This is a genomic window from Nodosilinea sp. LEGE 06152 (genome assembly GCF_015207525.1).
GTDB lineage: Bacteria > Cyanobacteriota > Cyanobacteriia > Phormidesmidales > Phormidesmidaceae > Nodosilinea.
On the sequence record NZ_JADEWR010000010.1, the window covers coordinates 113,791 to 159,254 of the forward strand.

General features: G+C 60.1%; 41 protein-coding genes, 1 pseudogene and 1 riboswitch (1 of these 43 running past the window's edge). Of the genes and pseudogenes, 25 read left to right on the plus strand and 17 right to left on the minus strand.

Going from position 1 to position 45,464, the window contains the following annotated elements:
* On the minus strand, positions 1-346 hold the 5' portion of the coding sequence (locus IQ265_RS15015) for a Mo-dependent nitrogenase C-terminal domain-containing protein (RefSeq protein ID WP_194054982.1). It extends 338 nt beyond the left edge of the window; the window shows 346 of its 684 coding nt (coding positions 1-346); the start codon lies at positions 344-346; the stop codon falls past the left edge of the window.
* An 862-nt stretch (positions 347-1,208) separates the two neighbouring features.
* On the opposite strand from IQ265_RS15015, the gene IQ265_RS15020 reads away from it, so the two are divergent.
* The 3 genes from IQ265_RS15020 to IQ265_RS15030 all read left to right on the plus strand — a co-directional run bounded on the left by IQ265_RS15020 (position 1,209) and on the right by IQ265_RS15030 (position 2,863).
* On the plus strand, positions 1,209-2,066 hold the full coding sequence (locus IQ265_RS15020) for a DUF6671 family protein (protein ID WP_194054984.1): 858 nt from the start codon (positions 1,209-1,211) through the stop codon (positions 2,064-2,066).
* 114 nt (positions 2,067-2,180) lie between these two features.
* Positions 2,181-2,516 (plus strand): DUF433 domain-containing protein, encoded by a 336-nt coding sequence (locus tag IQ265_RS15025; protein WP_194054986.1) that lies wholly within the window; start codon positions 2,181-2,183, stop codon positions 2,514-2,516.
* On the plus strand, positions 2,513-2,863 hold the full coding sequence (locus IQ265_RS15030; protein ID WP_194054987.1) for a DUF5615 family PIN-like protein: 351 nt from the start codon (positions 2,513-2,515) through the stop codon (positions 2,861-2,863). The genes IQ265_RS15025 and IQ265_RS15030 overlap by 4 nt, the downstream gene beginning before the upstream one ends.
* A gap of 17 nt (positions 2,864-2,880) precedes the next feature.
* Here IQ265_RS15030 and IQ265_RS15035 read toward each other — a convergent pair whose 3' ends face one another.
* Positions 2,881-3,516 (minus strand): HAD hydrolase-like protein, encoded by a 636-nt coding sequence (locus IQ265_RS15035; RefSeq protein WP_194054988.1) that lies wholly within the window; start codon positions 3,514-3,516, stop codon positions 2,881-2,883.
* A gap of 148 nt (positions 3,517-3,664) precedes the next feature.
* Here IQ265_RS15035 and IQ265_RS15040 point away from each other — a divergent pair, with 148 nt between their 5' ends.
* The 5 genes from IQ265_RS15040 to IQ265_RS15060 all read left to right on the plus strand — a co-directional run bounded on the left by IQ265_RS15040 (position 3,665) and on the right by IQ265_RS15060 (position 9,206).
* Positions 3,665-4,846 (plus strand): polysaccharide biosynthesis/export family protein, encoded by a 1,182-nt coding sequence (locus tag IQ265_RS15040; RefSeq protein WP_347404969.1) that lies wholly within the window; start codon positions 3,665-3,667, stop codon positions 4,844-4,846.
* A gap of 11 nt (positions 4,847-4,857) precedes the next feature.
* Positions 4,858-7,038: a tyrosine-protein kinase domain-containing protein gene (locus IQ265_RS15045; protein WP_194054989.1), complete on the plus strand. Its 2,181-nt coding sequence runs from the start codon at positions 4,858-4,860 to the stop codon at positions 7,036-7,038.
* A 73-nt stretch (positions 7,039-7,111) separates the two neighbouring features.
* Entirely contained in the window at positions 7,112-7,822 is a 711-nt protein-coding gene (locus tag IQ265_RS15050; RefSeq protein WP_194054990.1) for a pyridoxine 5'-phosphate synthase, read from the plus strand.
* 113 nt (positions 7,823-7,935) lie between these two features.
* Positions 7,936-8,268, plus strand: a complete 333-nt coding sequence (locus tag IQ265_RS15055) for an MgPME-cyclase complex family protein (RefSeq protein WP_194054999.1) — start codon at positions 7,936-7,938, stop codon at positions 8,266-8,268.
* Positions 8,269-8,474: 206 nt separating this feature from the next.
* On the plus strand, positions 8,475-9,206 hold the full coding sequence (locus IQ265_RS15060) for a hypothetical protein (protein ID WP_194055001.1): 732 nt from the start codon (positions 8,475-8,477) through the stop codon (positions 9,204-9,206).
* Positions 9,207-9,381: 175 nt separating this feature from the next.
* On the opposite strand, the gene IQ265_RS15065 is transcribed toward IQ265_RS15060, so the two are convergent.
* From IQ265_RS15065 to folD, 3 genes are all read right to left on the minus strand, one after another.
* Positions 9,382-9,837, minus strand: coding sequence for a divergent PAP2 family protein (locus IQ265_RS15065; protein WP_194055003.1), 456 nt, complete (start codon positions 9,835-9,837; stop codon positions 9,382-9,384).
* A gap of 32 nt (positions 9,838-9,869) precedes the next feature.
* Positions 9,870-10,799: a geranylgeranyl diphosphate synthase CrtE gene (crtE, locus tag IQ265_RS15070; RefSeq protein WP_194055005.1), complete on the minus strand. Its 930-nt coding sequence runs from the start codon at positions 10,797-10,799 to the stop codon at positions 9,870-9,872.
* 125 nt (positions 10,800-10,924) lie between these two features.
* Positions 10,925-11,785: a bifunctional methylenetetrahydrofolate dehydrogenase/methenyltetrahydrofolate cyclohydrolase FolD gene (gene folD / locus IQ265_RS15075; RefSeq protein ID WP_194055007.1), complete on the minus strand. Its 861-nt coding sequence runs from the start codon at positions 11,783-11,785 to the stop codon at positions 10,925-10,927.
* Positions 11,786-11,982: 197 nt separating this feature from the next.
* Between folD and IQ265_RS15080 the strand changes: the two genes are divergently transcribed.
* From IQ265_RS15080 to nadB, 3 genes are all read left to right on the plus strand, one after another.
* Positions 11,983-12,429, plus strand: coding sequence for a hypothetical protein (locus IQ265_RS15080; RefSeq protein WP_194055009.1), 447 nt, complete (start codon positions 11,983-11,985; stop codon positions 12,427-12,429).
* Between the two features lie 142 nt (positions 12,430-12,571).
* The gene (gene psbU / locus IQ265_RS15085) at positions 12,572-13,003 is read left to right on the plus strand and encodes a photosystem II complex extrinsic protein PsbU (RefSeq protein ID WP_194055011.1); all 432 of its coding nucleotides are present in this window, start codon (positions 12,572-12,574) and stop codon (positions 13,001-13,003) included.
* 159 nt (positions 13,004-13,162) lie between these two features.
* Positions 13,163-14,836, plus strand: coding sequence for an L-aspartate oxidase (nadB, locus tag IQ265_RS15090; protein WP_194055012.1), 1,674 nt, complete (start codon positions 13,163-13,165; stop codon positions 14,834-14,836).
* A 167-nt stretch (positions 14,837-15,003) separates the two neighbouring features.
* Here nadB and IQ265_RS15095 read toward each other — a convergent pair whose 3' ends face one another.
* Positions 15,004-15,570, minus strand: coding sequence for a metal-binding protein (locus tag IQ265_RS15095; protein WP_194055013.1), 567 nt, complete (start codon positions 15,568-15,570; stop codon positions 15,004-15,006).
* A 208-nt stretch (positions 15,571-15,778) separates the two neighbouring features.
* Here IQ265_RS15095 and IQ265_RS15100 point away from each other — a divergent pair, with 208 nt between their 5' ends.
* Positions 15,779-17,011: a cysteine desulfurase-like protein gene (locus tag IQ265_RS15100; RefSeq protein ID WP_194055014.1), complete on the plus strand. Its 1,233-nt coding sequence runs from the start codon at positions 15,779-15,781 to the stop codon at positions 17,009-17,011.
* Between the two features lie 150 nt (positions 17,012-17,161).
* Here IQ265_RS15100 and IQ265_RS15105 read toward each other — a convergent pair whose 3' ends face one another.
* Together IQ265_RS15105 and IQ265_RS15110 are read right to left on the minus strand one after the other, a co-directional pair.
* Positions 17,162-17,428, minus strand: a complete 267-nt coding sequence (locus IQ265_RS15105; protein WP_228037930.1) for a hypothetical protein — start codon at positions 17,426-17,428, stop codon at positions 17,162-17,164.
* Positions 17,429-17,601: 173 nt separating this feature from the next.
* Positions 17,602-17,883, minus strand: a complete 282-nt coding sequence (locus tag IQ265_RS15110; protein ID WP_194055015.1) for a chlororespiratory reduction protein 7 — start codon at positions 17,881-17,883, stop codon at positions 17,602-17,604.
* Between the two features lie 327 nt (positions 17,884-18,210).
* Here IQ265_RS15110 and sir point away from each other — a divergent pair, with 327 nt between their 5' ends.
* Entirely contained in the window at positions 18,211-20,151 is a 1,941-nt protein-coding gene (gene sir / locus IQ265_RS15115) for a sulfite reductase, ferredoxin dependent (RefSeq protein WP_194055016.1), read from the plus strand.
* A gap of 305 nt (positions 20,152-20,456) precedes the next feature.
* Positions 20,457-20,540: riboswitch (Glutamine riboswitch) on the minus strand.
* Between the two features lie 343 nt (positions 20,541-20,883).
* Positions 20,884-21,063, plus strand: a complete 180-nt coding sequence (locus tag IQ265_RS15120) for a hypothetical protein (protein WP_194055017.1) — start codon at positions 20,884-20,886, stop codon at positions 21,061-21,063.
* A 241-nt stretch (positions 21,064-21,304) separates the two neighbouring features.
* Here IQ265_RS15120 and IQ265_RS15125 read toward each other — a convergent pair whose 3' ends face one another.
* Positions 21,305-22,270, minus strand: a complete 966-nt coding sequence (locus tag IQ265_RS15125; protein ID WP_194055018.1) for a LysR family transcriptional regulator — start codon at positions 22,268-22,270, stop codon at positions 21,305-21,307.
* Between the two features lie 306 nt (positions 22,271-22,576).
* Between IQ265_RS15125 and IQ265_RS15130 the strand changes: the two genes are divergently transcribed.
* Both IQ265_RS15130 and IQ265_RS15135 read left to right on the plus strand, forming a co-directional pair.
* Complete coding sequence (locus tag IQ265_RS15130) at positions 22,577-23,035, plus strand: DM13 domain-containing protein (RefSeq protein WP_194055020.1); 459 nt, start codon at positions 22,577-22,579, stop codon at positions 23,033-23,035.
* 122 nt (positions 23,036-23,157) lie between these two features.
* Complete coding sequence (locus tag IQ265_RS15135) at positions 23,158-23,679, plus strand: orange carotenoid protein N-terminal domain-containing protein (protein WP_194055022.1); 522 nt, start codon at positions 23,158-23,160, stop codon at positions 23,677-23,679.
* 313 nt (positions 23,680-23,992) lie between these two features.
* Here the strand turns inward: IQ265_RS15135 and IQ265_RS15140 are convergent, their stop codons facing one another.
* The 8 genes from IQ265_RS15140 to IQ265_RS15175 form a co-directional block, all read right to left on the minus strand.
* Positions 23,993-24,715: a lipase family protein gene (locus tag IQ265_RS15140; protein ID WP_194055024.1), complete on the minus strand. Its 723-nt coding sequence runs from the start codon at positions 24,713-24,715 to the stop codon at positions 23,993-23,995.
* Between the two features lie 26 nt (positions 24,716-24,741).
* Positions 24,742-26,421 carry a S8 family serine peptidase gene (locus IQ265_RS15145; protein WP_194055026.1) on the minus strand — a complete coding sequence of 560 codons (1,680 nt, stop codon included), beginning with the start codon at positions 26,419-26,421 and terminating at the stop codon, positions 24,742-24,744.
* Between the two features lie 100 nt (positions 26,422-26,521).
* Positions 26,522-28,645: an NAD-binding protein gene (locus IQ265_RS15150; protein WP_194055028.1), complete on the minus strand. Its 2,124-nt coding sequence runs from the start codon at positions 28,643-28,645 to the stop codon at positions 26,522-26,524.
* Positions 28,646-28,738: 93 nt separating this feature from the next.
* Positions 28,739-30,793: an ABC transporter ATP-binding protein gene (locus IQ265_RS15155; protein ID WP_194055030.1), complete on the minus strand. Its 2,055-nt coding sequence runs from the start codon at positions 30,791-30,793 to the stop codon at positions 28,739-28,741.
* A gap of 186 nt (positions 30,794-30,979) precedes the next feature.
* Positions 30,980-31,357, minus strand: coding sequence for a hypothetical protein (locus IQ265_RS15160; RefSeq protein WP_194055032.1), 378 nt, complete (start codon positions 31,355-31,357; stop codon positions 30,980-30,982).
* Between the two features lie 102 nt (positions 31,358-31,459).
* Complete coding sequence (locus IQ265_RS15165) at positions 31,460-33,217, minus strand: VWA domain-containing protein (RefSeq protein WP_194055034.1); 1,758 nt, start codon at positions 33,215-33,217, stop codon at positions 31,460-31,462.
* A 72-nt stretch (positions 33,218-33,289) separates the two neighbouring features.
* Positions 33,290-33,937 (minus strand): hypothetical protein, encoded by a 648-nt coding sequence (locus tag IQ265_RS15170; protein WP_194055036.1) that lies wholly within the window; start codon positions 33,935-33,937, stop codon positions 33,290-33,292.
* 74 nt (positions 33,938-34,011) lie between these two features.
* On the minus strand, positions 34,012-34,602 hold the full coding sequence (locus IQ265_RS15175; protein ID WP_194055038.1) for a hypothetical protein: 591 nt from the start codon (positions 34,600-34,602) through the stop codon (positions 34,012-34,014).
* A 515-nt stretch (positions 34,603-35,117) separates the two neighbouring features.
* Here IQ265_RS15175 and IQ265_RS15180 point away from each other — a divergent pair.
* The 9 genes and pseudogenes from IQ265_RS15180 (at position 35,118) to IQ265_RS15220 (ending at position 45,163) form a co-directional block, all read left to right on the plus strand.
* On the plus strand, positions 35,118-36,455 hold the full coding sequence (locus IQ265_RS15180) for a phage tail sheath C-terminal domain-containing protein (protein ID WP_194055040.1): 1,338 nt from the start codon (positions 35,118-35,120) through the stop codon (positions 36,453-36,455).
* Positions 36,456-36,468: 13 nt separating this feature from the next.
* Positions 36,469-36,978, plus strand: coding sequence for a hypothetical protein (locus IQ265_RS15185; RefSeq protein ID WP_194055042.1), 510 nt, complete (start codon positions 36,469-36,471; stop codon positions 36,976-36,978).
* Positions 36,979-36,999: 21 nt separating this feature from the next.
* Positions 37,000-37,341 (plus strand): hypothetical protein, encoded by a 342-nt coding sequence (locus IQ265_RS15190; protein ID WP_194055044.1) that lies wholly within the window; start codon positions 37,000-37,002, stop codon positions 37,339-37,341.
* Positions 37,338-37,484, plus strand: a complete 147-nt coding sequence (locus tag IQ265_RS15195) for a hypothetical protein (protein WP_194055046.1) — start codon at positions 37,338-37,340, stop codon at positions 37,482-37,484. The genes IQ265_RS15190 and IQ265_RS15195 overlap by 4 nt, the downstream gene beginning before the upstream one ends.
* On the plus strand, positions 37,477-38,883 hold the full coding sequence (locus tag IQ265_RS15200) for a hypothetical protein (protein ID WP_194055048.1): 1,407 nt from the start codon (positions 37,477-37,479) through the stop codon (positions 38,881-38,883). Before IQ265_RS15195 ends, IQ265_RS15200 begins: the two co-directional genes overlap by 8 nt.
* A gap of 94 nt (positions 38,884-38,977) precedes the next feature.
* The gene (locus IQ265_RS15205) at positions 38,978-39,553 is read left to right on the plus strand and encodes a DNA circularization N-terminal domain-containing protein (RefSeq protein WP_194055050.1); all 576 of its coding nucleotides are present in this window, start codon (positions 38,978-38,980) and stop codon (positions 39,551-39,553) included.
* Between the two features lie 74 nt (positions 39,554-39,627).
* On the plus strand, positions 39,628-43,251 hold the full coding sequence (locus IQ265_RS15210) for a hypothetical protein (RefSeq protein WP_194055052.1): 3,624 nt from the start codon (positions 39,628-39,630) through the stop codon (positions 43,249-43,251).
* Between the two features lie 41 nt (positions 43,252-43,292).
* Positions 43,293-44,261 (plus strand): hypothetical protein, encoded by a 969-nt coding sequence (locus IQ265_RS15215; RefSeq protein WP_194055054.1) that lies wholly within the window; start codon positions 43,293-43,295, stop codon positions 44,259-44,261.
* A pseudogene (locus tag IQ265_RS15220) lies at positions 44,261-45,163 on the plus strand (phage baseplate assembly protein V). The gene IQ265_RS15215 and the pseudogene IQ265_RS15220 overlap by 1 nt, the downstream one beginning before the upstream one ends.
* Positions 45,164-45,464 lie beyond the last annotated feature (301 nt).

Sequence of the window (45,464 nt, forward strand, 5' to 3'; positions counted from 1 at the left end):
AAGCGAGGCAGGTGTCCTGCAGGTTTAGAGCCTCGCATAGCGCCTGGAGCTGGGCGTCTTCTTCCACTGAGTAGACGCCGTCGGCTAGGGCGACCATTACGGCCATGCGCAGAAAGTTTTCGGCTATGTGGGGGTCGTCGCCCAGGGCCTGGGCCACTTCGTCGGGGGTAACAGGTTCAAAGTGCTCAAAATCTAGTTCTGGAGCTAGCTCTTCTTCAGTAATGGCGGCAATCAGCGCCTTCTCATCGTTATCGAAATTGCCGTCTGCCCAGGCCAGGGTGAGCAACCCCCGAAGCCAGACCTTAATCTGCTCCTGGGTGTAGGGAGATTCGGTGACTACGGGCATAGATCCTCCTCAACGGGTATCACGATACAGGCATCACAGGTGGAAATAGTCGATCAAGCAATGCCCGAAACAATAGGCTACAACCCTTTGATTTTAACCTGTTGACCCAAGACTGCCTTGGCCAGAGAAAATTTTTCGGCCTCCTCTCGACGGGGCGACAGCGCTATCTGGTTCTAATCGGCTAGTTCGTTATTAATCAAATCCATAGATAAAAAGATAAATAATAAGCCGAGCTTATTTCAAAAATTAAAAATCGCAGTTTAATTTAGCCCCGCAACGCTGCGCAGTTTCTTCAAAAATGCCATAGACTTATTTTCATGGCGAAGAGGGCATCAATTGATATTGATCAATGTATCCACTGTTTTCACCGATACGTCGCGCGGCATCGAGACCTCCTTTGACAGCACCAAGTTTGACCCAGCAATTCCAAGGCCTGCCTCAGCGGCCTTCAAATTGATCGGGTCTAGGAGGATGGGCAATTGTAGAGATAGAATTTTAGACTTTGGCGGTCAGATGACCAGTTCCAAAATCCAAAATTGCTAATCTAAAATTGCCTTCCACTCCTCCCTCAGCACTGGTTCAGAGAGAGATGACCAGAGGCGAGAGTATGGGGCCTCCATCGCCAACAGCAGCCCCATTCCCCCTCGCCTCGGTGTCTGAACCAGCCTACCTCGGTCGGTCTCCCCAAAGAAAGGCCGGGGTGGGTTTTCTCCTCAAACCGTCCGTGATCTAGCCGCTCCACAACGGGTACAGCCGCAGGAGGATCGTGACCAGATGATGGAAGACCCCCAGTTCTACCAGTTGCGTAACCGCGCCCTCGGCGTTCTCTATAATCGCTTTGCCTACGACAATGGAGTCTAAAATGGCTGACCCCCGCGACTGGTTTGCTGGCCGGGTGGCGGTGCTGGCCACCATGCACCGCAAAGAGCAGGCGATCGCCCCCCTGTTAGACACTCACCTGGGGGTCAGCGTGGCGGTGCCCACTGGCTTTGATACCGATGCCTTTGGCACCTTTACTGGCGACGTTAAACGTCCGTCTGACCAACTCACCACGGCTCGGCTCAAGGCGGCGGCGGTGCTGCGGCAAACGGGAGAAAGTCTGGCTGTCGCCAGCGAGGGTAGCTTTGGGCCGCATCCGCAGATTCCCTTCGTGGCCTGCGATCGCGAACTAGTGCTGCTGATCGACCGCACCCATCAGCTCGAAATTGTCGGTGAATGTCTCTCTACCGACACCAACTACCGCAGTCAGGTCATTCGCAGTTCAGAGGAAGCCCTGGCCTTTGCGGAGTCGGTGGGCTTTCCCCAGCACGGGCTGGTGGTCAAAGACGGCGAGTCCGATCAGGTTTTAAAAAAAGGCATTACCGATGGCGACGAGCTTTTAGCCCTGGTGGAGGCGGCCCTGAGCCAGTCGCCCCACCGCGCCGCCCGCCTCGAAACCGACATGCGAGCGCTCTACAACCCTACCCGTATGGCCGTCATTGCCCAGGCCACCGAAGATTTAATTAAGGCGATCGCGCGCGCTTGTCCGGGCTGCGGATGTCCCGGCTTTAGCGCGGTCAAGCAGTTTCCAGGGCTACCCTGTAGCCTCTGTGGCACCCCCACCCTGCTAACGCTGGCGCAGCTTTACCGCTGTCAGCACTGCCAGTTTGAGCAGCGTCTCCCCGGCGACCACGGCTTTGCGACTGCCGACCCCAGCTACTGCCCCTACTGCAATCCTTAGGCCAACTGGCTTTGCAAAACTAAAGCCTGAAGATAGTCTGCGATCTTTAACTCGGGAAATTAGGGATGGTTATACTGAATTTTTCCACCCAACCACACCTATTAGATTCTGAATATGGCTCTTGCAATCTTGGCAGAACCGGCTCCCTTAACGGTCAATCTTGATGGTGTAGTTCAGGTTGGTGGAACACGAGTGACATTAGATACAGTCGTTACTGTGTTTAAGCAGGGAGCAACCGCAGAAGAAATCGTTTATCGTTATCCATCCCTAAGGCTGGGCGATGTTTATGCCTCAATTGCCTTTTATCTAAACCATCAAGAGGATGTAGAGGCATATCTCAAGCAACGGCAGCAACAAGCGCAAAAAAATCGCCAAATGAATGAGGCGCGTTTTGACCCACAGGGTTTGCGCGATCGCTTACTTGCCCGGAGAGTTGAACGACAGGCATGATCAAGCTGCTAGCCGACGAGAATTTGGACAACACAATCATTAGGGGATTGCTACGCCGAAATCCAGATATCGATATTATCCGAGTTCAAGATGTTGAATTATCAGGAGAGGACGATCCTGTTGTGCTTAATTGGGCTGCTGCTGAGGAACGTATTTTGCTTACTCATGATGTCACTACGATTACTCGTTATGCCTATGAGAGGTTAGCCAAACGCCTCTCCATGCCAGGAGTGATTGAAATTCGCACAGATGCACCGATCGGAAGGGTAATAGAGGACCTTTTTCTGATTTTGGAGTGTGGCAAAGCGGAGGATTTTGATGGTCAAATTTATTACCTTCCCCTGTGAGTCGGTAGTGCCAATCATCAGCCCGAGAGCGACCGAGCGATCGCAGGCAGCGTCTCGGGGTCATCCACCAGCCAGTCGGGTTGGGCTGCCGCCAGCGCCTCCCGGCTGTTAAAGCCCCAGGTGACCGAAATTGACTGAATACCCGCAAACCGTGCCGCTTGAATATCCCGCACCTCATCGCCCACGTACACCGTTTCGGCCGGAACGAGCCGGTGGCGCTCCAGGCACTTAACAATCAGCCTGCCTTTGCCAAACAGGGTGCCACCACCATCCACGCTAAAAAAGCAGTGCTCCAGGCTGTGGGCAGCCAAAAAAGCGTAAACCACCTCAGGGGTATTGGAGGTGATCACCGCCAGCGCGTGGTTTTGGGCGTGCAACTGCCGAATCACGGCTGGCATTCCGGCACAGGGGGCGATCGTAGGATCGTAGGATTTCAGCTCGACCCGCAGGCGACGGAGCAGGGCAGGAATTTTGAGCAGGGAAATGCCAGAGTACCGGATCAGCTGGCGAGTGCTGTACCCCTTGAGCGCATCCAGCTCCTCCAGCGGGGTGGGGCGATAGCCAAACTCTGGGGCCAGCCGATTGGTAATCTCCACAATGGTCAACAAACTATCCGCCAAGGTGCCGTCGAAATCAAACAAAAACGTGATCAAAGCAAACTACCCAAAACGCCACGCTCAGCCTTCTCCATTAAAGGGCAAGAATCAAAAGCCAGCCCCCAACCGGCAAAGGATGTAGGGTTTCTAACCCAGATCTAATGTCTCAATGCCAAAAATATGGGGCAATATGGGTGGGTTACCCGTGGCAGGGGGTTCTCCTGCCGTTGAGGCTATGGTTTTGATGGGTTTAACCGATCGCGCGATCGCTAGGTTTGTGGCTCGCCAGCTGAGCTTTTGGGGAGGGTTGGCCCTCTGTGGCGGGGGGCTGCTGGCCCTACCCGCCGCCGCCCAGGCTCCAGTGCCCTTAACCTCGCCCGTTAGCCCCCCAAACCTGCCCCTAGAGCCGTTTTTTTCTCCTCCCGCTGCCGACTTTGACACCTACCGCCTGGGGCCGGGCGACAGCATTTTTGTTGGGGTGCAGCGGTTTCCAGACCTGAGCTTTCCGGCCACCCTAGACATTCAGGGCAATGTAGTGGTGCCCCTGGCGGGCACCGTCAACCTGGCGGGGCTGACCCTAGACCAGGCCCGCGACGAACTTTTTAGCCGCTACGACCAGTACGTGGTCAACCCCGATGTCTCGCTGATTTTGACCGCCCAGCGGCCGGTGGAGGTGACGGTTGTGGGCGAGGTGCCGCGTCCGGGGCTGTACCCGCTACAGGCTCCACAGCTGGCGGTGGCGCTGCTGACGGCGGGGGGTTCAACCACCCTAGCCGACCTGCGCACCGTTCAGATTGAGCGCACCCTGCGCGATGGTGCGCTGCTGACGCGCACCGTAGACCTGTTTACCCCACTGGTGCAGGGCGAACCCATTCCTCAGGTGCAGCTCCAGGACGGCGATGTGATTACCATCCCCCGCCTGGCTCCCGAGGACGTGGAGAGCTACGATCGCGACCTGGTCGCCACCTCAACCCTGGCCAGGCCCGAGATCACGGTGCGGTTGCTCAATCGGGCCTCTGGGGCTAGGGGGCTAGAAGCCCGCTTTGGGGCGATTAACCTGCGCAACGGCAGCCGCTTTTTAGACGCCCTGGCGGTGGCGGGGGTGAACCCCGATGTAGCGGCCTACAACCGCATTGCGGTGCTGCGCTTCAACCCCGAGACCGGCAGCGCCGATACGATTATGGTGAATGCAGCGGCGGCGGTAAATGGCGATTTGAGCCAGAATATTCCGCTCCAGGAAAACGACATTTTGGTAGTTGATCGCAACCTGCTGACGCGGGTGAGCTACGCCCTGAACACGTTTACTCAGCCCTTTCGCGACGTGCTAGGCTTCTTGCTCTTTTTTGACTCGCTGACCGACTCGGCAGATTCGTTATTTAGGCCCTAGGGAAAACGGCGATGTCTCCTTTTGTTAAGCGCTATCTGCTGGCCCTCGATCGCTACAAGTGGCCCAGCCTGGCCACCCTGCTGGGGGTTTTGGGCATTTCGGCGGTGGTAGCGATGCAGCCACCGCCACCGCCCCAGTACCGAGCCGAGGGGGTGCTGGTGCAAAATGCCCCGGTGGTGGCCCTGACGGCGACTGGCACTGAGGTACAGCTGCGGGGCCAGGGGATTATTTCGGAGCAGTTTTTGCTGGCCGACGTGCTGCTGGAGCAGGTGTCCCAGGAGCTGGAGCGGCGGGGGATGCCGATGGAGCCAGATACCATTCGCGATCGCACCACAATCACGCTGGAGAGCGTTGAGGGCGAAGACGCGCAGGTGCAGCGGGTGACGGTGGTATTTCGCGGTCCTAGCGAGGAGCAAACCCAGCTCACCCTCAGCCTGATGTTTGAGGCGATGGTCGAGCTCAGTCGGGTGACCAACCGGGCGCGGTTGGGGGCCATTGTCACCGCCCTCGACGAACGCCTGCCCGCGGTCGAGAGCGACCTGCGCGCCGCTGAGCAAGCCCTGGAGGCCTACGATCGCACCGAAGGCCCAGCAATACAGGCGGCCCTCGACGGCAGCCTGCTGGGGGCGATTTCTGGCGGGCAGCAGCAGCAGCGCCAAAACCAGATTGCCCTGGCCGGGCTAGACGCTCAGATTCAGAGCCTGCAGCAGCGGCTGGGGCTGTCGCCGGGGCAGGCGTTTACGGCCTCGGCCCTGAGCGCCGACCCGATTATTGCCCAGCTGCGATCGCAGATCCTCGAAACCGAAACCCAGCTGGAGCTGCTGTCGCCCACCCTGCGCGAGTCGCACCCCACCATGCAGGAGCTGCGCCAGAACCTAGCCGCCTACAACGCCCTGCTCACCGAGCGGGCCCAGGAAGTGGTGGGTGGCCAAGACCTGGCGGCCCTGCCCAGCGTCAGTGACGTGCGCCAGAACAGCACCCTTGACCCGGCCCGTGCCGCTCTGGCCAACCAGCTAGTGACCCTCAGCGCTGAGCGAGCCGCCCTGGCCAGCCAGCAGCAGGTGCTCACTCAGGCCGATGGGCAGCTGCGGCAGCAGTACTCCAGCCTGCCCAACAAGCAGCTAGAGCGCGATCGCCTGGCCCAGCAGGTTGCTCTCAACCAGGCCCTCTACGACCAAATTCAGGCCAAGCGCATCGATGCCCAGGCGGCTGAGGCCGAAACCGTCAGCAGCCTGACCGTGGCGGAGCCGCCCACCGTGGTCGCCCAGGTTGAGCCCCCGCCCAACCCGATTGTGGTTTTGGCGGTGGGCGGGCTGCTGGGGGTAGTTGCCGCTGGGGCCGTTGCCTTTTTGCTCGATCTGCTCGACAGCACCGCCCGCACCGCCGAAGACATCCAGGGCATTTTGACCGATCAGGATGTGCCGGTGCTGGGGCTGGTGCCCGGCTTAGAGGCCACCTCAGCCCAGGGCTGGCCCATTCTCTACCCACCGCACAGCCCCGACCTCGAAATCTATGAACGCTTGCGCAGCAGCCTGCGGCGGGCGGGCAGTCTGGCTGAGGCGGGCGCGGCCCCGCGGGTGGTGCTGGTGGTGAGCAGCCGAGCGAGCGAGGGCAAAACGACCAGTGCTTTTAACCTCGGCATTGCCGCCGCCCGCGCCGGTCGTCGCACCCTGGTGATTGAAGCCGACCTGCGCCAGCCCTCCTGCGGGCACCGACTGGGGGTAACCCTGGGGCCGGAGGCGATCGCCGAACCGCTGCACTACTACGCTGGCCGTCAGCAGTCGCCGATTCAGCTGGCTCCCTGGGTCGAAAACCTCTACTTGGCCCCCAGCCCCGGCCCCCAACCCCACCCAGCGGCGATTTTAGAATCGAGCGAGATGGCTCAGTTTTTGGCCGACGCCCGCGCCCGCTTTGACCTAGTGCTGATCGACGCGCCGCCCCTGGGCCGCAGCAACGATGCCCTGCTGCTGGGGGCGGCCAGCGACGGCCTGCTGCTGGTTACCCGCCCCGGCGTCACCGACAAAGCCGTGCTGGAGGCTCTGCTGGAGCAGCTCTTAGAAAATGAGGATCTGCCGGTGCTAGGGGCCGTTGTCAACGCTACCGATCGCGCTACTGTCCCTACCCTACCCCCGGCCCCCGGCCCCGCTGCTCCGACCGCAGCCCCGCCGCTGATTCGCTCCGTCGACTTCTAGCCGGGCTAGCCTAGGGTAAGCGCTTAGGATAGGATCGTATGCTGTAGATTCTGTCGTTGCTGGGAGCGATCGCTTGCCTACCCTGGGAGTCAACATCGACCACATTGCCACCGTTCGTCAGGCCCGCCGCACGGTAGAGCCCGACCCGGTGGCCGCTGCGGTGCTGGCCGAGCTGGCGGGTGCCGACGGCATTACCGTACACCTGCGCGAAGACCGCCGCCACATGCAAGACCGCGACGTGCGCCTGCTGCGGCAGACCGTGCGCACCCACCTCAACCTGGAGATGGCTGCCACCGACGAAATGGTGGCGATCGCCCTCGATATCAAGCCCGACTACGTCACCCTGGTGCCCGAGCGGCGCGAAGAGGTGACGACCGAAGGCGGGCTAGATGTGGCAGGCCAAGGCGATCGCCTGAAAGCCGTAGTCAGCACCCTTCAGGGGGCCGACATCCCGGTCAGTCTGTTTATTGATGCGGCGGCAGACCAAATCGAAGCCTCGGCCCAGGTCGGGGCTCAGTTCATTGAGCTGCACACCGGCCCCTACGCCGAGGCCGAAACAGAGCGCGATCGCGACCAAGAACTCAGCATTCTCGCCCAGGGTACGGCCCAGGCGATCGCCCTGGGCCTGCGGGTCAACGCCGGTCACGGCCTCACCTACTGGAACACCGCCCCCGTCGCCCGCATTCCCGGCATGGAAGAACTCAACATCGGCCACAGCATTATCAGCCGCGCCGTTTTGGTCGGACTGGAACGCGCCGTCCGCGAGATGAAAGCCCTGATTTGAGGAAATGCAAAATTCAAAATTGAGAATTCAAAATTTTGAACTTTGAATTTTGAACTTTGCACTCCCTGCCCCCCTCACCTCCCTCATCTTTTTACAACAAAGGAGACTCCCCAGTGACCACCTACTACTACGCCGTTGCCAGCCAAAAATTTCTGCTCGAAGAAGAGCCCCTTGAAGAATGCCTCAAGGAGCGCCGCCGCTACTACCAGGAGCAGGAGCAGGAGGTAAATTTTTGGCTGGTCAAATCTCCCGCCTTTTTAGAAGCTCCAGAACTGGCTAGCGTCAAAGCTCGTTGCCCGCAGCCCTCGGTGGCGCTGGTATCGACTAGCAAGCAGTTTATTACCTGGGTGAAGCTGCGGTTTGAATACGTGGGCACCGGGGAGTTTGAAGCGCCCTCCGCCACAATTCCCGACCCGCTGGCCTCCCTAGATGCCGTTGCGTCTTAGCTCTAGACGGGTGACGCAGCGGGCGCAATTGCGATTAAAACCTAGAATCTCTGCCCAGCGATCGGTGGTTTAGGCTAGAATCGCTGGCAGACTTTGGCAGTGCGGTAAAGAAACCAATGGTAAAGGGTTTGAGACGGAGCAATAGAACGCGAGTACAGCTTTGGCAGCGGCAGGGTTTGAGGTCGGGGCCCGTTGTTCTGGGGTTGATGCTGGTACCTGTGCTGGGTTTCTGGAACCCGGCAAAAGCCCAGTTCCCGCCCTGTCCACCGCCCTCTGCCAATGAGTACCTGCTGCTGGTGCGCAGCAATACCGAGGCCGAGCGCGATCGCGTGCAAGATCTGCTGCCCTCCAACAGCACCGTCCTGGTCTGCGACTACCTCAACGATACGGTCGTGCGAGCTGGCGGCTTTACCAACCTAGAAAATGCTAACGCCTGGGCCCAGTACATGACCGAGGTAGAGGGGTTTCAGGCCTTTGTCGCCCGACCGGCTACCACCGCAGCTCAGCCCACGCCGCCAGCCAGCGGCACTCCGGCCAACGGCACTCCGGCCAATGAAACTCCAGCGAATGAGACTCCGGCCAATGGCGCTACCCCTCCTGCTGCGGGCACCCCCGGCAGTGGCAGCCCCGCCAACGGCACTCCGGTAGCTTCAGCGCCAACTGCCTATGCGCCCCAGCCCCTGGGCACGGGCTTTGCGGTGCTGGTCGACTATCAGTATCAGCCCGAATCGGCGATCGCAATTCAGCGCCAGGTGGGTCAGGCCGTGGGGCTAGCGGTGCACCGTCAGCGCTCGTACCTGCTGATTGCCCACAGCCCCGATGTCGATGGCGCGGCCTCAACCCTGTCGGTACTTACCAGCCTGAACATTCCTGCCTTCATCGTCGATAGCCAGGATGTGGTGATGCTGACCCCGGCGGTGGCGCTCACGGCTCAGTGAGGGCTAACACCCAATCCGATTTGCTAAACCCCCGACTCATAATCAGGAAACCCGTCGGGGCGTAGCATGCTACGCCCCTACAAATTTGGGGTACTCATTGGGAATTCCGTATAAAACCTTTGGCTTGAGCAGATATCCCAAGGGCAAACAGCCGTTTGCCCCTACGGGTGAGGCTTCAATAAGCCGGGGCCGCCAGGTAGGAGATCATCACACCTAAAATCGATCCGGCAATCACCTGAAACGGGGTGTGGCCCAGCAGTTCTTTGAGGCGGTCTTCGCGCAGCTCGGGCTTTTCCTGAAACAGTTCGTCAATAATTTGATTGAGTACCTTAGCCTGCATGCCCGCCGCCTGGCGCACCCCCGCCGCGTCGTACATAACAATGATTGAAAATACCGAGGTGGCGGCAAACAGAGGGCTTGACCAGCCCAGGGTTTGACCAACGCCGCAGGCCAGCGCCGTCACCAGGGCCGAGTGGGCGCTGGGCATGCCCCCTGTGCCCACCATGACTCGCAGGTTGAGCTTGCGGTGGCGCACCAGCTCGATAAAGGCCTTGAGCACCTGGGCCGTAAGGCAGGCAATCAGAGCCACAATCAGCACGTGGTTGTTGAGAATCTCGCTAATACTATCCATCGGCTCAGGCAACCCTAGGGCGTGTCATCAATTTAGTAGGTGCGCGCAACAATGTAATCTGCGATCGCTAGCAGGGGCAGGCGCAGGTCGCCAAATCCGGCCAGACTTTCTTTTGCGGCCTCAATTAGCTGATTGGCCTGGCGGCGCGATTCGTCTAGCCCCCACAGGCTAGGGTAGGTGACCTTCTGAGCGGTAATGTCTTTGCCCACTGACTTGCCCAAGGTTTCAGGGGTAGAGGTGATGTCGAGAATGTCATCGACAATTTGAAAGGCCAAACCTATGCGCTGGGCGTACTGGCGCAGATGCTCGACATCGGCATCGCTAGCTCCGGCCAGCATAGCCCCAGAGGTGACCGAAATTTCGAGCAGCGCCGCTGTCTTGTGGTTGTGGATGTAGGTCAGGGTGTCCAGCGTTACGTCTGGGTTACCCTCGCTGGCCAAATCGACAATTTGGCCCCCTACTAAGCCTTCGCCACCCACCGCTTTGCCCAGTCCGGCAATTACGCGCAGCATCTGTTCTGGGGCTGCTCCTCGGGTTTGGGTGGCCACGTGTTCAAAGGCGTAGGCCAGTAGGCCATCCCCGGCTAAAATCGCCACATCTTCGCCGTAGACCTTGTGGTTGGTGAGGCGGCCCCGCCGATAGTCGTCGTTATCCATGGCGGGCAAATCGTCATGGATGAGCGACATGGTGTGGATCATCTCCAGGGCGCAGGCGGTCGGCATAGCCATCTCTACGCTGCCGCCGGCCAGTTCGCAGCTGGCCAGGCAGAGAATCGGCCGCAGTCGCTTGCCCCCCGCCAGCAGCGAGTAGCGCATGGCTTCGTAGAGCGTTTCGGGGTAGCGCAGGGCCAGGGCCTGGTCAAGGGCGACCTCTACCCGCTGACGCTGCTCCGCCAGGTAGGCCTCCAGATCAAACTGGCCAGCAGATGAGGGTCTGGAATCGAGGGAGTTGGTTGGCACCATAGCAGCAACAGGCAGGTTGAGAATAGATGAACAACAGAGTTGAACGGAGACCGGGTTGAACGAACCAGTTTGAGCAGAATTGTCCGCTTGACAGGCCGCTTACTTTAGCCGCTTAAATTTAGGGCCTAGAGGCGGCTGCGGTAGCTAGTAACGGTGTTTTCGAGCAGCATGGCCACCGTCATGGGGCCAACGCCACCGGGCACCGGAGTAATGGCACCCGCCACTGGCTGCACCGAGGCAAAGTCGATATCGCCCACCAGTTGAGCTGACCCATCGGGTTGCTCGACCCGATTGATGCCCACATCAATCACCACGCTGTCGGGTTTGATATCGACAGCCGTAATCATACCGGGGCGACCCACTGCCGCCACTAGAATATCAGCTTGCCGCATCAGCGCGGGCAAATCGATGGTGCGAGAATGGGCCAGGGTAACGGTGGCGTTGGCCTCAGTTAGCATCAGGGCCATGGGCTTGCCCACTAGAATGCTGCGGCCAACCACCAGGACGTTGGCCCCCACCAGGTTGATGTTGGCGGCTTCTAGGAGGCGCATGACGCCATAGGGAGTGCAGCTGCGCAGGCCCGGTTCGCCGCGCACCAGTCGCCCCAAATTAACGGGGTGCAGCCCGTCGACGTCTTTATCGGGGTCGATGGTGTTGAGCAGGGCGACGGCATCGAGATGCTCAGGCAGGGGCAGCTGCACTAAAATGCCGTCGACATTGGGGTCGGCATTGAGCTGCTGAAGCAGGGCGGCAACCTCGGCCTGGGTGACGGTGGCGGGCAGGTGTTTGCCGTAGGAGGCAATGCCGACCCGGCTGCAGGCCCGCTCTTTGTTACGCACGTAGGCGGCACTGGCAGGGTTGTCGCCCACCATTACCACTGCCAGCCCCGGGGGACGATAGCCCTGGTCGGCAAGGGACTTAATCTCCTGCGCTAGCTGAGATTGAATTTGATTGGCAAGAGCTTTGCCGTCGAGCAGTAGGGTCATGGCCGGGTGCGCTAACCTGGATCTCGGATATCTCAAACAAGAGGGTATCGGTGTCCCGCAGCCAGGTTTGGCCGAAGCCGAGGATTCCGACGCTTTCCAGTGTCTCAGATTTTGCTCCTCTGTTGCGCCCCTCTGTTGGCTTCTTAGAAGCCTTTCTACGGGGCCAACGCGCAGGTAAGGGTTGTAATCTCACTCCTATGAAAGGTTCGATGATCGACTTAAACCGCTGGTTTACCCGCTACGGCATGGCTGGGGGTGGGGTTGGCCTGGCTCTGGTGGCGATGACCAGCTGCGGGGCCAGTCTTGATGCGACGGTAGACTACGGGCTGCGCGATCGCCTTAGCACCTGGCCTGGCCTAGCCTGGCTCGACCCCATTACCCCTATCGCTGAGGTCAGCCAAAATCAGCCGTCTACGGTGTATTTGGCGGGCACCGTAGAGCGGCAGCTGCCCCTGGTAAGCCAGGGACTTTACGAGCTGGTGGATGAGTCGGGAGCCATTTGGGTGATCAGCAGCGAGGCACCGCCCGCTGTCGGCACCGCGATCGCCATTCGGGCCACCATTCAGTACAAGCAGATTTTGCTGCAGGGCCAGGACATTGGCCAGCACTATGCCGAAGAACTAGAGCGCCTGCCTCAGGAATAGCCCCTAAACAGCCCGCTAAAACTGGGGAAATTTCCAGAATCGCCCAATGGCGTTCTTTCTCCGTTGCAGGGGCATGGAAAATGGTAGTCTCTTAGAAATGCTGTGTATAGACATTCACACTGGTAGGAGAGGATTAGGGTAAATGAAACAACTGGTTGGCCTACTCGTTGCGCTGGCAGTGCTGTTGGGTTGGGTGAGTAGCCCGGCTGTGGCGCAGCCTATCTCTGGGGCAGACCTCTTTAGCGCCCCCTTTGAGGCCATGGCCTGGCTGGCAGAAGCCCCGCCGCAGAATGCGGTCGATGCCAAACTGAAGACAGAGTACGGCGCTAAGCTCGACCTGAACAACGCCAACGTGCAGGGCTTTAGAAAGTTTCCGGGCCTGTACCCAACCCTGGCGCGTAAAATTCTGCTCAATGCGCCCTACGAGAGCGTAGACGACGTTCTGGATCTGCCTGGCCTGAGCGAGCAGCAGCTCGACATTCTAAAGGCAAACCTCGATAACTTCACCGTTACTGTGCCCGATTCCGCTTTTGTAGAAGGCGGCGATCGCTTTAACAACGGCGTTTACAAGTAGGCAACGGGTCATCGGTCTGCCCATGTCCCCTGGCCCTGGCCGGTCAAGTTGACCCTATTGGTCAACAACGACTGGCCGGGGCTTTTGAGTATTCAAGACTGTTCAACGGTTGTATTCAACGCTCTACACCACCCTTTGTACCCTAGTTGGGAGTCGCCCTTGACCAAACCTGATCTAGCCTCAGCCCAGAGCAACCGCTTTGACGTGTTGGTGATTGGGGGAGGGGCCGCCGGACTGTACGCTGCGCTGTCGATTCCTCCCCGGTGGCGGATTGGGCTGGTAACCAAAGATACCCTGTCAATTTCGGCCAGCGATTGGGCCCAGGGCGGCATTGCCGCCGCGATCGGAGCTGACGATGCGGTGTCGCTGCACGTGGCCGATACCCTGGTGGCCGGGGCCGGGCTGTGCGATCCCAAAGCGGTGGAGCACCTGGCTAGCCACGCCTCTGAATGTATTAAGCGGCTAGTCGATTTGGGGGTGGCCTTCGATCGCAGCGAAGGGCAGCTGGCCATGACCTTAGAAGCGGCCCACTCGCGGCGGCGCGTGCTCCACGCCGCCGATACCACTGGCCGAGCGATCGTGTCGATACTGGCGGAGGCGGTGCTGCAGCAGCCCAATATCACCGTTTTTGAGCAGGCCTTTGCCCTCGACCTGTGGCTAGAGGCAGGGCGGTGCCGGGGCGCTCTGGTGGTGCACAATGGGCGGCTGTGCTGGCTGTCGGCCCAGGCCACGGTGCTGGCCACGGGCGGCGGCGGCCAGGTCTACGCCCAAACCACCAACCCGGCTGCCAGCACGGGTGACGGGGTGGCGATGGCCTGGCGGGCCGGGGCACAGCTGCGCGATTTGGAGTTTGTACAGTTTCACCCCACCTCCCTAGCTCAGCCGGGGGCACCGCCCTTTTTAATCAGCGAGGCGGTGCGCGGCGAGGGTGCCCATCTGGTGGATGGCCGGGGCGATCGCTTTGCCTTTGAGTACCACCCCGACGGCGAGCTGGCCCCGCGCGATGTGGTCAGTCGGGCGATTTTTCATCACCTGCAAAAGACGGGCGATCGCCAGGTATGGCTCGATTTGCGCTCTATCCCGCGCGATCGCGTGCAGTATCGCTTTCCCAATATTTTGCAGGTGTGCCGCCACTGGGGCTGCGACCCACTGAGCGAGCCTGTGCCCGTGGCCCCCGCTGCCCACTACTGGATGGGGGGCATCACCACCGATATCCACAGCCAGACCTCAGTTCCAGGTCTCTACGCGGTGGGCGAAAACGCCAGCACAGGAGTACACGGAGCCAACCGACTGGCCAGCAATTCACTGCTGGAGTGCCTAGTCTACGGCGCTGAGCTGGCCCATCTGCCCCTAGAGCCCGCCGTTCTAGACTCGCCAGAGCCCCCGGCAACGTTAGAAGCGACAGCCCTGAACTGGTCAGAATCCGCCGAGGGGGCTTGGGCCGCCGTGCAGGGGCAGCGGCAGCAGCTGACCCAGCTGATGTGGGATGCCGCCGCCATCAGCCGCCACCAGGCCGGGCTTGAGGAGGCGATCGCTACCCTCAGCCAGTGGCGCACCGAGTGGCAACAGCACTCCCTTCGGGCGCTGCACAGTTTGCCGACGGGCACCGTTCACGCTCTCCCTGAAACGCTAGACTGGCCGCTGGTGCGGGCTTGGGGCGAGCTGCACAATCTGCACGATATTGCCTGGCTAATTCTCAACAGCGCCGCCTTTCGCACCGAGAGCCGAGGCGGCCACTTTCGCCAAGACTATCCCCACACCAGCGCCGATTGGCAGGTGCATACGGTAGTTGAGGGCGATCGCTGGGCAAAATCTCCGACCATTCAGGCCTAGCCCTACGGCAATTTTGGATTTTGGGTTATGGAAGGGTGAAATCCTTAGACAGTGGATTGCGGCCAGGCCCAGGTTAACGGTTCTTCCCAAGGGATTTTGCGGCCTAATGCACCCTACAAAACTGATTTTGAACTTTGAATTTTGAACTTTTCCCCTCACCCTCCCATCTACCTCCGCCGAGCCGATCGCCGCTTCAGCCTGGGCTTACGCTGCGTTTTGCCCCGCTTTCCCCGAGTCGCTTTTCGCTTGATTGCTGACGAGAGCCAGTCGGTGACGTAGTGGCTGAGGGCACCCAGCTCTAACCCAACTACCAGGGCCAGCCACCAGGGCCAGTAGGTTAGCAATACCCAGCTCAGGCCCTCGGCCAGATCGCCCCAGCTCAGGGCCGTACGCTGAGACCCGTTGAGCACATCGACGAGGATCAGGCCGCCCAAACTGAGCCAGAGCGACAGGTACAGCACCCGCCCCACGGTACCGATAATTGGCCCGTGCGACCAGTGCGATCGATGGCGGATTTTGCCCCGGTAGGGTAGCCAGATCCACCGCAGCCAGCCCCAGCGCTTGTACTGCACCGAGTGAATATCGAGGTCGGGGCCGAGCATCCAGCCGCCCAGCATAAACCCCAGGCAAACCACCGCCGTCAGCCAGCCGTCAAGAGTGACGCGCAGGGCGACTAAGACCACCAGCGGTAAGGCCCAGAGGGTAATGCGATCGTGGGTGCGGCCTGAGGACATGGCACAGGTGTACCAGGGTTTGGGCCTGCTGGCAAGGGGTTTTGACCCAGGCTAACGCCTCCCACAGCGCGATTTGAAGCAGCAAAGCAGGCTGATGACGGCTGACATTCACTACAATCAGCTCTAAGCAGGCGGTTTTGACCAAGCTCCTGATCAAATAATGAATTTCTGTCACGGTTAGTCTGTCCTTTCAGCTCACAACTCCCCTATGCTGATCCAGTCGCCCACTTTGCAGCTTGATTTTGTCCGCCAATACTTCCCTTCGCTGGCGGGCGACTGGGTCTTTTTTGACAATGCGGGCGGCTCGCAAATTCTTCGGCCCGTCGTCGATCGCATTACTGAATTTCTCTACGAGTCGAATGTGCAGCTAGGGGCCTCCTACGCGGTGTCTCAGCGGGCAACGGAACGGGTGGCGGCGGGCAGCAAGGCGATGGCCCAGTTCATCAACGCGGCTGACCCAGCGGAGGTGATTTTGGGTTCCAGCACCTCGGCCTTACTGCGAATACTGGCCCAGTGCTTTCGGCCCACGCTAGAGCCGGGCGATGAGATTGTCGTTACCAATGCCGACCACGAGGCCAACATTAGCCCCTGGACGGAGTTGGAGCGCGACGGCGTTGTGATCAAAACCTGGCGGGTGAACCCCACCACCTTTGATCTAGAGCTGGCCGATCTGGAGGCGCTGCTGACGCCGCGCACGCGGTTGGTGGCGGTAACCCACGCGTCGAATGTGCTGGGCAGCATTAATCCGGTGCGGGCGATCGCCGATCTGGTCCACGCCCACGAAGCGCTGCTGTGCGTCGATGGCGTCGCCTTTGCCCCCCACCGCCGCGTGGATGTGCAGGCGCTGGATGTCGATTTCTACACGTTTAGTCTGTACAAGGTGTACGGCCCTCACCAGGCGCTGCTCTACGGCAAAAAAGAGCTGCTGCTGGCGCTGCCGGGCTACAACCATTACTTTATTGACGATGCGGCAATTCCCTACAAGTTTCAGCCGGGGGGCAGCAGCTACGAGCTGAGCTACAGCCTCACCGCCATCCCTGAGTATTTTGAGGCGCTAGCCCAGCACCACGGCCCTGCCGGCGGCGATTCGATCGAGCGCGCCTTTGACCTGATTCAAACGCACGAAGGGGTACTGAACCAACGGCTGCTGTCGTTTTTGCGCGATCGGCCCAAGGTGAGAATTATTGGCCGAGATACGGCTGACCCGACTCAGCGAGTTTCCACCATTTCGTTTGTGGTGGAGGATATGAGCAGCGATCAAGTACCGCCCTATCTAGACGCTCACAATATTGGCATTCGCTACGGACATTTCTACGCGCTGCGGCTGATCGAAGATTTAGGACTGCTGCCCAACCAGGGCGTGGTGCGAGTCAGCATGGTGCACTACAACACGGTTGAAGAGTGCGATCGCCTGATTGAGAAGCTAGCGGAGATTTTGTAGAGTCTCCAACTCCAAGCTGAATTTTATCCCTGAGTAGGTGGGTGCCAGCCAAACCCAATCCAGATTGAGCGGGCTGTAACAATGTTGTCGTGCTGGAATGGGCAGCTCTGCAAAGGCAGGAATTTTTTCACCCCGCCAGCGAAGGAGTGACTAGGCATAGGCTTTACGCAGCATCAAATGATCGGCGAGTTGCCTGAGAGTAAACAGTTCTTCTCGTTCTGCTTGGGTAAGTTGACCGGCTTCGTTTTTTTGCAGCAGTTCAATGCGGCGATCGCGCTGTGCTGGTTCGGTCAGGGCTTGGGCGATCGCATGTAGCTCCTCCACACTCAGCCCCTGCATACCCAGCAGCTCGGTCTGCAATTCTGGCGGTGCATTATCGACAGAGGGCGGTAGGTTGCTCAGCACGCTCTGTGCCACAAGAGCCTCGATCGGCTGGTGAGTAGCCGCCGCAATTCACATTAGTTGACGCATCACCGGCTCTGGTAGCTCAATGGTAATTTGCTGGGTGCTCATGGCAACAGGTGAAGCGCAACTATGGTCGTATTTTAAGCTGGACCTCAGAATCATTTATGATCCTGAGCCGTAAACATTTACTTCTCCAGGCGCACCACGTACCACTGCATGGTTTCGCCGGGGGATAGCTCTAGTTCGCAGGCGGTGTCGCGCAGGTGCTGGGCCTGTTCAGCGACGGTGCTGAAGCGCTGGAGGTCGCGGGGCAGGTCGAGCTGGCGATTTTCTACTGGAGAGGCTGCGCCAACGCGCAGTATCTCGGTCAGCCGCTCTAGCAGCTCCTCGGGGGTGAGACATTCCTCTGCTGCGCCGGGCATCAGCACAACGAACATCTCTTCCTGATACATCATGGCGTCGGGCATGGGCAAAACCTTAAAGAAACCTAGTTTGATCGTAAACGCCCTGGTCCCCTTCGCGGTCTTTAGGGTACGTTTAGTGAATGCTCTGGCATCCGCCTAAAGAGCACGGGTGCAACCACTCTTAATATTGAGAATTTAATACTGTGAATTTCCGTGGGAAGCTGGCCGATCTTTTGGATCCGATGGTAGGATAAGTTGGTATTCACCTAAATCCCGACCGAGTTACCGGGGAATTTGTGGATTAACCCTGCCCGTGCCTTAGGGGAACAGGCCGCTCTGGCGGTACCGTTGCCTGGGGCTTTTTGTTTAGTCGGTTATTTGCCTGCCGCTATGGTTCAGACTCCTATTAAATCTACGCCTGCTTCCTCTGCCCCTGGGCCGACTCCCTCCAAGGTAGAAGTCCTCAAAGAAAACAGTCACTTTTTGCGCGAGCCCGTGGCCAGCGAGCTACTGCAAGACACCAATCACTTTTCTGAATCGGCAATTCAAATTCTTAAGTTTCACGGCTCTTACCAGCAAGATAACCGCGACAATCGCGCCAAGGGCCAAGAAAAGGACTATCAAATGATGCTGCGGACCCGCAACCCCGGCGGGTACCTTTCACCAGAGCTGTATCTCACCCTCGATCGCCTGTCCGACGAGTACGGCAACGGCACCTTGCGGGCCACCACTCGCCAGGGTATTCAGCTGCACGGGGTGCTAAAGCAAAACCTGAAGGCCAGCATTGCCGCCATTGTGCGCAGTCTGGGCTCTACCCTGGGGGCCTGCGGCGACCTCAACCGCAACGTAATGGCACCGCCCGCCCCCTACAAAAATCGGCCTGAGTACCAGCTGGCTCAGGAATACGCCAACAACATCGCCGACCTGCTGCGGCCCCAAACCGAGGCCTACTACGAGATCTGGCTGGATGGCGAGAAGTTTGTCTCCGCCGAAGAGCACCCCGACGTGGTGGCGGCCCGCCAGCGCAACGGCAACGGCACCATCGTTCATAACAGCAGCGAAGAGCCAATCTACGGTACCTACTACATGCCGCGCAAGTTTAAGTGCGCGGTGACGGTGCCCGGCGACAACTCCATCGATGCCTACACCCACGATGTCACCCTGGTGGTGATGACCGACCGGGCGGGGCAGCTAAAGGGCTTTAACGTGCTGGCCGGGGGTGGCCTGGGCCGCACCCACAACAAAGAGGAAACCTTTGCCCGCGTGGCCGATGAAATTGGCTACGTCGATAAGGCCGACGTCTACGACCTGATGAAGGCGATCGTGGCGACCCAGCGCGACTATGGCGATCGCCACAACCGCCGCCACGCCCGCATGAAGTACCTGATCAATGACTGGGGCGTAGAGCGCTTTCGCCAGCAGGTGGAGACCTACCTGGGCAAGCCGCTCAAGCCTTTCAAAAGGTTGCCCAAGTGGACTTTCTACGACTACCTGGGCTGGCACGAGCAGGGCGACGGCAACTGGTTTGTGGGCGTGCCCGTGGAGAATGGCCGCATCCTCGATCGCCAGGGGCTACAGCTCAAAACCGCGCTGAAGGAGATCGTGCAGCGCTTTAACCTGCCCATGCTGATCACCCCTAACCAGAGCGTGCTGTTCTACGAGGTGAAGCCCGCCGACAAAGACGAAATTCAGGCCATTCTCACCCGCCACGGCGTGGTCAAAGAGACTGAGCTAGACCCCCTGGTGCGCTACGCCATGGCCTGCCCTGCCCTGCCCCTGTGCGGCCTGGCGGTGACTGAGAGCGAGCGAATTATGCCCACGGTGCTGGGGCGTCTGCGGGGGCTGCTGACTAAGCTGGGTCTACAAGACGAGCACTTCGTGGTGCGCATGACCGGCTGCCCCAACGGCTGCGCCCGCCCCTACATGGCCGAACTGGGCTTTGTGGGCAGCGCCCCCGAGTCGTACCAGCTATGGCTGGGTGGCTCGCCCAACCAGACCCGGCTGGCCCGTCCCTACCTGGAGCGCCTCCACGATAACGATCTGGAGCTGACCCTGGAGCCGCTGTTTGTGTTCTTTCGCGACGGGCGCAAGAAGGGCGAAAGCTTTGGCGATTTCTGCGATCGCGTGGGGTTTGAGGCGCTGCGCCAGTTTGCGGCCACCTACAACTCCGAGCAGTACCAGCCTCGCCATACTAAGGAAGGGCGGCACCGGCTGAGCATCTCCCACGACCTGTTTATGACCCTACAGTCTACCGCCGACAAAGAGGGGCGGCCCATGGCCCAGGTGATGGCCGATGCCCTGGCGGTTTACCTACAACGGCCAGGCATCTAGAGTCTGGACGCAAAAGAGTCTCATGCAAAAAGGGGGATGGATCGATTGATCCATCCCCCTTTTAGATTGATTAGATTTAGCGCTAAGTCGGGTGCCTGTTGGGGTGTACCAGCAAAACTGGCTGATAACTCCAGGCACCCAACCCCTGAATTAACTAGCCCACGGGGTTGCTGCGATCGGGCAGTACCCACAGCAGCATGGGGCAAACAACCACCGTCATCACGGTGACAGCAGCAATGATTTCGAGTCCGGCAACAAGAGCAGTATCCATAATAGGGTTCGCCTCCCAAGGCAAAAGTGGTTGAGGCGCGTTCCTTCGAGAGAGGGTCTCTACTTCCGTCCTGTCTAACTTCGGTAGCGTTCTGAGGGGGGCAGACAGGATGAACGGTATCGTTTTCTGTGTTTACTATTACAGTTTAACGTATTTTTTCGGGGGCAACAACGTTCGAATAATTCGGTAAGAACCGGTGCTAAGCTTGACTGCCACCGTCTCCACTTGGCAGGGGCTATGCCGAACGAAGAGTCCCGCTGTATTGCCGGTTTTGCCGCTCTTGAGCCAGCGCGATCGCGACTATTTGAACAGACCATTAACCAAGTTTTGGCAGCTTGTATGAGAGCTGCTCATGGTGAGATGAAAGCTGCTTTTTGCAGCCCTCAACGCGCTTTTCTACTATTAAGAGGTGGCAAAACCACCAGACCTTTCTACCGAGCTTTTGTGCCTGGAGATCTACAATGACCCTAATTAACACCTGGACAATTCAAAAACTAGCTAAGCTGGGTCTTTGGCTAACGAGCGCTTTTGGTCTTAGCGTTAATATTCCTCAAGCCGCTGCCAAGAGCGACACCTGGACTCCCGATACTCTGGCCAACTTTGGGTTAGAAATGAGCAAAGGGTTTGGTACCGGACTTTAGGTTAGCCACGCCTCAGCGCAATCCTTCGACCAGACATGATACGGTCCCTGCTGTTGTAACCGACGGCAGGGCTTTTTTTGCCGTAGCTATGGCTAGTGGCAAGCCCCGAATTGAAGGTTGGGTGGCACGCTAGCGGAACTCAACAAAGCTTACTGCCGTTGGGGTTTCTCCTCCGAGACACTGCGCGAACCCTTCGTTGCACCCAGCCTAGGCAGACCCCAATTTTAGCTTCGACGCTGCACTAGGTCTTTTTCACGCCAATTTCTGGAAGGCTAGTTGTTCCGAGGCGGGTTTCGAACGCATCGTGAACGACAGCCTTGGCAGGGCTGACCGTCACTGAGCCCAGCGATTTGAGCACGTCTAAGAAGGCGTAGATGGCTGGGGTGTGCAGCCCATTGGCCAGTACGGCGGCCCCAATGATTCGCACCAGGGGTTTGGGCAGGTCGAACACCTGTACTTGCTCTGGGATGGGTTCGGCGGCCAGGCGGGGCAGAATGGTTGCCCCTAGCCCCTGGGCAACCAGGTTGACGATGGTGGTGTCAGTCTCAACCTCTGAGACTACGTTGAGGTGGTAGCCGTGGGCCTGGGCATGGTCGTAGACGTCGCGCATCATGATGCGATCGGCGGGGGGCATAATCAGCGGGTGCTGGGCGACCTCGGCCCAGGTGATCTGTGGCCCAGCGGCTTTAAAGTCGGGGGGGAAGAGGGCTACGTAGGCGTTTTCGAGCACTTCCCAGGTGTCGAAGTCATCGGCGGCGGGCAGTAGGGTAAAGCCAATGTCGGCTCGGCCCTCGCGCAGGGTTCTTTCGACCTGGAGGTAGTCGTCGTGCTCGCTGAGGTTGACGGCGATGTTGGGGTGGCGCTGCTTAAACTGCGCGATCGCGGTGGGCAGCAGGTGAATGGCAATGCTGCGAAAGGAGGCAATGCGCACTTGGCCTCCCTGCAACCCTCGGGCCAGCTCGGCTTCTCGGGCGATCGCCTCGGCCTGCTGCAAAATAATGCGGGCGTGGCTAACAATGCGATCGCCTACCGGAGTCAGCCGCGCCCCGTATCGCCCTCGCGAAAACAGCACCACCCCCAGGTGATCTTCCAGCGCCGAAATGCTGTGGCTCACCGCCGACTGCGACAGGTCGAGGTTGAGGGCAGCCTCGCTAAAGGTTTCCTGCTCAGCTACGGCCACTAAAATTCGCAGCTGAGACAGTTTCATCTGATTTTGATGGTTATCTCTCATCTCGCCCAGATTTAGAGGCAGTGATTCGGCTTTATGAGCCTACAGCAGGTTGACGGCCAAAACCGCTCATAGACGACATCAGGTACAGCGCTGGTCAAGTCGCCTTGAGTGCGTCATTAATTCTGATCGAAAAACTTGAGAGAACCGCTTTCCCTGAGCCGTGGACCGTGTCGCTCATCCTCTCCTCACCGGACGTTCAGATTTAAATCAGGGGATTCTCACGTCGGCCCCCCATGATGGCGACAAGCCTTAACCGCTTGCCCACTATTGGAGATGACTTCTATGAAAAACCTGATGTTTGCAGCTTTGACACTTGGCGCAACGGCGCTGGCGCTGGGCACCAGCATGACTCCCTCGACCGCCAGTCTGCCTACCCTTTTAACGGGGGCCGTGGTTTCGGCGGCAACGCTGGCCCAGACCCCAGGGCAGTTTGTCACTGTAGACCAAGACCACGCCACCACCGGCACCGCTGCTCTGGTCACCGCTAACGGGCAGCAGTACCTAGAGTTTGATGCTGCCTTTGATACAGCGCGCGGCCCCGCCGTTGAGGTGATTTTGTACAAAGGCGCAGCGGTGCCGGTCAACATCGCCGAAGGCGACTACGTTACTCTCGCCCCCCTACAAAGCTTTTCTGGAGCGCAGCGGTACCTGATTCCTGCTGGTGTCAACCTCGACGACTATCAAACTGTAGGCATTTGGTGTCGCCAGTTCAACGTCACCTTTGGCTATGCGCCGATCTAGTCAGTCGGTAGATAGAATCTGCAGATTCTATCTACCGACTGACTATGCTGATGTCTCCCCCTGTAAAGATGTAGCGCGAGCGGCCATCGTTTTAGAGTGAAGCGTTGACATTGGATAGCTTTATGGCTTCTGAACGCACAACTGAAATCAATGAGAAATCTACTAACGACCTGTTTCAGCGCTACCAAGCGCTGTCCGTAGACGACAAACTGGCGTTGCTCTACTACCTCTACGAGGCAATGGGCGACTCAATCACTCCGGCCGCGCCCGAAGCCGCCGATCCTGAACTGGCTGAGCCGTTGGTTAAGGGGCTATTCAATCTTTCAGAGGACGAACAGCTAGAGGCCATGCGCAGCGTGGTGCGCAAAGAGCACAGCGATACATCGGAGCGCTACGGCGGCCTCAGCGCCAACAACCAGCTGCTGGTGTGGTACGGCTGGGCCCAGGCCATGGGCAAACAAATTGTGGGTATGCCCAGCGACTACCAGGCCGAAGGCCCAGTGAGTGAGATTCTCTCTGCCATTAAGGGAATGGAGTTTCAGTCGCAGATTTCGCTACTGCGCGAAGCCGCCACCCAGATGGGCTTTAGCAATGTCACCGCCCCCCCTCCCCTGGCCGAAACTGGCGTAACCGACAGCTTGTAGAAAGCATGTGGCCCCGGCATCTTTGAAGGATCGGGGCCGCAGTAGAACCTTCAAGTTCAAGCCACTATCGGTGGTTTTCGAGCTGGTCGCGCGCCAGGAAATGGCTATTTGCGCTGTTGCTGAGGCGTAACCCCGAGTTAGATCAGGCGATCGCCCCCACCGCTCTACCGCCTCGGCATGGATGTTGGCCGTGCCGAGCTGACCGCCACCGTGGGTATAGCTGGTGCCACCTCCAGTGTTGTCGACAGCGACGCTGAAAAAGAGCGGTAAAAACGTCTCACGGCAGACTGGCTTTGGCATTAAATTTTTACCGCTAGGCGGCCTTGGCCTCGGCCTCTAGAGCCGCAATGTAGCCGTCGATCGAATGGTCATTAAAACGGCGGCTGAGCACTTGCCAGGTCCAGCGAGAGCCGAGCTGAATGGCTTCATCGACATGGTCAAAGCCCTGCCAGGTGCGGGGAGTACGGGTGACAATATCCCAACCGTAGATAAAGCGGTAGCTGTTGGGAATGCGGCCATTGTAGGACTCGACCATGGCTCGGTTGCCAACCCGGGGAGCGCCAAAGGTGTAGACCTCAAAGCTGAGGTCGCGCTTTTTGCCCAGGTTGTACTGGATATCGAGGGCGGCGACGGTGGCAAGAGCGCCCCCCAAACTGTGGCCAGTAACAATTACATGCTGGCCCTCAAACTTGTCCATCGCCTCTAGCAACGACTTGCGCACGGCAAAATAGGCCGACATAAACCCCTGGTGAAACTTCACCTCTGAATTGCCGTCGCTGTAGGGGTAAATTTGCTGGCGAAACTGAAAGTTGTTGATCCAGTCGATGGACTTGTCGGAGCCGCGAAAGACAATGTAGAGGCGATCGCTGTTGAGCTGGTTTAGAATCGCCACCTGGGTATCGGTAAACCCATTGTCCTGGCTTTCAACAAACACTGGATCAATGTCGGGATAGGCCGAAAACCGCAGGCCGGTAAAATCGCGATAGATCTCCTGACACAGTCGGACGCATTTAAGGGCAAGGGCATAATCTACCACTGAATCTTTCTCCTGTTTTGAAGAACCTAGGGTGCAGATACCGCCCACCAGGCCAGGGCGTAGGGCTGGGTGGGTTCACTGTGTACCTGCCGCTGAGCAATAACTCTCAGTTTGTAGCGTCCGGTGGCCGGAATTTGATAAAAAATGTGTTCAACGCTGTCGACCTCGCTTACCGACGACCACACACTTTGGGAAATGTCGTCGCTATCGGCGGGCATGAGGTAGAGGTTGAGGTCGTTGAGCCCCTGATCGGTAAAGCTCTCACCGCGATCGTAGAGACCGTTTTGGTTGGCATCGGCCAGGGCGACGACCCGCTCCCAGGCCAGGGTCGCCGACAGAAAGCTTCCCCCCTGCAAAGGCGTCTCAAAGGCGTAGTCGTGCACGGTTGCCCCAGCAGAAGGCGCAAGTTCGGTGATGTTCCAGCCAACGACAGGCGCGGCCCGATCGGGGCCAAAGGCACCGGGCAGGAGCTGCTGGTAGGCGCGATAGGCGTTTAGGTGCCCGGTGCCCAGGTCTTTGTGAAGCGGAATTTTGGGGTCTTGGTAGGCATCAGACTCTAACCAGGAGCGGCCCGCGTTGTCGAGCAAAGTGCGGGTCATGCCCAGGCGCAGGCCATCGCCCGTGTCTTTGACTTTGTCGGCTGAGTTGAGCAGCACCGCCTTCATTACCATAGGGTGGCGGCCCGCCAGCGGCCAGTGGGGTGCTCCGGCCCGAAACTGGCGATCGACTAGCTGCTGCATCAGGGCAATGGTGCCCGCCACGTGGGGCGAGGCAAAGCTGCTGCCGCTAGAGGTTCTGAMCCGCCCGTCGGGGTCAATTAGCTCGATGCCGCTGCCGGGGGCCACAATGCTAATCGATCGCCGGGGGCCAACGTTGGTCTCGAGGGGTGCTCCCTGGCGGGTGGCTATAGCGGGCTCGCTGCCCAAATTTGAGGAGTCAATGCGGTTAAACTCGCCGTTGACCTGGCGCGAGTAGGCGACGTTGAGCCCGTTGAAGTTGTCGGTGGGAATGGGAATGCCGCCGCGCCCCTGGTTGCCGGCAATTACGTACAGGGTCTCATGCGCGCGCGCCGACCAGTCAATGCACTGGGTCAGCAGGGCGTTGCCGTCGAGCACTGGGCTGGGGCGGGGGTCGCGGGTAAGGGGCTCGCCAAAGCTAAAGTTGATGGCGCGTACGTCGCCACCGTTTTCGAGCGCGATCGCCTGGGCCGCCAGACATTCTTCGGGCTGGGCACTGGTATCGCCCAGCGGCCCCACGGCTCCCGAGTAGAGCAGCGCCTCGGGGGCCACTCCGGTACGCTGCTTATCCTGGCTGATCATGACGCTGGCGACGTTGGCGGCATGGCCATCGACGTATTCGTTGGGGTTAGCGATGCCGTCGAGCAGCAGCACCCGGCGTACGGTGACGGGCAGGTTTTCGGTTGCCACTTTATCGATGCCAAACCGGCTGGGGCGACCAATTTCGACCTGGCCAATGGCAATTTTTGCGCCGGTCAGGTTGTAGGGCGGGGCGTGCAGTCGCCGGGCATCGATACCCTGGGGGCCGACCGACTCGGTCAGGGCCAGTACGGGCAGGGCCAGGGGTACTAGACCGCCTATTCCAGCTGCCCATAGCAGGGCTTTGGCAACGGGCTTTTGTCTGAGGCAGGGCCTCAACCACTGCCCCTTGAAGCTGTGTGGCCCCTGCCCCCCGCGCCGCTTAGCCATAATCGAAATCCTGTGTGAGTGAGCTATTCCTTTGGCAAACTCTATCGCAAAGGCCCTGACCCCGGCATCAAATTTTTGGATCTCTCAACGTTGCGGTGGTTCAGCCCAGGGGCGATGAATGGGACTCTGTAGACTCTGAGGTAGGCCGGTCTGTTAGTGGCGAACCCGTGACCTGAGGGGCAATGGCCCTGGCTTTGACCTGGGCGCGGATGAGCAGCCGCACCAGCCGGAGGGCCTGGTGGCGGTAGAGGGGCACCGGCAGCAGGCCCGGTAGCTGGGCCATAAACTCGCGGGCGGCCCCCAAGGGGTAGCCCGCGACGCGGGCAACTTCGGCGGCCCCGTCAAACAGGGCATTGGCGGTGAAGGTTTTTTCGAGGTGAACGTGCCAGTCTTGGGGAGCCAGATGGCACTGCTCGATGCGGCGCAGGCCGCCGATGGTGGCCAGTACCACCAGGCGATCGCCCGGCTGCAGGCGAGCATCTTCGGAGGGCATAATTTTGCCCGGCTGGCCCTGGTGCTGGTGCCACAGCGGGACAACGCCATAGCCGTAGGCCACCTCCGACAGCAATCTGCCGGTCAGGGAGTCCCCGGTTTCAAGCTCGTACTGGGTGACCAGCACCGTCTGGTCGTAGAGCCGAAACAGACCAATGACATGTTCGCCAAAGGCTGCCCCGGCAAAGGCTTCGGCCGACAGCGCTGAGGAACACAGCACCTGGGCAAAGGGAAAAATCTGGGCGACGCGATCGGTAAACTGCTGGTCGTAGGTGCGAATAATGGCGCGGCAGTGGGGGTTAAGCCGGTGGGCCAGCAGCCCCATTTCCAGATTTTGAATTTCGTCTTCGCTGACGGCTATTACGCTCTTGGCGGTAGTTAGGTTGGCCTTGGCTAGGGCAGCGGTGACATCGCCCGTCAGCAGCGGAATTTTGGGCAGTACGTCGGCATCGGGGGCCTGGGGGGCAATGCCGACCACAGGCTGCTCCAGTTCCTGCAGCATGGCGAGCACCTGGCGGCCGACCCGGCCCAGCCAGATCACCACGACGTGGTCTTTTTCAGGGACTGGCGGGCGGCGTTCTCGAAACTCAAACCGCAGGGTGAGCAGCTTTTCGGTGAGAAGGGCGTAGAGCACTCCCACAAAGGCGGCCCCGGCTACGGTGAGCAGTACCCCAAAAGCCTGCACCAGGCGCGGGTGGTTAAAGTCTTCCAGGGCCTCAAACACGTCGCCATACCCCCCAAACAGGGTAATGAAGGTGTATAAAAATGCCTGAAACGTGGAGATGTCCGCAGCCGCGTTGCTGTCGAACAGCAGGGTGCCTACCAGGCAAAGGGCAACCACCGTTACCCCGCAGATAATGGCGACCCGCCGCAGCTGCTGCTCGGCCCCGGTCTGCCAAAGGCTGAGCAGGGATTGCTTTAGGGTGGGCCAGTCGCGCAGACGAGCGATCGCCTGGCCAATGCCTTTCCAGGCCCCCGGTCGCACGGGCACGTCGCTGTAGAGGGCGCGCAGCTCGGTGTTGCAGTCGACCATGACGACCTCATCGCCAGCCCGCAGCAGGGTGTCGGGGAGCCAGGTATAAAACAGCGTTGAAGGGCTTTCGGCCACCGCCTCCGGATCGGGCTCGGCGGCGGTATGGCACAGCACCCGACGACGGCTGTTGTCGAGTTCATGAATCTGGCGGCGATCGCACCAGGGCTGGCCTGACTCTAGCCGCTGCTTCACCACCTGAAACCGATGGCCATCCAGGCTAAAGTAGCCGATCAGCTCTTCGCCAAAGGCCCCCAACGCAAAGGCCGGGGCGGCGAGCTGGGTGGGCTCAAAGGCGACAAAGTCTTGCAGCTGCTGCCCCATCAGCTCATTCAGGTTTTGCTTGTCAGAGCGCATGACTAGCCGCACCCTGGGGTTGAGCACCCGCGCCGTCAGCGCCGCCTCCAGGTTGACCCGCTCGTCCTGGGTGACCAGCAGCACCGCCCGACACTGGCGAATGCCCGCCTGCTCCAGTACCGCCGCCGACCGACAGTCGCCAATCTCCAGGTGGTCAATTAAATCCCGCAGCTGGGGCATTTCCCACTGGTCGGGCGGAACGTTGTTAATGGCGTGTACCGGCACCCCAAAACTCTTGAGGTTAGCCACGCAGTTTTGGCCCAAGCTGCCCAGCCCACACACTAAAAACCCATCGTTCGCGGGTGGAATAGCTCGCTTTTCGGGTGGAGGGGCCGCAGATACCATGCCGATCAAGAAGGGGCGATGCCCAAAGGGTTAAGGGTATAGGGTCTAAGGTACAGGGTTTTGAGGGAACCTCCGACCTCCGTACCCTTATCCCTACACCCCAAGCCGCTGCAAACGATACAGGCTGGAATACAGCCCTTCTTGGGCCAGCAGCTCGTCGTGGCTGCCCTGCTCGACCAGTTCGCCGTGCTTGAGCACCAAAATGCGATCGACATTGCGAATAGTCGACAGGCGGTGGGCAATAATAATTGCCGTGCGCCCCTCCAGCAGCCGCTCCAACGCCTCCTGAATCATCGCCTCAGTACCCACGTCCAGGTTGGCGGTGGCTTCATCCAGCACCAAAATTCCCGGATCGCGAATGGCGGCACGGGCAAAGGCCAACAGCTGCTTCTGCCCGCCCGAGAGGTTGGTGCCCCGCTCGCGCAGCTCGGTGTTGTAACCCTGGGGCAGCTGCTCGATCAGGTCGTGAATGTTGGTCTTTTGGGCCGCTTCCACCACGGCCTCTAACGGATAGTCTTCGCCCAGGGTGATGTTGCCTTTGACATCGCCCGCAAACAAAAACCCGTCCTGCAAAATCACCGCCATCCGCCGCCGCAGTTCTGCCTGGGGCAGGTCGCGAATATCTACCCCATCCAGCAAAATTGCGCCCTGGTTGATGTCGTAGAGGCGACACAGCAGGCGAATAATTGAGCTTTTGCCCGCCCCCGTTGGCCCCACCAGCGCTACCTTCTCGCCGGGGCGAATGGTGAAGGTGAGGTCTTTGAGCACATATTCATCGGCCTTGTAGCCAAAGGTGACGTGGTCGAAGCAGATTTCAGAGGGTTTTGAGGATGAGGGGGAGTGGGTGGATGGTGGTCCCTGAGCGGAGCCGAAGGGGGTGGGTAGGTGAGTGGGTGAGTGTATGGGTGAGTGGGTGGGTGGGTAGGTGGTGGGGAAGGGGGCTGAGCGATCGTTCGCTTCGGGCTGGCTGTCTACCAGGGGTGGCGCAGCCTGGGCAGCTGCCAGAGCCGCTGCGTATGCGCCCCCTGTCATGACGCCGTCGCCGCTGCCTCCTTCACGCCCCATTAGCTCACCTTCCCCACCTTCTCCCTGCTGCTCTGGGTCGCGAATTTCGACTGGGACGTTGAACAGGTCGGTAATGCGCTCTACCGCCGTCAGCCCGGCCTGGATGGCGGTGAATTTGTCGGCAAACTGGCGCAGGGGGTCGAAGAGTCGCTGGGCAAACAGAATGAAGCTTGCCAGCACGCCAAAGGTGAGGGCCTCTCGCAGCACCAGCAGACCGCCGAGCCAGAGCACGCCACCGATCGCAACCAGCGAAATCCACTCCAGCGTGGACGATACGGCGGAGTCGTAGAAAATGGTCTTGTCGACGGCGGTGATGTACTTTTTGTTGGTGTAGCGAAACCCTTCGGCGTTGTAGCGCTCGCGGCGAAACAGCTGCACTACGTTGATACCGGCTACGTTTTCCTGCAGGGTGGCATTTAGCTCAGACAGATACTCGCGGGCTTTGTAGTTGGCCTTGCGATACTGCTGCTGAAAGTAAATGATCAGCCAGGTGACGGGCAGCAGCAGGGCCAGCAGCATGAGGGCCAGCTGCCACTGCATGGTAAACATCACCACCAGCAGCACCAGCATCGACACAATGTCGGTAATGATGCCCACGGCCCCCGTGGAGAAGACATCGCCCAGAGCATCGACATCGCTGGTAATGCGGGTGATCAGTTTGCCGACCGGGGTGCGGTCAAAGAAGCGAACTGCCAATGCGGTGACGTGGGTAAACAGGTCGGTGCGAATATCGGCGGTGATGCGCTGCCCCACCGCCTGCACCAGGTAGCTTTGCAAGCCATCTAGCAGCAGCCGAATGACAACGGTGACCACCAGCAGCCCTACCAGCAAGTTTAGCCCGCCCTGCAGGGTGCGGCCCTCTAAAAACGCCATTACCGGCTCCTGGCGAATCAGGGAAATGGCTTGACCAATCAGCACGGGTTGGATGGCGTTAGACAACGACAGGGGCACCAGCAAGACCAGCGGCAGCACCAGGGCACCGCGGTGCTTGTAGATGTAGGGCCACATGCGCATAAACAGCCGCCAGTCGCTGTCGGGGCGGCGGGAGATGTCGTCGCTGGGGAGGGTGGGGGTAGCGGTCATGGGAGTTTTGGCCTGACTGGGGCAGTCTTCAGTTTAGGCGTGAACCGGGGCAGACGGGTAAGGGGGCACTGTTCTCGGCTCTGCTTTGAACTGGGGTCGCCATCTGGGGCACAGCCGTTTCAACTGCCCCACCCGATGGCTCATCCCCTCATCTCCCGACCTCCTCACCCCCTCACCCACGCTTGCCTAATTGCCGCAGCTCAGCACGGTGGCATCAGGGTTCTCCTGGGTGGCTTGCTGCATTTGAGCAGGGTTTGAGCGGCCGTAGGTGCTGAGGGCCTGCACCTGTTCTGGGGATGGTACGGTTGCGGCAACTTCCTGACCCAGGTCGCTGACGTAGATCACCTGGTCGATGGTGATTTCTCGTTGTTCCTGCTGAGCATAGAGGCTGGCGTAGCGATCGCTGACCCGCTGCTGCCACTGGGCCGGGGCGCAGTAGCTGCGATCGATAACGACCGTTACTTTGGGGCTGGCGAGCAGCTGGCGCAGCCCCAGACCCAGGGCGACAAAGGCAATCCAGCCCAGGCCCAGGGTATAGATCAATCGGCGGGTTGGGTTGCGCATGGGACGGGCAGAGAACCTGTGAGGAGGGGGTAGGGAGAGTTCAAAATTCAAAGCTGCCTGTTTTGCATTTTGAACTTTGAATTCTGTTCTGCATTTTGCATTCTAAAGATTCACCTGGAACAGATCCTTAAATAGGGTTTGCACGTTAGCGGGGGTGCCCTGCTGCACGGTGGACTCGCGCAGGGCGGCGATCGCCTGTAGTTCGCCCTGGTCTACCTCGCCGTAGGCGATCGGGTAAAAGCGCACATCGCTGTAGGCCAAAATGTCTTGAACAGCGTCGAAGGTGTAGCCCCGGTTGACTTCGCCATCGCTGAGCAGCAGCAGGTAGTAGCGCCCGGTGGGGTCTTTTTCTTTTTGAGCCAGCAGATCGGCGAGGCCCACCATGGCCCCGTCGTACATGGCGGTGGCCCCATCGGCCTGCAGGCTGTCTACGGTGGCCAAAAACTTTTGGTGCTGTAGCTCGTCAAAGGGGGCCAGGGGCAGGCGGCGGGTGGGGGCATCGGCAAAGGTGACAATGCTGACGTAGTTGCCGGAGTTAATTTGTCCGGCGGCCACCCGCAGGCCGTCTTTGAGCGCCTGCATCCGCTCCCCTTCCATAGAGCCGCTGGTGTCGATTACCAGGGCCATATGGACGGTGCGGCCACCGTCTTTGCGCAGCTTCCAGTTAGACTGAGCCGCCAGCAGGGTTTCGCCATTGGGGAAGGGGGGCACCTGGTTGGCCTTGAGGTAGTCGGTTTCGACAAACCCCTGCTGCTGGGCCAGGGCCTGCATTTCGGCGGAGCGGGCAAAGGTGGCAAAGCGCTGCAGGGCCTGCTGCTGCTGGGGAGTGTTCCAATCAAAGCCAACTAGGGGGTTGTTGTGGGGCACACCAAAGGGCACAAACTCGGTGTCGCTAAAGCCGGGCACCTCGCGCAGGGCCAGGTAGTTTTGGTACTCCAAGGGGAAGGCCTGCAGGTTGCTCTGGTCGCGCAGAAAGAGTTCTTGCAGATCGAGGGTGGTCGGCGTTGTAATCAGCACCTGCTGCTGAAACTGGTCGAATACGGAATTGACCTGGGGGGTTTGCAGCTCGGCCACGGTGAGTGGGCCGCCGTTGTCTTGGTGCCCGGCTGCTCGCCAGTACAGCGTGTAGAGCAGGTTGAGCGCGGTGGAGCTGCTGTAGGGGTTGGGGTAGGCGACGGTGACCTGACCGGAGGCGATCGCATTTAGCAGGCGGTCAAAGCTGACGGTGCCATTCTCGGCGCTATTGGCGGCCAGGCTGTCGTAGACGGGCTTGGGCAGCACCCACCCGGCGGTGTTGGGCACCAGGCGATCGGCGACGGGCACGGTAGGCACACCCTGGCTCTGCACCATCGCCACCCACAGATCGTTGGAGGGGCTATAGCCAGCGGGCTGCACGGCTTTTGCCCCCAGCAGCCGCGCGGCGGTACCCGAGGCCACCTGACGCACCCCCACCTGAATCACTTCCCCCGAGGGCAGGGTTTCCTGGCGCTGGTTAAAGGCCTCGGCCACCTCTACCAGCCAGCGCTCGTTTTGGCGGCTAGCGTTGGCCTTTTCAGAGGAGCTGTAGATTTCGATGTAGGCGGTGTTATTGCCACCCGGCTGAGCGCCGTAGAGCGGAAACGTGCTGACATCGGGCAGCGGATCTTCGATCTGGTCAATGGTGTAGCGGCTGGCCACCGCATCGGCCACAAGGTCTTCTCCGACGCTGATGCGGGGCAGCACCGACTGTTCTAGAGCCTGGCGCGCCTCCTCCACCGAGCTGACCTGGGGTACGTCTCCCGTCAGCTGACCGGGGGTACAGTTCCACAACAGCACGGCGCAGAGGCCGATGAGGAAGGGGAGGAGGGGGAGGCGGCGCATGGTGTTGTGGGGTGGGAGAGTGGGCGGGTGGATGGGTGGGAGAGTGGGCGGTGAGGAGTGGGGGGGGTGGGGTTAGGGGGGATTTTGGTTGTTTTGGAGGATGGYTTTGTTGGCGTCGACGAGAGTTTGCAGGCGGTGGGGCAGGGTGTTGTCGCCAGCGGTGTCGAGGCTGGAGAGGGCGGTTTGGTCCTGTAGCTGTTGCAGCTGGGAGTGAGTGGCTGCCAGGCGATCGCAGCTAGCGTCTAGCCGCTGCTGGGCCATCTGCTGGTAGGCGGGGGTTTCGATCTGGTCGAGCACCGCCAGCCCGTCGGCTACCTGGCCGGAGAGGTCGAGCACGGTGTGCATCGCTTCGAGCAGTTCGACCTGGAGCAGCGGGTCGCGGCTGTAGATGCGGGCGGCGAACTGCTGAGATTCGGTGGCCCAAGCCTGCACCTGCCGCCAGGTGTTTTGCGACTTTGAGGGCACTCGCTGCTCCAGGGTGCCCAGCTGGGCGGCAAAGATTTGGGCATCGAGCAGGTCGCTACTGTTCGCTGCTGCTGAGCTGGGCCGAAACCCAGCTGCCCAGCTGCTGACCATGGCTGCGGCTATTCCAGACCCGGCCAAAACGGCCAGGGGCTTTGGCCCCGCCAGCAGCATAAGTAGGGCATAGCCCAGGGCAGTTCCCCCCAGCAGCACATAGGTTTGGGGCTGGCTCCAGAAGGTCGATCGGCGCGTGGCCATAGCTTGGCAACTATCTCTCTAGAAATTCTCTTTAGCAACACTGTCTGGGGCAATACTGTCTGGCGCTAAGCTGCCTAGGGCACGGTTAGGGTGCTGCCCAGGGCGTTAATGGCGTCAGCGACCTGGGCTTCGCCTGCGCTGGTGGCGGCCACCATCAGCAAGAACACCTGGGCATCGCGCTGGCGGGCAAAGATTTTGCCGGTAATGGGCTGGGGCGGTGCCGCACCCTGGCTCAGCCGCCCAGACCAGTTGACCCGCACTCCGCCGCCCGCAATGGGCTGCACATCGCCTGCTACAAAGCCTTCCCCAGCGCCAAAGGTGCTCTCGGCAGCCGCTACCATAGCGGCCTCGGGGGAACTATTCGCTAGCAGAGGGGCAACTGCTACGGTATAGGCCAAGCTGCCGTCAGCGGCCTGAAACAGGGGGGTAGCCCCCACCGTGCTAACGCTGTAGCCGTCTAAAATGCCAATTTGAAACCTGCCCTGGGGGTCTTCAAAGCTGCCGCTGACCATGGGCAGAGCGGGGGCCAGGGCCGGGGGTGGCGCATTGCCCTGGGCTAGGGCGCGGCTGTCTAGGGTCGAGCCTGATTGACTGAGGCCAAAACTAATCACTAGGGCCAAAATGGCTAAGAACAGTAGCCCCAAACGCTGCGTCAGCCGTCCCATGGTAGTTTTCTCAGGATGATCATCGCTAAGCATAGCAATCGCTTTAGGGGCCTGCATCGCCCTGGTATAGAAGTTAACGGATGCCCTGCCCCTGAGTCAGAGGAGATTCAGCAGCGATTTTAGAAATGACTGAATGGATGCTTTAGTTTTCTCTGTTCGCCATTCATAAATCTTTGTGTGGTTTGTATAATTCTTTTCACAATATTTTCTAGTTTGCAAAAATGCTTGACAACGCTGTTTTAAGCAGCTTGAGTTGTTCGCATCCACAAATATAAAGACTTCAGAAAATCCCGTGTGTTGCTGTTAGAAATGGGTTTATTCTTGGGCGCAACAGTCTTGAGAGCAACGGCTGTTTAAACCGATTCCCTGTTGACGGTGGTCAAATAATTTTTAGGCAGGAGCGAAAAAAGCTCGCTGGAGATCTGTGGCGTTGAGTGCTGCCAATCCGACCCCTGGAACTCCACTAAATTGCCGTTTAAAGCATTGTCAGGTTTTTCTTGGAGACTAAATAGCTGATGCCAGAGGTTATTTTGCCGGGCACCTATATTGAGGTGCGAGACGAGGGCTTAATCAGTGCGGGGCGTATTTCTACCGGCAATATAGGCGTTGTCGGTACCGCTGCTCAGGGTACTGAGTTTGCCCCTGAATTGATTAGTAGTTTAAGCGAGGCCCGCGAAAAGTTTGGGGCCGCAAATGCCCAGACAACTCTGGTGCGATCGCTCGAATTGATCTACCAAAATGGTGGCAAGACGGTCTATGCGGTGTCTACTGGTTTGAGCAGCCGGTACGAGTTCAAGAAAACCCGCGACGGTCAGGAGGCGATCGCGCTGGCGGTGCAGGCTCAAAAGCCCGGCAAAGCGGGAGACTCTATCACCGTAACCGTGAGCGCGGGTGCCCCAGATGTCGATACCCGAATGGTGACTTTTAAAACTGCGACTGCCACAGAGACCTATCCAGTTCGCACTCTGGGTGAATTAGCTAAGCTCATCGCCGACAAATCGGAGCTGGTGCAGGTCGTCAGGCTTGACCCCGGGCTACAGCATGAGCACCCCAACAACATTTCCAGCGGCACCTTTGCTGGCGGTAAAGATGCCGACTATGCCAAGGGGCTAGAGGCCCTGGAAAATGAAGTTGTCAACATTGTGGTGCTGGCCGGGCAAGATACCGGCACGCCTGCGATGGTGGCCGCTTTGGCCGGTCATTTGAACAAGACGGCGGGCATTAAACGCGAGCGCATCGGCGTTATGGGCATTGGCTTTGACGCCAACGGCCGTGACCCGGTGCCTGAAGATGTACCGGCTAGCGATCGCCTGATTTTGGTCTCTCCCGGCGCTGTGGTGCAGGAAAAGCCGGTTTCGGCGGGCTACATGGCGGCGGCGGTGGCGGGGGCGATCGCCGCTCTACCAGTACACACCAGCCCCACCAACAAAACCCTGGTGCTGGAGGGGCTAACCACCACCTTTAACAGCGCCACCCTAGAAAAGCTGGTGCAGCGCCGAGTGCTGGCGGTCGAAAAGCGGGATGGCTTTCGCATTGTCAAGGGCATTACCACCCACGACGGGGCCTGGCAGCAGATCACCACCCGCCGAATTGTGGACTACGCCATCTACGGGGTGCGATCGAGCTGCAACCCCTACATCGGCAAGCTCAACAACGTGCGGGTACGGGGGGCGATGAAGGCCACATTAAATGGCTTCTTGACCCGCATGGTAGAAAACGAAGCCCTGGTCGGCTACGAGCTAGAGGTTTCGGCCACCCGCGATCAGGAAATTGCGGGGGAGGCGATTGTCAGCATGACCCTCAAGCCCACCTTCAGCATCGATTTTGTCAAAGTCACCCTGTACCTCAGCTAGAGAGCCCTGACCCATGCCAAATACCAACGTGTTTCGGGGCTCCGATGCCTCCCTCGTGCTGGCTGTTGACGATAGCGAATCGGTGGAAGGGCAGCTGGCCAACAGCCTGATTGGCGAGTACGAATTTTCTAGCATTGTCGGGCGGCTGCAAAATGTGCAGGTCAAGGTTGAAAACGAGCTGCGGCCCTACCACGAAATTGGCAAGCGGTTTGCCAGCGAGCTGCGCCCCGGCAACATCAACGTGTCGGGTTTTGTGGAGCGAGCCCACGTCAACGGGGCCATGCTGCGCCTGCTGCTGGGGGATGGCTCTAGCAGCCCGCCGCCAACGGGGTCGATTCCCCAGCCGTCTTTCAACATTGTGATCAACCTCACCAATCCGGCCATTCCTGAAAACAGCAGTATTGTCACGGTGTTTGGGGTGAAGTTTGACAGCTGGAGCTTTGGCCTGCCCGAAGACGACTTCATTATGGAAGCGGCTACCTTTCGGGCGCTGCGCATCAGTACCGAGGATGTGGGGGGATAAGGGGGAGCGATGGTGATGACGATGACATCCATTGAACCACTGAGCGCCGATGAGCTGTTGGCTGGGGCTGCCCTGGTGTTTGACGTGGCGGTACCGCCCCAGGTGCTGCGACCCGGCTCCGAGGGCGATCGCCCACCAGAGCCCCTGGTGGTGCAGCTGCGCCCGCTGACCATTGGCACCTTTCAGCTGATCATGAAGGCGAGTCGGCAGGAGGCGGGGCTGATTCCGCTGCTGATGATCAAAGAGTCGCTGGTTAGACCGCAGCTATCGCTGGATCAGGTGCGGGCGATGCCCCTGGGCATGGTGAATTTTTTCATTGGTCAAATTCGCCACCTGAGCGGCCTGGAGGAAAAAAAAACATGAGGGTTCCCCCTGCTGCGCCCCTGGCCTGGATGAGCTTTCGCCTGGCCCGCGCCTTTGGCTGGACCCCTCAGCAGGTGCAGGCGCTAACCCTGGGGCAAGTCTCTATCTATCTGGCGTTTCTGGAGGAAGAAGCCAATGGATAGTTCTCCCGAAGCCCTGGCGGCCCTGGGGCGATCGCTCCAGCATGACCTTTGTACCCCGCTGGAGCGCTTGCCCTGGCCAGCCGTTGCGATCGCCGCCGATGACCTCCAGGCCCTGACCGAGCTAGGGCTAGAAGCGCAGGCGATCGCCACCTTTACCGCCGATCTCACCGACCTGTTGAGCTGGCTGAGCGAGGGTTTGTCGCTGTCGGGTGCGCCGCAACCGACCCCAGAACCGGCGGGAGAGAGCCGTGGGGCTGAACCCACCGGGCGATCGCACCCAGCCTACCCCGACGCTGCACCGCCAGAATGGGCACCGCCAGAATGGGCTGAGCCAGTTGCGGCCGCGCCACCTGCGGCAGGCCCTAAGCGGAGAGAAGCGGAGACTGGCGATCGCGCCGTAGGCACGGGCAATCCCGGCGATGGCAGTCTCGATGGCGACTCTCAAACCCTGCCGCCCCAGCCTTCTCTAGAAGGTGAGACCACTAGGCAAGTCCCCGCCTATCCGACCCTGCCCCAGTTGACTCAATCCGCTCCAGCGGTAGGGGTTCGCGCTCTGGTTGAGGCTTTGCCAACGGCGACGCTACCCCCTTCGCCAGCTGAATTTGCCCCCCCGCCTCAGACTGTTGCGCCACCGGGCTTGGCAGAGAACGGACAGGGCTTACCAAAACCTCGGGCCACTGGCGGACTGGCGGATTTAGCCAAACAACTAGAGTCCTCGGGCTGGACGGGCAGCGAGGCTGTCGCTGACGACACCCAAGCCCCGCAAACGTCAGCGATCGCACCGACAGACCCAGCTCACTCCGCTCAACCACAGCTCTTGCCCAGTGACGCAGGCCAGCCAAACCCCCTGATTTCTGAAGTCGCTCCCCAGCCCACCAGACGTGATGCGAATCAGCGCCCCCGATCGCCGGAGCAAGTCGACCCAGGAACCGCCGCAACCCCTGCTTCAGCAGACTGGCCGCAACGTTCCTCCGCTTTGCACCCGCTTGCCCTGCACCCACCCTCTGAGGAACTACAGGCACTGGCAGCCGCCATCTCGGCTAGCCCCCGTGACGCTGGGACGGCACAGCAGGATCGCCCCCGCCCTGCCCCGCCGACCTTGCCCTGGATCGCTGCCCCCGGAGCCGATTTTCTGGAGGCAGCGGCCTCAGCCGAGCCTCAGCCGGAACCGTCGTTTCCAGACCTCTCCCCAGAGCGATCGCAGCAGACGACCGATATCACCCCCCTCGATCGCCCTCTGCCCCCTCACCCACAGGATTTTTTTGCCCCGCTGCCCGCCGACCCCATGCCCACCGCCGCCGATTCCCTCCCGCCCTCCGACGCCCCTGACTTTGAGGACTTAATGAGCGCGATCGCCCACACCATCAACCGCGAGTACCACCGTTTCTACGGCCCCTAATCGGTTTCGCACAAACCCCACAGGCTGCACCCCTCACCTCTCCTAACCCCCCATCCCTCCCACTCTCCCACTTCCCCACCCACTTCCCCACCCCATGCCCATTGAGATCGCCAGCATTCAGCTCAACCGCATCCACCACCTGGCCACCCTGGAGCAGGCCCAGTGGGTCGCTCACACCGTTCCTGGGCGAGAGGGCACCGTCACCCAAGACCTGGGCCGGGCCTCGGTGCGGCTCGACATTCGCGGCATTTGCTACGGCGATCGCGCCCAGGACGACCTAGAACGACTGCGCCAGGTTTACAAGAAACGCGAAGCGGTGGATTTTTTAGCAGAAATTGTGGGGCAGGCCTACTTTAGCCGGGTAATTGTCGAGCAGTTTGAGGTGCTGCAGCGGGCCGCCGCCCCCGACGAGTATGGCTATCGCCTGATTGTGGCGGAGTTTGTGCCCCCTCAGGCCAAAGCCACCGGGGCCAGGGTCAACCAGAGCATTAACGCCAAGGCGGCGGGCTTTATGACCGCATCTCTGCTGCCCGACGCGCTGCAGATGGGGGCACTTCCCGAAATTTCAAACCCCATAGAGCCGCTGCGAACGTCTCTAGCGCCCGTGCAAGATGCCACCCAAGGCATCAAAACGGTGACCACCCAACTCCAAGCCCTGCTGGGTCTCTGACGCCGCTGCCCGAAGCTATGCGATCGCAGTGCGCTCCCTGCCTCTGAAATTGCCCTTACTTATCTGAGTTAGCTATGCCTGTACTCGCCATCACCGACGAACTCCAAAGCCTCCAGCTGGACTCTAAAAGCGCCTTTGCCGACGATCCTTTCGCCCAGGCGCAGTCTACCGTGGCGGCAAAACTGGGGAGTGCTGCAAGCTTTCGACCCGATGGGGGCAGCATTGCCGCCAGTTTTGATCGGGTGGCCCAGGCCAGCCCCAGTGCCAGCGCCATACCGCAGCCGCCCCTAGCCGTGGCTGAGCTGCAAACCCGGGTGACCGGGCGGTTAGAGCCCCTCAGTCGGCTAAATGTCGATACGCTGGCGGCCGCCATTCCGGCTGCGCCTGGGGCCGATGTGTTCAAAGGCCTAAACATCACGGCTTCGGTCAATCAGACGGTAAGTGGTTTAGGCTCGGCCATCACCGGCAACGACAATTTTGGCCAGCTCAACGTCAGCGGCTCGGGAGCGCCCATTCTGGCAGAATTTGACGAGTTTCTGCGGGGGGCGCAGGCGTTTCCGGCGCGACTGCTGGACGCGCTGCTGACGGTATTTAAAAACCTGCTCGATCGCCTGGCCCATCCAGAGCAGTGGCTAGACTCCCTCGGCACCGAGGCGCTCACCGAAATTTTTGTTGAGCAAATTCGCGGCGTGACGGCCAGCCTGCCCCCGGTGGCCATACGTCTGGGAGGAGAGGCCATTCAGACTCGGGGAGACCAGGCGATCGCCCTATCGAGCCTGCTCACAGAGCTGGAGCTGGCCCAGCTCGATCGCACCACCATTCGAGACCTTCGGCACCGGGTCAACGGCATGGTCGCCCGCCTGGATGACTGCGATCGCACCCTGGCCCAGTCCCAGGCGCGGGTCAAAGCCTTCAACCTCGAGGAGTTCAAGGCGCTGCTAGACAGCCTGCCCCAGGGCAAGGGTGGCCAAATCGACGCCCTCGCCAACCTGTTTGGCCAGGCCGAAACCTTTGTCAGCGATCTGGGCACCCGGATGGAAGCGGTGACGGCTCAAATTCAGGCGTTGATCGACCAGGTGCGTGCCTTTATCGAGCAGGCAATGGCGAAGGTGGGCGAGGTGGCCAACCAGGTGGTCGCCGCAATCGAAACCCAGTTGGCTACCGCCCAGCGGGCGCTGGAGCAGGTGCGCAGCTACTTAGACCAGGCCATTCAAACCATTCGCGGCTTTGTCGACCAGGCCTGCCAGCAGGTACAGGCGATAGTAAAGCCGGTAAAGCAGGCCTTTAACCAGGTGGCGACCACAGCGGTGAGCGGCATCGAAACCCTGTCTAAGACCGTAACCGAGCAGGTCACCACGCTCGATCGATCGATTAAAGACGTTCGCAGCACCCTGGCCACCGAGCTGAACCAGGCGGAGCTGGAGAGAAAGATTCGCGACCTGCTCGGCAAGGTGACCCAGCTGCTCCAAGGCCCCGAGGTAGAATCGGCCATCGACACCGCCAACCAGGGCATCGACCAGATGATTGTGGCCCTGGAAAAGGTTTCCCTCAAACCCCCCTTTGAAACGGCGGTGACCAAAACCAAAACCCTGGAGAGCGATCTGCGGGGGATGAATGTGGCGACCATGGGCACCGCTCAGAAGGCGGCCCTCAAGGTTGGGGTGAAAATTTTGCAGCAGGTGGATGTGCCGGGAGTAGTCAACCCCGAGCTGACCGCCGCCTTTGACGATGTGCTAAACCCCGTGGTCAACATCGTGAACCGGGTGCAGGCCGAGGTCAACCAGGTCACCGACCAGGTCAAAACCTTTCAGCCCGGCACCCTGCTCGAGGAGTTTTTGCGCCCCTATATCGACACCTTTGTGGCCCAGCTCAACGACTACCGGCCTTCTAAACTGCTGCAGCCTGTTAAAGATCTGTATCAAGACTTGCTCAACAAGCTGACGGTGCTGGACCCCGAACAGCTTCTAACCCTGCTAGAAAACCTGTACCAAACCCTGCTAGGGGTTTTGAAGGCCCTGTCTCCCCAAGGGCTAACCGAGTTTTTGAAGGCTCAACTTCAGAAAATTACCGATGTCCTCGACAATTTGCCGGTCAAAGAGCTGGTTAACCGCATCACTGCCGCGCTCATCGATGTGGAGAAGCTTTTTGCTGGTCTGGGCCTAGACGAGGTGCTAAACGCCAAGTTCTGGCGCACCCTGGCCGATGTTTTGTCGCTCAACCTACAGCAGCAAATTGGTCAGCTCAACACGGTGAAAGCCGAAATTACCCGCCGGGTGGGTCAGGTCAGTGACGACACGCTAGCGGCTGAACTGATGCGGCTCCGCAGTGCGATCGCCACCTTTGCAGAAAGCCCCGCCGCCGACTACCAAACGGCCCAAGATGCCCTCACCACCGCCTGGGATAGCCACCAGCGATCGCTGGCCGCCCTGGCAACCCCCTGGCAAACGGCGATGTCTGCCCTCGACGCTTTTACCCCCGGCCCAGAATTTCAGCTCGACTACGCCGACTTGAAGGAGCGGCTGGTGGCCCTGCACCAGCGCCTGACCCAGGCCGAGGTACCGTACACCGCGCTCCACGATGCCGCCGCGCTGGGCGCAGGTAGCTCCCAAAGTAGCGACGCCAAACGTTTGCGCCCCACCAAAAAGCTGCTCCAGGAGATCGATATCCTCGCGGCCATTGCCACTCGGGACGACGCCCAAATCATCGCCGCGTTTAAGCAGGTCATCCCCCAGGAGCTAGACGATCAGCTGATTGGGCCAGTGCGGCGCATTCTCACCCGTTTAGACACCATGCTGGCCCAGCCCCGCAAAATTCTTTCCGGCATTGAAGCGGTGATCAAAGACCTGATCGGGCTGCCGGCCAAACTGACCACCCTGATGACAGATCTGGCCTTTGACATTGGCGATCAGATCCGCAGGGGAATCGCCATGCTGAGCAGCGCCCTCAAAGGCTTTAACGTCGATTTTCTCAACGACCTGCACCGCCAGATCGTCGATCAGATGGCGGCCCTGCGGCCCGCCTACCTGCTGAACGCCTTCTACGACCTCAGCGACTTTGAGAACGGCAGTCTCAGCACCCTGCTGACCAGGCTGCGATCGCCCAGCCCCGACCCCGTCTCGCGCCTTTGGCTCGATCGGCTCAGCGAGAGCCAGCGCAACCTGCTGCTGGCCAGCGACGGCCCCCAGACCCAGACGATCGTAATTCAGACCTTTAACCAGCTCCTCGACGATCCCAACCTCTACAGTACAGAGCGCTTTCAGGGCATCACCCTAACCCCCGCCGCCACCGGCCTGCTCGCCCGCCGCGCCGCCCTCGAACCCAGCGAGCGGCTGCGGCTCAACCGCCTGCTGCTGGAGGCCGCTTACCCCAAAGCCCTGGTGCTCAGCATGCAGTCCCTCTTTCCTTTCTTTTTGGCCACCCTCGAGAAGCTCTACCCCGACAGCTTGATCCAGTCCCTCGACGCCCTGCATCAGGAGATTCTTCAGGTGGTGCGCGATCTGCCCACCACCCTGGCCAAAGCCCTCAACGCTGAATACGACGAGGTGATGAAGGTATTTAAGCGGGTCATTCAAGACCCGATCGCCAAGATCTTCGCCGCCCTGATCGCCCGCCTGCGCGGCCTGCAAAGCGAACTCGGCATCGGCCTCGAAGACATCAGCAGCGCCTACAACCGCCTTCTGGCTGCCGTGCCCGTCTAGCCCATATCAAACCACAGACCAATGCTCCTCTAACTCCTTCCATGCCCCCCATCACCTACCACCTCACCCTCGGCGGCACCAAAATCACCCCTACCAGCACCGCCGCCCTGGTTAGCCTAGACACAGAGGCGGCGCTGTCGGTGCCGGTAAACCGCTGTCGCCTAACCCTGGCCCACCCGCCCGCGCTGGCCCTGGGCGATGCCGTGGAGATCAAGCTGGGCCACGGCAGTGCGCCCGAGTCGGTATTCAAAGGAGAAGTGGCCTACCTGACCCAGGGGTTTGAGGGGCTGCACCTTGAGGCCGTGAGCACCCTGCAAACGCTGACCACGGCCCGCCTCAACCTGCTGTTTGAAAAATCTACCGCCAAGGACATCGTGCAGGATGTGGCGAAGCGGTTTAAGGTGACAGTCGGCAAGGCCGAGGCCGGCCTTAAGTTTCCGGTCTACGCCCTGGGCGATCAAACCCCGGCCTACGGGCATTTGCGCCACCTGGCCGACCAGTGCGGCTTTGACCTCTACGGCGATCGCGCCGATCGGCTGGTCTTTGCCCCCTACGCCCCCAGCCAAACCCACGCCTTTACCTACGGCGACGATATTCTGGCCTACGCTTGGGCCGAGGTGCCCAGCCCCATCAGCGGGGTCGACATCTACGGCGAAAGCCCCGCCAGCCAGGGCCAGGGCGACAAAGCCTACAGCTGGCTGACCAAAAAGGAGGTGAAGGGCAGCAGCGGGTCGAAAAGCGGTACCGTGCTGCAGCGGGCCGACCCGACCGCGCGCACCCAGGCGATCGCCGCCGCCATTGCCAAATCCCTGCTCACCGCCAGCGAACCCCAAAAACAGGGCTGGGTGAGGGTACTGGGGGCTCCGGCGGTGGGGCTGGGCGATCGCCTCTCGCTCGACAAGCTGCCCGTCGCCGCCCACAACGGGCGCTACAAGATCCTCAGCATCAGCCACCGCCTCAGCGCCCGGCGGGGGTTTTGCACCACCCTCCACTGGCAGGAAGAACCCTAATGGACACCATCGTCGGCGTGATGAAAAAGGTGGCGGAGCAGGAAATGCGTCGCATTTACACCACCGAACTGGGGATCGTCACCGCCATCTTTCCCCACGAGGCCGAAAACGACAAAAACAACTACCAGTGCTCGGTCAAGCTCAAGCACAAAAAACAGCCCGACGGCAGCGACTTCGAGCTGCGCCAGGTGCCCGTGGCCACCCCTCACCTGGGCTTGGCCAACATCCCCAACGTCGACGATCTGGTGCTGATTACCTTTGTCGGCGGCAACCTCAACGCCCCGATCATCATCGGTCGGCTCTACAACGATCAAGATCAGCCGCCCCTCAGCCAGGAAAAGGAATTCTTGCTGCAGCACGGGCTAGAGGCCGGGGGGAGCCTCAAGATTGACGCCGAGGGCACCCTCACCCTGACCAGCAAAGACGAAAAAAGCGTGCTCACCGTCACCGACAAAACCGTGGAGGCCACCAACGAAACCTGCACCCTCACCCTCAAAGACGGCGACATCATCGCCAAAAACCAGCAGTGCGAAGTCACCCTTAAGGGCAGCGACATCACCATCAGCAACGGCAGCTGCAAAATCACCCTGGCCGGAGGCGGCATTACCCTCGATGCCGGCAGCAGCAGCGTCACGATCAAAAGCATGGGCAGCATCAAAATTGGCGATGCCGCCACGGGCGGGGTCGAGGTCGGGGGACGCATGCCCGGCAACGCCGTGGCCGACAACGACGACATCATTCTCTCGACCCACACCCACGTGGGCAATCTGGGCGCGCCCTGCCCAATCATGGKGCMCASSKASANNNWGAKCMASKCCRKKCWRGSCANNGCKSGCNWSACCNNGKTSGRATRSAYWGSCNTGGTNRGRATCAAAGNYGMYARYMGCKRYTRKCNSCTTTGATNCYSACCANGNCYANTSYATYCSAMCNNGGTNRKYSCGNWGCYYWGSCYKGMMTGGNNYTSAWCYTSTMSSTGKGCMCCNAYGATYGGSCMRGSCSCGYMSASMYYSSCSRSGWGGGWGNWGGSTSGWGWGARKGMYGNCGNTCGYWSYYGKCCMCRSCSTKGCCSSGCMTNCRKSCCMCGMCCTCGWCCNNCNCNRCCMGNNYRRCGGCATYGCCNNNNYTGRTGNCYGNCCNCAWSMWYYWGMTCGTNANGYYGMTNCWGCMGGNRYCGNAKKGTRMTSCMGCCNCNGGCCRGGGTNA

What these genes read in the sequence shown, in the direction of transcription:
- IQ265_RS15020 (WP_194054984.1), top strand. Translation starts at nt 1,209, where the DNA reads ATGGCTGACCCCCGCGACTGGTTTGCTGGCCGGGTGGCGGTGCTGGCC.
- IQ265_RS15025 (WP_194054986.1), top strand. Translation starts at nt 2,181, where the DNA reads ATGGCTCTTGCAATCTTGGCAGAACCGGCTCCCTTAACGGTCAATCTT.
- IQ265_RS15030 (WP_194054987.1), top strand. Translation starts at nt 2,513, where the DNA reads ATGATCAAGCTGCTAGCCGACGAGAATTTGGACAACACAATCATTAGG.
- IQ265_RS15045 (WP_194054989.1), top strand. Translation starts at nt 4,858, where the DNA reads ATGTCTCCTTTTGTTAAGCGCTATCTGCTGGCCCTCGATCGCTACAAG.
- IQ265_RS15060 (WP_194055001.1), top strand. Translation starts at nt 8,475, where the DNA reads ATGCTGGTACCTGTGCTGGGTTTCTGGAACCCGGCAAAAGCCCAGTTC.
- IQ265_RS15065 (WP_194055003.1), bottom strand. Translation starts at nt 9,837, where the DNA reads ATGGATAGTATTAGCGAGATTCTCAACAACCACGTGCTGATTGTGGCT.
- crtE (WP_194055005.1), bottom strand. Translation starts at nt 10,799, where the DNA reads ATGGTGCCAACCAACTCCCTCGATTCCAGACCCTCATCTGCTGGCCAG.
- folD (WP_194055007.1), bottom strand. Translation starts at nt 11,785, where the DNA reads ATGACCCTACTGCTCGACGGCAAAGCTCTTGCCAATCAAATTCAATCT.
- IQ265_RS15080 (WP_194055009.1), top strand. Translation starts at nt 11,983, where the DNA reads ATGAAAGGTTCGATGATCGACTTAAACCGCTGGTTTACCCGCTACGGC.
- psbU (WP_194055011.1), top strand. Translation starts at nt 12,572, where the DNA reads ATGAAACAACTGGTTGGCCTACTCGTTGCGCTGGCAGTGCTGTTGGGT.
- IQ265_RS15095 (WP_194055013.1), bottom strand. Translation starts at nt 15,570, where the DNA reads ATGTCCTCAGGCCGCACCCACGATCGCATTACCCTCTGGGCCTTACCG.
- IQ265_RS15100 (WP_194055014.1), top strand. Translation starts at nt 15,779, where the DNA reads ATGCTGATCCAGTCGCCCACTTTGCAGCTTGATTTTGTCCGCCAATAC.
- IQ265_RS15110 (WP_194055015.1), bottom strand. Translation starts at nt 17,883, where the DNA reads ATGCCCGACGCCATGATGTATCAGGAAGAGATGTTCGTTGTGCTGATG.
- sir (WP_194055016.1), top strand. Translation starts at nt 18,211, where the DNA reads ATGGTTCAGACTCCTATTAAATCTACGCCTGCTTCCTCTGCCCCTGGG.
- IQ265_RS15120 (WP_194055017.1), top strand. Translation starts at nt 20,884, where the DNA reads ATGACCCTAATTAACACCTGGACAATTCAAAAACTAGCTAAGCTGGGT.
- IQ265_RS15125 (WP_194055018.1), bottom strand. Translation starts at nt 22,270, where the DNA reads ATGAAACTGTCTCAGCTGCGAATTTTAGTGGCCGTAGCTGAGCAGGAA.
- IQ265_RS15130 (WP_194055020.1), top strand. Translation starts at nt 22,577, where the DNA reads ATGAAAAACCTGATGTTTGCAGCTTTGACACTTGGCGCAACGGCGCTG.
- IQ265_RS15135 (WP_194055022.1), top strand. Translation starts at nt 23,158, where the DNA reads ATGGCTTCTGAACGCACAACTGAAATCAATGAGAAATCTACTAACGAC.
- IQ265_RS15150 (WP_194055028.1), bottom strand. Translation starts at nt 28,645, where the DNA reads ATGGTATCTGCGGCCCCTCCACCCGAAAAGCGAGCTATTCCACCCGCG.
- IQ265_RS15155 (WP_194055030.1), bottom strand. Translation starts at nt 30,793, where the DNA reads ATGACCGCTACCCCCACCCTCCCCAGCGACGACATCTCCCGCCGCCCC.
- IQ265_RS15160 (WP_194055032.1), bottom strand. Translation starts at nt 31,357, where the DNA reads ATGCGCAACCCAACCCGCCGATTGATCTATACCCTGGGCCTGGGCTGG.
- IQ265_RS15165 (WP_194055034.1), bottom strand. Translation starts at nt 33,217, where the DNA reads ATGCGCCGCCTCCCCCTCCTCCCCTTCCTCATCGGCCTCTGCGCCGTG.
- IQ265_RS15175 (WP_194055038.1), bottom strand. Translation starts at nt 34,602, where the DNA reads ATGGGACGGCTGACGCAGCGTTTGGGGCTACTGTTCTTAGCCATTTTG.
- IQ265_RS15180 (WP_194055040.1), top strand. Translation starts at nt 35,118, where the DNA reads ATGCCAGAGGTTATTTTGCCGGGCACCTATATTGAGGTGCGAGACGAG.
- IQ265_RS15185 (WP_194055042.1), top strand. Translation starts at nt 36,469, where the DNA reads ATGCCAAATACCAACGTGTTTCGGGGCTCCGATGCCTCCCTCGTGCTG.
- IQ265_RS15190 (WP_194055044.1), top strand. Translation starts at nt 37,000, where the DNA reads ATGACATCCATTGAACCACTGAGCGCCGATGAGCTGTTGGCTGGGGCT.
- IQ265_RS15195 (WP_194055046.1), top strand. Translation starts at nt 37,338, where the DNA reads ATGAGGGTTCCCCCTGCTGCGCCCCTGGCCTGGATGAGCTTTCGCCTG.
- IQ265_RS15200 (WP_194055048.1), top strand. Translation starts at nt 37,477, where the DNA reads ATGGATAGTTCTCCCGAAGCCCTGGCGGCCCTGGGGCGATCGCTCCAG.
- IQ265_RS15205 (WP_194055050.1), top strand. Translation starts at nt 38,978, where the DNA reads ATGCCCATTGAGATCGCCAGCATTCAGCTCAACCGCATCCACCACCTG.
- IQ265_RS15210 (WP_194055052.1), top strand. Translation starts at nt 39,628, where the DNA reads ATGCCTGTACTCGCCATCACCGACGAACTCCAAAGCCTCCAGCTGGAC.
- IQ265_RS15215 (WP_194055054.1), top strand. Translation starts at nt 43,293, where the DNA reads ATGCCCCCCATCACCTACCACCTCACCCTCGGCGGCACCAAAATCACC.